The sequence below is a fragment of the Sinorhizobium fredii USDA 205 genome, assembly GCF_001461695.1.
GTDB classification, from domain to species: domain Bacteria; phylum Pseudomonadota; class Alphaproteobacteria; order Rhizobiales; family Rhizobiaceae; genus Sinorhizobium; species Sinorhizobium fredii.
This window is the reverse complement of record NZ_AUTC01000163.1, coordinates 1-43,798: the sequence shown is the minus strand read 5'-3', so window position 1 is coordinate 43,798 and position 43,798 is coordinate 1. Positions and strand designations below refer to the sequence as shown.

Below are 43,798 nucleotides of genomic sequence, written 5' to 3'. Positions count from 1 at the left end.
CCGCTTGAGCCAACAGAATGGTTCAATTTAACCAGGAAAGGCTCTAGCCGGCCGGGGTATCGGCCCTGCCAAGCGACGCCAATCTGTCGAGCGCTCCCTGAAGAATGAAGGAGGCGGCGGCCGAGTCGATGCGCTCGGCGCGTTTCCTGCGCGACACGTCCATTTCGATCAACACCCGCTCGGCCGCGACCGTTGAAAGCCGCTCGTCCCAAAGCACGAAGGGGATTTCCGTCTTCTCGCCCATGCTGCGCACGAAGGCCCGCGTCGCCTGGCAGCGCGGCCCTTCCGTCCCGTCCATGTTGACGGGCAGGCCGATCACGAAGGCTCCGATCCGTTCCTTTGCGGCGAAATTGAGCAGCACTTGCGCATCGATGCCGAACTTGACGCGGCGAAGGACGTCGCGCGGCGTTGCGAAGCGCCGTCCGAGATCGGAAACCGAGAGGCCGATCGTCTTGGTGCCGAGGTCCAGCCCCGCAATCGCCTGATGCGGCGGCAGCCGCGCGGCGAGTTCTTCGATGGTGAGAATTGCCATAGGATGAGCCGATTCGATCTTTCCAGTGCGCTGGTCTGATCCATATGCTTGTCCGACAGATAAATCGATCACCTTTCTGGTCCGGCTCGGGCCGGGCGCCGTGGTTTTAGGGAGAACGTCATGAAGATCAAATGGCTGGGCCATTCCGCCTTTCACATCGAAACCGCCAAGGCGAAGATCCTGATCGATCCGTTCTTCACCGGCAATCCAGCCTTCGACGACCGCGAGCGACAGGCCGCCACCGCCGGGCTGACGCATATCCTTCTCACCCACGGCCACGGCGACCACGTCGGCGACACGGTGGCGATCGCCAAGGAGACCGGCGCCACCGTCGTCGCCAACTTCGACCTGTGCATGTGGCTCGGACGGCATGGCATCTCCAAGATGGAGCCTGGCAATACCGGCGGCACGATCAAGCTCGGCGCTTTCTCGGCCACCTTCGTCAATGCTCTGCACTCCTCGGCGCAGATCACCGAGGACGGCGTTTCGCACTGCCTCGGCAACGCCAACGGCCTCGTTCTTCATTTCGACGACGAGCCGACGCTCTACCACATGGGCGACACCGACATTTTCTCCGACATGGCGCTGATCCAGGAGTTGCACGAGCCGGATATCGGCATCGTGCCGATCGGCGACCGCTTCACGATGGGCGGAGCCGTGGCGGCGCTCGCCTGTCAGCGTTATTTCAAGTTCAACACGGCCATTCCGTGCCACTATGGTTCCTTCCCCATCATCGACCAGACGCCGGAGACCTTCGTCGCCGGCATGGATGGCGCCTCGACGCTGGTCGCGACACCGGAGGTCGGCGGCGTCGTCACGTCTTAAGGACGAGCGACTGCCTGACACAGAAGCGGGTTGGCGTTATTCGCGAGTTGCACGTTGTGCAACTCGTCTTTATAGCGGGGGAAATCCTGAGAGACCGGAGACGATCATGTCCGTAGACCTAGCCACCGTGAAGCGTGTCGCGCGCCTTGCCCGCATCGCCGTCAGCGAGGAGGAAGCCGAACGGATGACCGGCGAGCTCAACGGCATCCTCGGCTTCGTCGAGCAGCTATCCGAAGTGAATGTCGATGGCGTCGAGCCGATGACCTCGGTGACGCCGATGGAGATGAAGAAGCGGGACGATATCGTCGCGGATGGCGACAAGGCCGCCGATATCGTCGCCAACGCGCCGAATTCGGATCGTGATTTCTTCCTCGTTCCCAAGGTCGTCGAGTAAGCCGCTTCCGCCGCCCGCGTCCAGATTTCGAAAGTTCGATTGCACCATGACCGACCTGACCAGCCTCACGATCGCCGAAGCCCGCGCCAAGCTTTCCGCCAAGGAAATCACCGCGGTCGAATTGACCGATGCCTATATCGCAGCGATCGAGGCAGCCAACGACACACTTAATGCCTATGTCACGGTGACGCCGGAGAAGGCGCGGGAGATGGCCAAGGCCTCTGACGCCCGTATCGCCGCCGGCAAGGCCGGGGCGCTGGAAGGAATTCCGCTCGGCATCAAGGACCTTTTCGGCACGGAGGGTGTCCACACCCAGGCCTGCAGCCATATCCTCGACGGCTTCAAGCCGCGCTACGAATCGACCGTCACCCAGAACCTCTGGAACGACGGCGCCGTCATGCTCGGCAAGCTCAACATGGACGAATTCGCCATGGGCTCGTCCAACGAGACCTCCTATTACGGCCCGGTCAAGAACCCGTGGCGCGCCAAGGGCTCGAACATGGATCTCGTGCCCGGCGGCTCTTCCGGCGGCTCTGCTGCCGCCGTCGCCGCCTATCTCTGCGCCGGCGCGACGGCGACCGACACCGGCGGCTCCATCCGCCAGCCGGCCGCCTTTACCGGTACCGTCGGCATCAAGCCGACCTATGGCCGCTGCTCGCGCTGGGGTGTCGTCGCCTTCGCCTCCTCGCTCGACCAGGCCGGTCCTATCGCCCGTGACGTGCGCGATGCGGCGATCCTCCTGACGTCGATGGCAAGCGTCGATCCGAAGGACACGACCTCCGTCGACATTCCCGTTCCCGACTACGAGGCGTCGCTCGGTCAGTCGATCAAGGGGATGAAGATCGGCATTCCGAAGGAATACCGCGTCGACGGCATGCCGGAGGAGATCGAGGCGCTCTGGCAGCAGGGCATCGCCTGGCTGAAGGAAGCCGGCGCCGAGATCGTCGACATCACGCTGCCGCACACGAAATATGCGCTGCCCGCCTATTACATCGTCGCGCCGGCCGAAGCTTCGTCCAACCTGGCGCGCTACGACGGAGTACGCTACGGTCTGCGTGTCGACGGCAAGGACATCGTCGACATGTATGAGAAGACCCGCGCCGCCGGCTTCGGCCGCGAGGTCAAGCGCCGCATCATGATCGGCACCTATGTGCTTTCGGCCGGCTATTACGACGCCTATTACCTGCGCGCCCAGAAGGTCCGGACCCTGATCAAGCGTGACTTCGAGCTTGCCTTCCAGGCAGGCGTCGACGCGATCCTCACCCCCGCCACGCCGTCCTCGGCCTTCGGCATTGCCGACGAGGATCTCGCATCCGATCCGGTCAAGATGTACCTGAACGACATCTTTACCGTGACCGTCAACATGGCCGGGCTTCCGGGGATCGCCGTACCGGGCGGGCTCGATCACAAGGGCCTGCCGCTCGGCCTGCAGTTGATCGGCAAGCCTTTCGACGAAGAGACGCTGTTCAAGACGGCCCATGTCATCGAACAGGCCGCCGGCCGCTTCGCTCCTTCCAAGTGGTGGTAACCCGCCACCGCGTGGCCCTTGGCGATAGTCAAGCGGCGTCAATAGTGATGTAATGAAAGCGGAAAGGGGCTCCGCTTCATGATCGTCATTCGCCACGCTCGCCAGAACGAGATCGGCCTTCTTGCGGCGATTGGGCTGAGGGCCTGGGCAAAGGCGATTGCAGGGCTCGCGGATGTGGCGGGAATGCAAGACGCGGCGGAGAACGCATTTGTCGACTTCCTGACGGAGCACTGGCTTTCCGTTCTGCTGATCGAGGAGGAAAACCAGATCTGCGGCTGGGCCGCCCGCGAGGACCTCGATGGAACGATCTCCGATCTCTGGATCGATCCCGCAGCGCAGGGCAGGGGTCTTGGCCGGGCGCTGCTGGCCGACATGGAGCAACGCATGGCGGCTGAGGGCTTCGATGCCGCAGACGCAAAGACGCATGCGCAGAACGCCTCCGCGGTCGCCTTCTTCCAAAGCGCCGGCTACCGGGTGACGTGGCTGTCGACCGCCTATTCACAGAAGCTCGACCGCGACATGGAATTCATCGGCCTCTCCAAACAGTTATAGGCGAACCATGTCGGAGCACAGCCGATAGCGTGCGGCGGAAGGAAGGCGCCAAACCGGAGATGGATTCCGTCTCCGGTTTGTAACCGGATGGTTACATGCCGGAGGGTCACCGGTTGTCGCCTTCGGAACGGACCAAATAGAGCCCGCGTTCGGTAATGCGATAGGGCCTTCCGCTCGACGACTTGATCGCCCGCTTGCGTTTCAGCTTGCGGAAGAGCTCGAGATCGACGCCGGGATAGACCCAGCCGTCGCGTGTGAAGCAGCGGATCTCGGCGATCGTCTTGCCTTCCCGCTTAATTTCGATGCGGCCGCCCTGGGCCAAATGGTGAAGAATGCGCTGTTCGGCGCGCGAAATGTCCATGTTTTGAGTGTTCCGGAATGGCGTTCTTCCGAACGCAGGAAAACGATCCGCCGATCGTGAGATGAGCGGGGTTCGCGTTTCCGGCCCGTGCGCGCAGTTCTGGTGAATGCGGGCAGGGGCCCTTACCGGGACTCAGACTGAAGGAACATAAAGACTCCGTTCGGACAGCGGGATTCTTAGGCAACCGCTGCCAGAACGTCAAGGTTGCGCACCGACGGCCTTGATATCGGCACGAGCGCGCGCCGGCTGCGCGGCGCCGCACAAGCCTTGCACCGCACGACCAATTGCTCTACCGAGAAACCTCAAAATTCAGGCTTCAAAGAAGAGCATGATATGACCATCGTCGACGTCCGCACTCCCGATCCGAAACGCTTCATTCCCGGCGCCACCGGCGACTGGGAGGTCATCATCGGCATGGAAGTCCATGCCCAGGTGCTGAGCAATTCGAAGCTGTTCTCCGGGGCGTCGACCGAGTTCGGCAACGCGCCGAATGCCAATGTCTCGCTGGTCGACGCGGCCATGCCCGGCATGCTGCCGGTCATCAACAAGGAATGCGTCAAGCAGGCCGTGCGCACCGGCCTCGGCCTCAAGGCCAAGATCAACCACCGCTCGATCTTCGACCGCAAGAACTATTTCTATCCGGACCTGCCGCAGGGCTATCAGATCTCGCAGTACAAGGATCCGATCGTCGGCGAGGGCAAGATCATCATTTCGATCGGTCCCGACCGCCAGGGACAGTTCGAGGATGTCGAGATCGGCATCGAGCGCCTGCATCTGGAACAGGATGCCGGCAAGTCGATGCATGATCAGCATCCCTCCATGTCCTTTGTCGACCTCAACCGCTCGGGCGTGGCGCTGATGGAGATTGTCTCCAAGCCGGATCTGCGCTCGTCGGACGAGGCCAAGGCCTATCTCACCAAGCTGCGTTCCATCCTGCGCTATCTCGGCACCTGCGACGGCAACATGGACGAGGGGTCTATGCGGGCCGACGTCAACGTCTCGGTGCGCCGCCCGGGTGCGGCTTTCGGGACGCGCTGCGAAATCAAGAACGTCAACTCGATCCGCTTCGTCGGCCAGGCGGTCGAATATGAGGCGCGTCGCCAGATCGGCATCCTCGAGGATGGCGGTACGATCGATCAGGAAACCCGGCTCTTCGACCCGAACAAGGGCGAAACCCGCTCGATGCGCTCCAAGGAAGATGCGCACGACTACCGCTATTTCCCCGATCCGGACCTGTTGCCGCTGGAGTTCGACGGCGCCTTCGTCGAAGCGCTCAAGGCCGATCTTCCGGAACTGCCGGACGACAAGAAGGAGCGCTTCGTCCGTGACCTCGGGCTCTCGGTCTATGACGCTTCGGTCCTCGTTTCGGAAAAGGCGATCGCCGACTATTTCGAAGCCGTGGCCGAAGGACGCGACGGCAAGATTGCCGCGAACTGGGTGATCAACGACCTGCTGGGCGCCTTGAACAAAGCCGGCAAAGCCATTGAAGAGACTCCGGTTTCGCCGGCCCAGCTCGGCGGCGTCATCGATCTCATTAAGGCCGGTACGATCTCCGGCAAGCTCGCCAAGGATCTCTTCGAAATCCTCTGGAACGAAGGGGGCGATCCGGTCGAGATCGTCGAGAGCCGCGGTATGAAGCAGGTCACCGACACCGGCGCGATCGAGAAGGCCGTCGATGAAATCATCGCCGCCAATCCGGACCAGGTGGAGAAGGCCAAGGCGAAGCCGTCGCTTGCCGGCTGGTTTGTCGGCCAGGTGATGAAGGCGACCGGCGGCAAGGCGAACCCGCAGGCGGTGCAGGCTCTCGTCAAGGCCAAGCTTGGCATCGAAGAGTGACGATGTTCTTCGTCCGCACGGCAGGCGAGCGCGACCTCGAAAAAGTGCGCGCTCTGCTCGTCGCGACCTGGCACGCGACCTACGACAGCTACCACGGCATCGGCAAGGTCGACGAGCTGACGGCTAAGTGGCATTCGCTCGATGCCCTGAGGGCTCGGCTGCAACGCAAGAACGCGGAATTCGTCGTCGCGGACAACGGCAAGGAAATCGCCGGCATGGGCTTTGCGGCCATGTCGGACACGTTTCCTAAGACCGTCATCCTTCATCAGCTCTACGTCCTGCCCAAGTTCCAGCGGCAGGGCATCGGCCGCGACATGTTCGCCGAACTCGAAACCTGCTTTCCGGACGCGGAGCGCATGCGGCTCGAGGTCGAGCCGCAGAACCTTCACGCGCTGGCCTTTTATCAGGCGCACGGGTTCTCAGAGGTCGGAACGACGCCGAATTGCGGAGACGAACAATCGGGCATCCCGGCACTCATCCTGGAAAAGCGCCTCATCCGCTAGGCTGCCGCTCAGGAGCTCTTGCGGCGGGTTCGGAAAATGGCCGATGTGGATCACCGGCGAAGCCCGCCGGCGGCGGCGAGGATCTCTGTCGCGGTCGGGAAGACGCAAAGGCTGTCCGGACTGTCGCGCGCCTCGATTTGCGCCCAGCCGATCACGCCGGCCGCATCGACCAGGAAGTGCCCGACGAGCTGCGTGGCGTGGTTTGCCAGGATCGCATTGTCGGCTTCGTCAAGCTCGAATCCGTCCCTGGCGTTGAGTACGACGTTGGCTTCCATAGGCTGCAAGGGTTGCGGGAACTCGCCGGTAGGGTTGATGCGAGCCGCCTCGAATTGCGCCATCGCTGAACGATAGGGCCATTCGGGCTGCTCGTTGCTGCCCTCGGGAAGGAACTCGCCATATGGTACGCCGAAGGCTCGGTGTGTGCTGCAATCCGGGTCGCACAGAAGCATGACCGGCGTCGGCCGGTGGCGGTAATACAGGCGGGCGCGCTCCAACGGCGTGTTGATCACGGCAAGCGTCTCTATTCCGTCGGCGCGCAGGGCAGTCTGCACGCCGGCAAGCTGTTCCACCTGACGCCGGCAGAACGGGCAATGCAGCCCGCGAAAAAAGCCGATCAGGAACGGGCGGCCATGCAAATTGGCGAGAGAGACCATTCCTTCTCGGTTGGCTGCGGGAAGCGCGAAGGAGGGCGCGGCCTCTCCTGGCTGCAGCGGACGCCTTTGGTCTCCCATGGCATATTCCTTTGAGGGTTGTTCACGAGATCAGCGGATTTCTTGAATGCTTCACCGACGTTCTCCAAGGCCCGGCACTGTACCGGAAATGGCATCTTCACTCTATCTACAAGGTACAGAATACCACGGGTCTGCCCCGAACGGCGGGAACGCATCTTACCTGACCTTTGTCACAATACTGTCGCCTCTTATCGTTGATGTGGGTGAGGACGGATAATGGCATGGAAACGACAATGACGATCGATCTTGAAATCCGCCAAGCCGAGCGCCGCGATTTACCTGCGATCATCGCCCTTTTTGCCAATGATGAAGTCGGCGGGCACGGCGATTCGACTGGACCGGAAGCATTCGGCGACTATCTTGCGGCTTTCGAGAAGATTAGCGCCTCGGTCCACCAGACGCTCTATGTCGCCTGCCACGGTGGCGAGGTTGTGGGCACATTCCAGACGGCGATATCGACTTCGCTGCCGGGGCGCGGCAGTTCCAGCCTGGTGATAGAAGCCGTTCAGACCCGCGAGGACATGCGTGGCCGCGGCATTGGCGAGCGCATGGTCCACCACGCCATTGCCGAAGCGCAGGAAAAGGGTGCGGCGAAAGTGCGGCTCACCTCCAATGCGGCGCGCTTCGACGCGCATCGTTTCTATGAACGCCTCGGTTTCGAGCGCAGCCACTTCGGCTTCAAGATGCGGGTGAAATGACCGCGTGTTCAGGCGGAAACACTGGACAAGGCAAAAGTGGCGCGGCATAAGCGGGAGCGAGATTTTGTTATCCGGCTGCCTCCCATCGGCCGGTAAAGGACGATACCCATGAAGCTCCTGCTGCAGATTTTCACCTGGTGGAACGGACAGACGATCGGTACGCGCTTTCACACCTGGCGTAATGGCCAGCGCGTCGGTGAAGACGAGTTCGGCAACGTCTACTATCAGGGCGGCAAGGATTCCGAGGGCCGGACGCGCCGCTGGGTGATCTACAATGGCCCGGCCGAGGCGTCTGCCATTCCGGCCGGTTGGCACGGGTGGATGCATCACCGCACCGACGTGTCTCCTGCTGACGAAAAATATGAAGCACGCGAATGGCAGCAGCCGCATCGGGCCAACCCGACCGGCACGCCGAACGCCTACCGGCCGAAAGGTTCGCTGGCCAATGCAGGCCGGCGCCCGCGCGTGACCGGCGACTACGACGCCTGGACGCCGCGCTCCTGATCGCAACGCAGGCAGGCCGATCGTTCTTCTCACCTCAACTTATGAGGATCGATCACGGCGCAGCCACATTTCGGGTTTAGCGCCTGAGGGGCTATCCAGAACAAACAGCATCGCAGGGGATTGGCGGGAATGGCAGATTTCTGTCTGCGGAATTTGATCGGCCGGACGGCCCGGCACACCGGTCTGGCGCTTCTTCTGGCCCTGCCATTGATCTCCGCCGTCGAGCCGGCACGCGCGACGCGCCTCTCCAACGCCGTCGCCGTTTTTTCCGGTATCGACAAGATCACCGGCCGCATCACCACCTTCGACGTCTATATCGGCGAGACAGTGCAGTTCGGCGCTCTGCAGGTGACCCCGCACGTCTGCTACAGCCGTGACGAGACAGAGGCGCCGAAGACCACCACCTTCGTGGATGTCGACGAGATCACGCTCGACCGCAAGATCCGACGCATCTTCACCGGCTGGATGTTCGCCGACAGCCCGGGCCTCAACGCCGTCGAGCATCCCGTCTATGACGTCTGGCTGCAGTCCTGCAAGCCGACCTCCGACGTTCCCCCGCCGGATACGGCCGCGAAGCAGTAGGCCGCCATCTTCTTGCCAGACTAGAATTCAAGATTCGGCGAGGCGATCGCCCTGGCAAGCAACAGGTCGTACTCGGCCTTCGGCACGTCGACAGCGCCGAAGGATTTCAGGTGCTCGGTGGTGAATTGCGTGTCGAGCAGCTGGAAGTGCCGGGCGCGAAGCCGCTCGACGAGATGGACGAGACAGATTTTCGAGGCATCGGTCCGCAGCGAGAACATGCTCTCGCCGAAGAAGGCCGCTCCCAGCGAGACGCCATAGAGGCCACCGACGAGCCTGTCGTTCTCCCAGGCCTCGACACTGTGGGCATAGCCCATGCGGTGCAATGCCGCGTAGAGAGAGCGGATCTTGTCGTTGATCCAGGTGGTCGGCCGACCGGGTGCGGGCTTCGCGCACCCCTCGATGACCGCCTCGAAGGCCGTATCGAAGCGGATCTCGAACGGGCGCCTGCGAATTCTCTTGGCCAGGCTGTGGGAGACGTGAAATCGATCCAGCGGGAGGACGCCGCGGATCTCCGGCTCGACCCAGAAGAGCTCTGGATCGTTGGCCGAATCAGCCATTGGAAACAGGCCGATGGAATAGGCACGCAACAACATGTCCGGGGTGATTTCCGGTTGTTTGCTGCGCGATCCTTTCAATCTCTTACCCTATGCGGACGTTGCGGCCAGATGGTGCTCCAGCCAGTGGATATCGTAATCACCGTTGGCGATATCCTGATTATTTATCAGTTCCTGGAAAAGCGGCAACGTCGTCTTGATGCCATCGATGACAAACTCGTCGAGCACGCGGCGCAGTCGCATCATGCATTCGACGCGCGTCCGCCCATGGACGATCAGCTTGCCGATCAGGCTGTCATAATAGGGCGGAATGCGATAGCCCTGATAGGCGCCACTATCGACGCGCACGCCGAGGCCGCCGGGCGCGTGGAAATGCGTAATCGTGCCCGGGGAGGGGACGAAGGTGCGCGGATCCTCGGCATTGATGCGGCATTCGATGGCATGACCGGAGAAGACGACGTCTTCCTGCTTGACCGAGAGGCCGGCGCCCGATGCCACGCGGATCTGCTCGTGCACCAGGTCGATGCCGGTGATCGCTTCGGTGATCGGATGCTCGACCTGCAGGCGCGTGTTCATCTCGATGAAATAGAACTCGCCGTTCTCGTAGAGGAACTCGATCGTGCCGGCGCCGCGATATTTCATCTTCTTCATCGCGTCGGCGCAGACCTGGCCGATCTTCATGCGCTGCTCGACGTTGAGCGCCGGGGAATTAGCTTCTTCCCAGACCTTCTGGTGGCGGCGCTGCAGCGAGCAGTCGCGTTCGCCGAGATGGATGGCATTGCCTTCACCGTCGCCGACGATCTGGATTTCGATATGGCGCGGCTTTCCGAGGAATTTCTCCATGTAGACCGCGTCGTTGCCGAAGGCGGCGGCCGCCTCGGCGCGCGCCGTTGCGACGGCATTCTCGAGATCTTCTTCGGTTCTGGCGACCTTCATGCCGCGCCCGCCGCCGCCGGCCGTTGCCTTGATCAGCACCGGGAAGCCGATCTCGCGGGCGACCTTCAGCGCGTTCTCGGGCTTCACTTCGCCGTCGGAGCCGGGGACAACGGGGATGCCGAGCTCTTCCGCGGTCTTCTTGGCGGTGATCTTGTCGCCCATCAGGCGGATGTGCTCGGCCGTCGGGCCGATGAAGGTGATGCCGTGCGCCTCGAGGATATCGGCGAACTTGGCGTTTTCCGAAAGAAAGCCGTAACCCGGATGTACCGCATCAGCGCCGGTGATCTCACAGGCGGCGACGATCTGATGGATGTTCAGGTAGCTATCGCGCGACGGCGGCGGACCGATGCAGACGCTCTCGTCCGCGAGCCGCACATGCATGGCGTCGCTGTCTGCCGTCGAGTGCACGGCAACGGTCGCGATGCCGAGTTCCTTGCAGGCGCGCAGCACGCGCAGGGCGATTTCGCCGCGATTGGCAATGAGGATTTTCGAGATCATCGCCACGCGCCTTATTCGATCACGATCAGAGGTTCGCCATATTCGACCGGGGCGGCGTCCTGCACGAGAATTTCCGTCACCTTGCCTGAGCGCGGGGCCGGAATCTGGTTCATCGTCTTCATGGCCTCGATGATCAGGATCGTCTGGCCTTCCTTGACTGTCGCACCGACCTCGATAAACGGGCGGGCGCCCGGGGCCGGGGAGAGATAGCAGGTGCCGACCATCGGCGCCGTTACCGCGTTCTTTGCGTTATGGCCGCCTTCGGCCGCGGGAGCGGCGACCGGGGCAGGTGCCGCCGACATTGCCGGATGCATTTGGTAGGCGGGCATCGCCTGCATCGGCATCGCGACAGGCGTGCCGTTGCGCGAGACGCGGATGCGCAGATCGTCCTGTTCCACTTCGATCTCGGTCAGGTCGGTATCCTTGAGGATATTGGCGAGATCGCGGATCAGCGCCTGATCGATACCCGGTTTCTTGTCAGCCATGGGATATGAGCCTCGTGTACTTCTTATTTCGACGTGTTTGTCAGGTTCTTTAGCGCATGCAGCGCCAGAATGTAACTCTGCGCGCCGAAGCCGCAGATCACGCCCTTGACGGCCGGCGCGATCATCGACTTGTGGCGGAATTCCTCTCGCGCGTGAATGTTGGAAAGATGCAGTTCGACGACGGGGACGGCGATCGCGCGAATGGCATCATGCATGGCAATCGACGTGTGGCCATAGGCGGCCGGATTGATGGCGACGCCGGCGGCCTTTTCACCCGCCTCGTGCAGCCAGTCGACCAGCACGCCTTCCACATTCGATTGGCGAAAATCGACGTCGAAGCCCAGGAGCTTCCCCTCCGCTTTGCACATCGCCTCGATGTCGGCCAAGGTCTGGCCGCCGTAAATGCCTGGTTCGCGCTTGCCGAGGGCATTCAGGTTCGGGCCATTCAGCACAAAAATCGTCGAGGACATAAGGGGTTCCGGTCCGATGAAGGGAGGGTTACCTATAGACCGATGGTTCCGCGAGGGAAAGCCCCCCGGCTGTGCGGGGGATTTGTCCACAAGTCATGGCTCATTGAAGGCGAGAACGGTGTTGACGCGTCAGCAGGCCGTCTTGCCGCATTCACGCAGATTGGCGACCTTCCCGGTGATCTCGGCGGCGCCGACGGCGCCGTAGACCGCCTCGTTGCCGATCACATAGGAAGGCGTACCGGTGATGCCGAGATCGTTGGCGAGCATGTAGGCTTCGCGCACCGAGGCGTCGTTCGGGTCGTCCTCCATTTTCTCGCGCAATTGCTCTTCGGTCACCCCGAGCTTGGCGGCAACGGCGATCGCCGTTTCCTCCGTTGCTCGATCTTCGGCGCCGAGCAGCGCGCGGTGGAAATCACCGTACTTTTCCGGTGCGACCGAGCGGAACGCGGCGCTGACCTTGTGAGCGGCGAGCGAATCGGGGCCGAGGATGGGGAGCTCCTTCAGAACGAAGCGCACGTTCTTGTCCTGGGCTATGATCTCATCCATGTCCGAGAGCGCCCGCTTGCAGTAGCCGCAATTGTAGTCGAAGAACTCGACGATCGTGACGTCGCCCTTGGGATTGCCGAGGGTCACGTCGTAGGCGGAATTGAAGATCGCCTTCTCGTTTTTTGCGATCGCGGCCTGCGAGGCTTCCTGCTGCTTGGCGCGCTGCTTGGCGGACAGCGCTTCCTGCACTTCCAGCATGATCTCCGGATTGGCGAGGAGATATTCCTTGATGAAGGCGCCGATCTCTTCCTTCTGTTTCGGGTCGAGCGCCGCCGCCGGCTCGGGTAGGGCGATGCCGGCTGAAAGCGCAATCAGCGTTCCGGCGGCAATCATCTTCTTCTTGAGCGTCATCATTCCCTCGTTGTCTTCTCGTACCTGTCTGTCGCCCATTTCGCACTGCCGCGTCAACGCATCTTCGAAGGCAACGGCGCTACAGCGCCGCACGTCTTATCAGACGCGCAAAGGTCGCTGTAGCACTTTGAATTGCTGCATGTCTTTGTCCTCAAATCGGGGTCGATTTAAGGAGACATGCAGGAGCGAGCCTGCCATCGGTGCGAGCATAGGGTGCGCGGGCGCGAAACGAAACGGCAAAATCGGCCGAATTGCGGCGCTCCCATACTTGTGAAGGATAAAGCGATCGGGCAAAGGGGCGGGACGCCAGCCAACTTGTGAGGATCAGCCATTGGCACAGATGTCGAAACGCAGCGCCGTCGAACCGTTCCATGCCATGGACGTCCTGGCGGAGGCGACGCGGCGTCGCGATGCCGGCCATCCGGTCATCTCGATGGCGGTCGGCCAGCCGGCCCATCCCGCCCCGAAGGCCGCACGCGAGGCGGCGCGGCGGGCGCTGGAGCATGGCCGCCTTGGCTATACCGACGCCCTCGGCACCCTCTCCCTGAAGCGGGCGATCGCCGCCCACTATCAGAGCCGCCACGGGATCACGCTTGATCCGCAGCGGATCGCCGTCACCACCGGTTCGTCGGCGGGCTTCAATCTGGCCTTCCTGGCTCTCTTCGATCCGGGCGACTGCGTTGCCATCGCCCGACCCGGCTATCCCGCCTATCGCAACATCATGGCCGCACTCGGCTTGAGCGTGGTCGAGATCGAAGCAAATGCGGAAACCGGCTTCACGCTCACGCCCGAAAGCCTGGAGCGGGCGGCGGCGCAAGCCGGCAAACCGTTGAAGGGCGTGCTTCTCGCCAGTCCGGCAAACCCGACCGGCACCGTCACGGATAAGGCGCGTCTGAAGGCGCTTGCCGACTATTGCCGTGCCCAATCGATCGCCTTCATCTCCGATGAGATCTATCACGGGCTAACCTTCGCGGGCGAAGAGACCTCGGCGCTGGAGATCGCCGACGACGCCATCGTCATCAACTCGTTCTCGAAATATTATTGCATGACCGGCTGGCGCATCGGCTGGATGGTGCTGCCGGAAGATCAGATCCGTGTCTTCGAGCGCATCGCCCAGAGCCTCTACATCTCGCCGCCGGAGCTTTCGCAGATTGCCGCGGAGGCGGCTCTCGGCGCGCATCAGGAACTGGACGGTTACAAGCGAGCCTATGCCGCCAACCGTGATCTTCTGCTGAAGCGCCTGCCCGAGATCGGCTTTTCGATCGCCTCGCCGATGGACGGCGCCTTCTATGCCTATGTGGACGCCAGCCGCTTCACCAACGACAGCATAGCCTTCGCCCGCCGCATGCTCGCGGAGATCAACGTCGCCGCAACACCCGGCTTCGACTTTGATCCGCTCGAGGGACACCGCACCATCCGTTTTTCCTATGCGGGTTCGGGCGCCGAGATGGCTGAAGCGATGGATCGCATTGCGCACTGGTTGAAATAGCGGGCCTTCCAGACTGCGCCGGCCAATAGGCGATCACAAACAAAAAAGGCCCGGATACCTCCGGGCCTTTCGTTTGGTAAGTCAGTGCTTTCTTAGAAAAAGCCGCGACGCTGCCACCAGCCGCCTTTTTTCGGCTTGGCCTGCTCTTCTTCGTTGCTCTCGCCCTTGGCGACATTCGAGGTCACGACGGGCTCGGAGGCAATCGTCGTCAGATCGCGGTTCGAGCGCGCCGGCTTGGCAGCCTCCAGGTCCGCGACCGCTTCCTCCACCGCAGCAGGAATGGTTTCGTCCGGCTGTGCTTCGATGGCCTGTACGGCGGCCGTGTCGGCACTTTCCGCGGGTGCCTCGACCGCGACGGCCTTCTTTCGGCTGCGCTTCGGCTTTGCCGGCTTTGCTGCTTCCACGGCCGGGACTTCGGCTTCCGCCGAAGCGGCATCCACGGCGTGCTCGACGGCCGCGGCTGCGGCAAAATCCGGCTCTTCAGTTTCCGCCACTTCCTCGGCATCAGCCGACTCTCCACCGGCGTCCGTCGCGAGACCGGCATCGCCTTCGGCTTCGCGGTTGCGGCGGCCGCCCCGCTTGCCGCGACGGCGACGCTTGCGCTTCTGGTCGCCGTCTGCCGTTACGCCGTCCTGGGCCTCGCCTTCGTCCTCGGACTCATCGGCTTCGTCATCCGCACCATCGGCCGTGTCTCCGGCCTCGGCCCCGACCGAGTCCGGCGTCTGGCCTGCGCCCTTGCCGCGGCGGCGGCGACGACGCTTGCGCTTGCGCCCGCCCTGATCGTCGGACGGCTGTGCCTTAGGCTGTTCCCGGCGTTCGGCGGTGATTTCTTCCGCTTCTTCCTCGTCCAGATCTTCCTCGACGACGACGTCTTCTTCGTCATCCTCGGGTTCAGGCACGAAATGCAGGAGCTGTTCGATCTTCACCGGATTCTCGACCGGTTCGCCCCGGTCGATCGCGAAGTGCTGCGCGCCCACATGGGCATCGGCTTCGATAATGATGGAGACGCCGAAGCGCCGTTCATAGTCGGTGATCGTACCGCGCTTCTGATTGAGCAGGTAAAGCGCGATCTCCGGGATCGTGCGCACCGTGATGTCGTGCGTGGTGTTCTTGAGAAGATGCTCCTCGATGCCGCGCAGGACATGCAATGCGACGGAAGACTGCGAGCGGACATGACCGGTGCCGTTGCAATGCGGGCAGGACTGCATCGTGCTTTCGAGCACCGAGGCGCGGATGCGCTGGCGCGACATTTCAAGCAGGCCGAAATGCGAGATGCGGCCGACCTGGATGCGCGCCCGGTCGTTCTTCAGGCAGTCCTTGAGCTTCTTTTCGACGGCGCGGTTGTTGCGCTTTTCTTCCATGTCGATGAAGTCGATGACCACAAGGCCGGCGAGGTCGCGAAGACGCAGCTGCCGCGCGACTTCCTCGGCCGCCTCCAGGTTGGTCTGGAGAGCGGTGTCCTCGATCGAATGCTCGCGGGTGGAGCGTCCGGAGTTCACGTCGATCGAAACAAGCGCTTCGGTCTGGTTGATGATGATGTAGCCGCCCGATTTCAGCGTCACTTGCGGCTGCAGCATGCGATCGAGCTGGGCTTCGATACCCGAACGCGAGAAGATCGGATGCACGTCGCGATAGGGCTGCACGACCTTCGCGTGGCTCGGCATCAGCATCTTCATGAAGCCCTTGGCTTCCTTGTATCCCTCTTCGCCGGAAACGATGATCTCGCTGATATCCTTGTTGTAGAGATCGCGGATCGAGCGCTTGATCAGGCTGCCTTCCTCATAGACGAGGCAGGGGGCGGTCGAGTTCAATGTGAGCGTGCGGACGTTCTCCCACAGGCGCATGAGATATTCGAAGTCGCGTTTGACCTCGACCTTGGTGCGGTTCGCACCGGCCGTGCGCAGGATCACGCCCATGCCCTGCGGCACGTCGAGGCCGCGGGCGATCTCCTTGAGGCGCTTGCGGTCCTGCAGGTTGGTGATCTTGCGGGAGATGCCGCCGCCGCGCGCCGTGTTCGGCATCAGCACCGAATAGCGGCCGGCCAGCGAAAGATAGGTGGTGAGCGCGGCGCCCTTGTTGCCGCGTTCTTCCTTGGCGACCTGAACAAGAATGATCTGCCGGCGCTTGATCACTTCCTGGATGCGATACTGTTTGCGAGGCTTGCGGATCTGGCGGTCCGGAACTTCTTCCATCGCGTCTTCGGCGCCGACGGACTCGATGACTTCCTTCTCGCCGTCATGACCGTCGTCATCGTCGTCATCATCGTCGTCGCGGCGGCGGCGTGCGTCGACGTCCTCGGAAATCGAGTCGACATCGACCATTGCGGCCATTTCGCCGCTGCTGCCATCTTCGCTGGCCTCGGCGTCGGCCGGCGCTTCTTCTTTTTGTTCGCTGGTCTTGGCTTTCGCCCGACGCGTGCGCTTCGGCTTGGCCTTGGGCTTCTCGGCCTTGGCTTCCTCTGCCTTGGCTTCCATTGCCGGTTCGGGCGTCTCGGTCGTCTCCGCGGGTTGGGCTTCTGCCGGCGCTTCGTCTCTCGTTGGCGCCGCGGCCTGGTCGCTTGCGGTTTCGACCGGCTCGATGTCGTCCTCGCGGCGAGCCTCCTCGGCTTCGGCCTTCAAGAGCGCCTGACGATCGGCGAGGGGGATCTGGTAGTAGTCGGGGTGAATTTCGGCAAAGGCCAGAAAGCCGTGGCGATTGCCGCCATAGTCCACGAAGGCCGCCTGGAGCGACGGCTCCACTCTGGTCACCTTCGCCAGATAGATATTGCCGCGGATTTGCTTCTTATGTTCCGATTCGAAATCGAATTCTTCTATGCGGTTCCCGCGAACGACAACGACGCGCGTCTCCTCTGAGTGGGACGCATCGATAAGCATTTTCTCTGCCATCTAAGCTCTGCTCCTCGGCGCAGAGCAACGGCAGACAGAGGCACTTCGCTTGGAAGGCTGTCGAACACGTCGGAAACTGCGCCGGATGTGAAAGGTCCTGTTTGGTGCAGGTGAGGGTGCAGCAGCCAGACGGCAGCCGGAACGATTTCGTCCCGGGGCCTCTTTACTCCTGACCGATACTGCTGAGTCACATCAAAGACCAAACAAGAATGCCAATGTCCTGGGCCTCAAGGGGAGGCCCGATGAATACGCCCGCTTGCGGGCATTCGGTGAAAATCACCATCAAGAACTCCGGCCACCGCCGGAAATTGCGATCCAGTGTACGGGAGGAAATGCAGCGACGGCGGATGAACACCTGCGGCCGCGGAAGCATGATACGGTTGCAACCGGCTGTTCCGGCTCGATCACTTCGCTGGCGCCAAGCCTCTCAAAGCTCCGGCTGCCCGGCCGACGATTCTATCCCGTCAACACTTTCTCCTTGTGACGCTTTTATGTTTTCTATGTCACATTGGCAAGGGAAAAGCCTTTGCCGCCACAATATTGATCGATTCGCTTGCCCGGGTGAAATCCGGTGTTCGGTGAGCATTGCATCGGTTCCGAACCATGCCGCATTCGTCGCTTTTGGCGGCGCTGCGTCAAGGTTCGGTTAACCATGAAGGTTCATTGGTGGGTAGCGATGGTCGCGGCTCCCTGGGGCCTTGCGCCGGAACTCGAATGACGATGGGGGAGCCCGGGTGAAGCCTTGCGCAACAGAGCTGCATTGGCCGCAGGCGAAGCGGCTGGCGCGTCGTGCCGTGTGTGTGATTGCCGTGCTGGTGGCGACGATGGCTGTCCCGTTGCCCGCCGCGAGGGCAGCCGACGGGGCCGCGCCGCTATTGGCTTATGGCGCACGAGTCGCCGGCGACGATGCACGCACGCGTCTCGTGATCGAATTCGACCGCAGCCCCGAATTCTCCATTCACTACGTCGCAAATCCGGTTCGCGTCATCATCGACCTGCCGGAGACGTCCTTTGGCCTGAAACCTGAGAGCCTGGAGCCACGAGGCCTCTTCGACGCCATCCGCTATGGCGGGATGGGGGAGGGAGCCTCGCGGCTGGTGCTGTCCGCCAAGGGGCCGACGGAAGTGACCCATGCGGAAGTGAAGCCGGAGGAAGACGGCAAGGGCTTCCGCCTCATTGTCGATGCGGAGAAGATCGACCGAGCCCGCTTCGACAAGCTTCTCGGCGATCAGCAGTGGACGGGAACGGTGCGCGCCGCCAAGACCGACCGTCCGGCCCTTGCGCCGGCAAGGGCTCCGGGCGCATTCGTCGTTGCCATTGATGCCGGCCACGGCGGCATTGACACCGGCGCGATCGGCATCGTCACCAAGACGCAGGAGAAGCACGTCACGCTCGCCTTTGCGCGCGATCTCGTGGCGACGCTCAACCGTGAGGCCGGCATCGAAGCCTTTCTGACACGGGACGGCGACGAGTTCTTGTCCTTGCCGCAACGTGTCCAGATCGCCCGGCAGAAAGGCGCCAACCTATTCATTTCGGTCCATGCCGATACGCTGAAGCAGAAGGACATCCGCGGCGCCACGGTCTACACGATCTCCGACAAGGCGTCCGACCACCTCGCGGCCGATCTGGCGGCGCGTGAAAACCTTTCCGATGAGATCGCCGGCATACCGCTGGAAAGCGAACCGGCGGAGGTAGCCGACATCCTCATCGATCTCACCCGCCGCGAAACCCAGGCCTTTTCGGTCAATCTGGCGCGCAGCGTCATCTCCTCCTTCGAAGGACAGATCGGGCTGATCAACAATCCCCATCGCCATGCCGGCTTCCGCGTCCTGCAGGCGCCGGATATTCCTTCGGTCTTGCTCGAACTCGGCTTCATGTCGAACAAGGACGACGAGAAGCAATTGCTCGATCCGGCGTGGCGCAAGAAGGTTTCGGAACTGCTGGCCGTTGCCGTTCGACGTTATCGCCAGACGGCGGTGGCGAACGGCGGATGAGCGGCGGCCTCCCCAGCGGGAGCGGGAAGTGATTTGTGTCGCCGGCGTAACAGCGATATGCTTTTCAGCGAGATGCGCACAGTATAACCGAAAGCCAGCCCTATTTTACTCACAATCCGGGCCTTTGGGGAAAGGGCGTCCCGAATTTGTTGGGAAACGATGTTGAAGCTTGAGTTTCCTCGCCATATGAGGGAACCCGCGAAGCGTGTAGCGTCGTGCCAGGCGATTTCCGACGAAAGCGTTTGGCGCGGGCTCTTGGCTTGCGACAGTGGGGTCCTGCGAATGGCGACCCGGCAATGGGACAATAAGGTACCGGTATCTGGCTGATGATCAGACTGATAGGATATTTTTTCGGCATTGGTGCGTTTCTGCTGCTCGGTGCCGCTGCGGTTATCGCGATCTATTTGGGCGCGATCACCAAGGATCTGCCCGACTATGAGGTGCTGGCCAAATATGCGCCGCCGGTCACGACGCGCTTTCATGCCGGAAACGGGGCGCTGATTGCCGAATATGCGCGCGAGCGCCGCCTCTATCTGCCGATCCAGGCCATACCGGATCGCGTCAAGGCGGCCTTCATCTCCGCCGAGGACAAGAATTTCTACAAGCATCCGGGCGTCGACGTCACCGGCCTCGCCCGCGCCATCGCCGTCAACGTCCAGAATTTTGGCTCGGGCCGGCGCCCGGTCGGTGCCTCGACGATCACCCAGCAGGTGGCGAAGAACTTCCTGCTGACCGCCGATCAGACGATCGACCGCAAGATCAAGGAGGCGATCCTCTCCTTCCGCATCGAGCAGGCCTACACCAAGGATCGCATTCTCGAACTCTATCTGAACGAGATCTTCTTCGGGCTGAATTCCTATGGCGTTGCCGGTGCGTCGCTCACCTATTTCGACAAGTCCGTCACGGAACTGACGGTTGCCGAGGCCGCCTATCTCGCTGCCCTGCCGAAAGGACCGGCCAACTATCACCCGTTCCGCAAGACCGAAGCGGCGATCGAGCGCCGCAACTGGGTGATCGATCGCATGGTCGAAAACGGCTACGTCACCAAGCCGGATGGCGAGGAGGCGAAGAAACAGCCTCTCGGCGTCACGCCGCGGCGCGGCGGTGCCCATCTTTTCGCCTCGGACTACTTCGCCGAAGAAGTCCGTCGGCAGATCATCCAGAAATATGGCGACAATGCCCTTTATGAAGGCGGTCTTTCGGTGCGCACGTCGCTCGATCCGCACCTGCAGATCATCGCCCGCAAGGCGCTGCAGGATGGGCTGTTGACCTATGACGAGCGCCGCGGTTTTCACGGACCGGTCAAGACGATTGAGATCGGCGGCGATTGGGGCGAGCCTTTGAGCAAGGTCCCGGCCCTGAACGACGTACCGGAGTGGAAACTTGCAGTCGTACTTGCGGTCGACGGCGAAGGCGCCGAAATCGGCATCCAGCCGGCGAAGGAAGCATCCGGCAAGATCGTTGCGGAACGCGTCACCGGATACATTTCCGCAGAGAACATGAAATGGGCCTATCGCTCCGCCGGCGGCCAGCGCAAGACGGCGAAGTCCCCCGAGGGGGCGGTCGGCCCCGGCGATGTCGTCTATGTCGAGCCGCTCAAGACACAGGGGCAGTATCGGCTTCGCCAGCCGCCGAAGGTTCAGGGCGGCCTGGTGGCGATGGATCCGCATACGGGCCGTGTGCTGGCGATGGTCGGCGGCTTCTCCTATGGCCAGTCGGAGTTCAACCGCGCCACGCAGGCGATGCGCCAGCCCGGCTCCTCCTTCAAACCCTTCGTCTATGCGGCTGCCCTCGACAACGGCTATACCCCCGCCTCGGTCATTCTCGATGCGCCGATCGAGATTGTTGCCGGCGGTCAGGTGTGGCGCCCGGAAAACTATGGCGGCGGCTCCGCCGGACCTTCGACGCTGCGCCTCGGCATTGAAAAGTCCCGTAACCTGATGACCGTGCGGCTCGCCAACGACATGGGCATGAACCTCGTCGCCGAATATGCCGAGCGCTTCGGCATCTACGACAAGATGCCGCCGCTTCTTTCCATGTCGCTCGGCTCCGGCGAGACCACCGTGCTGCGCATGGTGTCGGCCTATGCGGTTATTGCCAATGGCGGCAAGCAGATCAAACCGTCGCTGATCGACCGCATCCAGGACCGCTACGGCAAGACGATTTTCCGCCACGAGGACCGCACCTGCGACAACTGCAACGCCGACGATTGGGCCGAGCAGGAAGAGCCGGTCCTGACCGACAACCGTCAGCAGGTCCTCGATCCGATGACCTCCTTCCAGATCACCTCGATGATGGAAGGCGTGATCGCGCGGGGTACGGCCGCCGGCAAGATTCAGCTGGATCGCCCCGTCGCCGGCAAGACCGGCACGACCAACGACGAGAAGGACGCCTGGTTCGTCGGCTATACGCCAGATCTCGTCGCCGGTCTCTATCTAGGCTTCGACGATCCGGCGCCGCTCGGCCGCGGTGCGACGGGCGGCAGCCTCTCGGCACCGATCTTCAATGCCTTCATGCAGGAAGCCGTCAAGGGCACGCAGCCCGGCAAATTCGTGGTTCCGGAAGGCATGAGCCTCATCCCGGTCAACCGGAAGACCGGCATGGCAGCGGTAGAAGGCGAACCGGACACGATCATCGAAGCCTTCAAGCCGGGGACCGGTCCGGCCGAAACCTTCTCGGTCATCGGCGACCTCGACGAATACGCGCCGCCGGAGGAGATTCTGAGGAACTCCCCGCAGGCCAACCAGGCCGTGACCTCCGGCTCGAACGGCCTCTTCTGAGCCTTATCTTCAGGACGATGCCCGTCGCCTTTACATCGGCGGCGGGCATCGCTATTTGACCCTCACATTCTGAAAAGCCACATCAAGAAGCAGGACCATGCGCAGCGAAATCGAGAACATTGTTGACGAAATCAAGCAGGCCATAAGCCTGCTGAGGAGGCATCTTTGACTGGGACCAGGCGGTAAGACGACTGGACTGGTTGAACAACAGGGCGGAAGATCCAGCGCTCTGGAACGATGCCGGCGAGGCGCAGAAACTGATGCGCGAGCGCCAGCAGCTCGACGACAGCATCACCGGGCTGCGCCGTTTCGAGCAGCAGCTCAGCGACAACATCGAGCTCATCGAACTCGGCGAAGAGGAAGGCGATTCGGCCATCGTCACCGAGGCCGAGGAAGCGCTCCGGCAGCTGCACAACGAGGCTGCGAAGAAGCAGGTCGAGGCCATGCTTTCGGGCGAGGCGGACCAGAACGACACCTATCTCGAAGTCCACTCCGGCGCCGGCGGCACCGAAAGCCAGGACTGGGCGAACATGCTGCTTCGCATGTATTCCCGCTGGGCGGAGCGCCAGGGCTACAAGGTGGAGCTCATGGAAATCCAGGATGGGGAAGAGGCCGGCATCAAGTCGGCGACGCTGCTCGTCAAGGGCCACAACGCCTATGGCTGGCTGAAGACGGAATCGGGCGTCCATCGACTCGTCCGCATCTCGCCCTATGACAGCAACGCCCGCCGTCACACCTCGTTCTCGTCCATCTGGGTCTATCCGGTCGTCGACGATTCGATCCAGATCGACATCAACGAAGGCGATTGCCGCATCGATACCTACCGGTCGTCGGGCGCCGGCGGTCAGCACGTCAACACGACCGATTCAGCGGTGCGCATCACGCACATGCCGAGCGGCATCGTCGTGCAGTGCCAGCAGGAGCGTTCGCAGCACAAGAACCGCGCCAAGGCTTGGGACATGCTGCGCGCCCGGCTCTATGAAGCCGAGCTCAAGAAGCGCGAGGACGCGGCCAATGCCGAAGCGGCGTCGAAGACCGACATCGGCTGGGGGCACCAGATCCGCTCCTATGTCCTACAGCCCTACCAGCTGGTGAAGGACCTGAGGACAGGCGTCGAAAGCACGAGCCCGGGCGATGTGCTCGACGGCGAGCTCAACGAGTTCATGGAGGCGGCGCTTGCCCACCGCGTCAGCGGCGGAGCGGACGCAGTCGTTGACGACCTAAACTGATTCTCCCCGAAAAATAGGGATCACGGCCGGGCTCCCCGGCCGTTTTCTTTTGAGGTTCAGTTGGTGGCGCGCTCGATCTTGATATCGCCGACTTCGTCGATCAGCACCGTCCAGGATTCCGGTTCGGTGGCGGACGGGTCCGTCTTCAGATAGACCGTCGCGTGCATTCCCGGCTGCCGGGTGATGCCCGTCGAGCTTTCGGGACGAATGTCGGTGACGAACGGCTTCATCGCCGCGAATTCCTCGAGTTCGGCGGAGGAGACCACCTCGGGGCCGGCTGACGTCACGGCGATTTGCTGGAGATGGATGCTTGCGGTTCCGTCCGCCTGCCGTACGGCAATCAGCTTGTAATAGCCGCGCTGTGCGGCTTTGGATTCTTGCGCGCTGCCGGTCGGATCGTCCGACGGTGCCGCAACCGAGCCGTTCTCCCAATAGCCCGTACTCGTCACGAAGGTGACGTTCGAGGGGACGATTTCGCTTTCCTGCGCCCGTGCAGCGGCGGCGGCCAGAACCAGGCAAAGCGCGATCAACAGGGGCTTGTGCATCGTCAACAATCCCTCGCAGGCGGCTTTGGATGACAACCGCTTCTGCAGACTACCATATCGGGTGATTTCAGTTGGAGAACTGTTCGGCGAGAATCCGGTCGGACCAGGAGTGGTCCGGATCGGACAGGATGCGGGCCGTCAGCTTTTCCGACTCGGCGATCTGCACCCGGCCGACCGACTTGACCTCCTGGTGATCCGCGACAGCGTTGACCGGCCGCTTTTCGGCCTCGAGGATCTCGATCTCGACGGTGACGCGATTGGGAAGCAGCGCGCCGCGCCAGCGCCGCGGCCGGAAAGGGCTGACCGGGGTCAGCGCGAGAAGAGGGGCCTCAAGCGGCAGGATCGGGCCATGCGCGGAGAGGTTGTATGCGGTCGAGCCCGCCGGCGTCGCGAGCAGCAGCCCGTCGCAGGTCAGTTCATCGAGCCGCACCTTGCCGTCGACGATGACCTTGAGCTTGGCGGCTTGGTAGGACTGCCGGAAAAGATAGACCTCGTTGATCGCGAGCGCGGTGAATGCATTGCCGTTGACGTCGACCGTGCGCATTTCCAGGGGGTGAAATGCGTTGTCGACTGCACTGGCGATGCGCTCGCGCAGGTCCTCGGTGCTGTAGCGGTTCATCAGGAAGCCGACCGAGCCGCGATTCATGCCGTAGACGCGCTTGCCGCTGTTCATCGTCTTGTGCAGCGTGTGCAGCATGAAACCGTCGCCGCCGAGCGCGACGATCACGTCCGCCTGCTCCGGATCGTGGTCTCCGTATATCGCCTTGAGCTCTTTCGCCGCCTTCTGCGCCTCGTCGGCCGTCGAGGCGATGAAGGCAAGTGTGCTGAACTGGGTCATGCATTCAGTCCGTTGTTGTTGCGTGCGGCGCGGCGATCGGCACCATGCCTATTTTTCTGTCATGCCCCTGCGGCAAGTGCACCCGAAATTTTCAGGGGGGCCGCATTTTTGCTTTACACCGGGAAGGAATATGCTAACTCCCGTGGTCGAAGCGTGCCCTTATAGCTCAGTTGGTAGAGCGGCTGATTTGTAATCAGTAGGTCGGGAGTTCGAGTCTCTCTGGGGGCACCATTTCTCTCAAAGCTTTTCGGTAAATCTGCCGCGATGCCGCCTCGGCCGATCGATGATTTGCGATTCCCTCAAATATCGAATGACTGCGCCGGCCTCGGATCCACCTCGCGGCAGCGTTCCATGGCCTTGATCAGGTTTTCGGCGAGGTAGTCGATCAAGGCGCGGGTCGCCGGCAGCATGCCCTGGCGTGAGGGGAAGACGAGGTGGACCATGACGTTGCCGGACGTCCATTCGGGAAGCACCGGGACGAGCACGCCGGTGCGAAAGGCACGCTCGCAGATGTGGTCCGGTAGCATCGCGATCCCCATGCCTTCGATCGCGGCGCGTTCGAGGATGACAAAGTCGCTGCAGCCGATCACCGGCCGGTGTGCGATCTCCATCGACCCTCCATCGGCGTGAAAGAGGCGCCAAATGTCATTCGCGTGTTGCTCGTTCATCGACAGCGTCGGCATTTCGGAGAGGTTGGAGGTTGTGACCTCTCCGAGACGGGCAAGAAGCGTCGGGCTCGCGGCGAGCCGTTGCCGCACCTCGCCGAACTTGCGTACGATCAGTTGGCTGTCGGTGTCGAGCTGGTCGCGCGCCCGCAGTGCCACGTCGAATCGCTCTTCGATCATGTCGAGGCGCCGGTTCGTCGCTGTGATCAGTAGCCGGACTCCCGGGTACCGGCGATGAAAACCGGGAAGGATGTCTGCGAGCATCGGTGTGAAGCCGAGCGGGCAGCCGAGCCGCACGACGCCGGTCGGCTCGCCGCGCACTGCGGCGATCTCCGCTTCCACGGCCGCCACGCCGTCCAGCAATCCCTGGGCATGTTCGTAGAAAACGCGACCGATTTCGGTCACGCGCAGTTTGCGCGTCGAGCGTTCGAGAAGGCGAACGCCCAGCTGATCCTCCAGCCGCGCCACATGCTTGCTGAGCTTGGACTTTGGAATGTTCAGGTCGCGCGCGGCGGCGCTGAAGCCGTTGTTCTTCACGACGGCGGCAAAGAGGGCGATATCGTTCAGGTCATGCATCCGAGCCTCCATCAGAGCGGACGAGGAGGCGCTCGCATTCGCTCTAGTTTGCCTGAATTGTTTCCCTCGGGAAACGGAATGTCAATTATTCGCCGTCTTATCCGGTGATTGTTTTCAAATCATATGTTGTGCACCGCAACTCGAAACAAAGGTGCCTCCCATGAACGTCCTTCATATCGACTCCGGCATTCTCGGAGAACATTCGGTTTCCCGTCGCCTGACGGCAGCGATCGTCTCGCAGATCAAGGCCGACCGGCCCGATGCGAAAGTGATCTATCGCGACCTCGTCTCCGAGCGGCTGCAGCATTTGACCGGCGCGCAGATCATGGCGCCCGCCGATCTCGACGGCGTAGATCCGGCGCTGGCTTCGGATGTCCGGACCGGCCGCCAGATGCTCGACGAGTTCCTTGCCGCCGACACGATCGTCGTCGGCGCGCCGATGTACAACTTCTCGATCCCGAGCCAGCTGAAAGCCTGGATCGATCGCCTGGCCGTCGCCGGCAAGACCTTCCGCTACACCGAAGCCGGCCCGGAGGGTCTCGCCAAGGGCAAGAAGGTCATCGTCGCCTCGACGCGCGGTGGGCACTACTCTGCTGGGCGAGCCGCGGCCATGGATCATCAGGAAGCCTATTTGCGCACTGTCTTCGGCTTCTTCGGGATCACCGATGTCGAATTCGTCCGTGCCGAGGGCCTGAACCTTGGTACCGACCAAAAGCAGTTCGCCATTGCCGAAGCTGAAAAGACGATCGCTGAGGGCAACGTTCTGCGGCTCGCGAGCTAAGCATCAATTCGGCCGGCTCCAACAAAGATGCCGGTCCTGTTGCGGAAGAATGCCGGTTGCGCAAGCGGCCGGCATTCTTCGTTTCTAGTTGGCCCGGAATTGCGCTATTCTGTCGATATGAAAAGCCTTGTCGCCTTGCAGGTTTTGGCCTTGTCGCTGGCGGCTGCCGCCATGGTCGCCGAAAGTGCGGCTGCGTCCCCGCCGGACCGGCGCTGCACCTGCCGCAACCGCGACGGCGCGAAATACGAGCTTGGTCAGGTCGCGTGCATCCGCGTCGGCGGCATTTCCTACATGGCGCGTTGCGAGATGGATCTCAACGTCACGACCTGGAAGAAGGTCCGCGACGGCTGCCCCACGGCCCAGGTCACGACGACCAGCGTTCCAATACACTAATCGTCAGGCTTTCAGATGCTGCCTTGCTGCGTACATGGCGATCGCGGCGGCATTCGAAACGTTGAGCGATTTGATGGCGCCCGGCATGTCGAGACGGGCCAGCGACGTGACGGTCTGTCGCGTCTTCTGCCTCAGCCCCTTGCCCTCCGACCCCAGCACGAGAGCGATCTTCGCGCCCGAGAAGGTGTCCTCCAGCGGTTGCGGCCCCTCCGAATCGAGGCCGATCGTCTGGAAACCGAGCCCGTGCAGTTCCTCGATCGTGTCGGCGAGATTGGTGATCTGGATATAGGGAATGAGCTCCAGCGCGCCGGAGGCCGACTTGGCGAGCACGCCCGATTCCGTCGGGCTGTGGCGCATGGTGGTTATCAGCGCGCCGGCCTCGAAGGCGACCGCCGAACGCATGATGGCGCCGACATTGTGTGGATCAGTCACCTGGTCGAGCAGCAGGATCAACGGGCAATCGCTGAGCGCCTCGAGCTTCCGATGCGGCAGCGGCCGCGTCTCCAGCATGACGCCCTGATGGATGGCATCCGGCCCGAGGGCCCGGTCGAGATCCTGCGGCATGACGGTTTCGACGGGGAAGGGGAGAGCCGAAAGATCGCCGAGTTCCAGCCGCACCGCCGCGTTCTGCGTTACGCTGAGGCGAATGATGGTGCGGTCCGGATTGTCCAGGGCGGCGCGAACCGTATGCAGGCCATAGAGAAGCACCTCATCGGCCGCCAGCGCCGGCGGCTTCCAGTCGGCCGGCAACTTCCGGCGCTTGTCGGGACGGGGTGTCGGAATCTCGCCACGCTCGCGGCGGGCGTCGCGATGGGCGCGCCGGAGAGTGGCGTAGTGGCTGTCCTTGGCGCTCTTGTCGCCGCTCTTGTCCTTGCTCATGCGCGTCTTATAGAGAGGTTCGTTCGGTCTTGGAAATGGTTTCGGAAAACCGTGCTCGTCTGTGCCTGTGGAGAATTTCTGAAATTTTCCGTTTCGCTCTGTTGACAGGAAGAAGGTGGGCGGTCATATACCCGGCGCAGATCGCGAGGCGGCACGAAAACGGCGCCGGTTCTTCTACGATCTCAAAAGCTTGGTCGATTGATCCCGACAGAATAATGGAGGGATGCCCGAGTGGTTAAAGGGGACGGACTGTAAATCCGTTGGCTCAGCCTACGTTGGTTCAAATCCAACTCCCTCCACCATTCTGCTTCAGGATCGAAGGCCCGCGGGTATAGCTCAATGGTAGAGCAGCAGCCTTCCAAGCTGAATACGCGGGTTCGATTCCCGCTACCCGCTCCAGCTTTTTCAATGACTTAGAAGAATGGCGTGTCACTCGTTTCACTGCGTGTCACTTGCGCTTTTCAGCCCGGGCCTTGGCAATCTCCCGGCTCTTTTCCAGACCATCGCCTCGGCTATAGCGCCGAGTGGTCTTTGTCGTGCTGTGCGTCGCCAGATTGCTGGCGTCTTCCAATGAGCCGGTAGCCTCGACCGTCTCCGTCACAGCACCCGCCCGCGCATCCATCGACCAGACATTTGATGGAACGCCGGCCGCATCGCGCACCTTCCGGAACTTCTCGGTGTAGCGATTCTCCCAGTAGGGTTTCCCATAGTCCTCATCGATGACCACCGGGCCGATATCCGGTATCCGGTAGGCTTTCAGTGCCTCCTGAACGAGCGGCATGACCTTCAGGTCTCGAGACACCTCGGCACCCGTCTTGCTCGTCTTGAGCGTCAGGATCAGATCTTTTGAGATCTGCTGCCCCGTCAGTCCGCGCCAGCGGAACGCGCCACCCTCAGGCGGCGGGGCCCACTCCCCAATCACGTCAATGCGTCTCAGTGCTGTTTCGAACTTCAGCGCCTCGACAAATCCGATCGACGGGCATTTCAATTCGATGCTCTTCTGCACGATCGCCAGGCACTGCTCGTAGGTCATCGCGACCGTTCTTGCCGCCGGCTGTTCGAACCGCATGTCGGCCAGGATTTCCCGCGCCTGTGCGCAGCCGTGGAGACGTTCCCCGGCTCCGTAGGAGATGATCACCCGCAGGAGCTTGATCGCGCCTGACGCCCGCCTGTGGCCTTTCTTGCGCCATTTGGAGAACCAGTCACGGAAATCAGATGCCTTGAGTGCATCTATGCGCCGGCCGCCGACGACCTTCTCGAGCACGCGCAGGCTAGGCTCGTAATCCCTGATCCGGGTTGAATGCTTGACGCTGTGCAGAGTGCTGGTCTTATCGCATCGGTAGCAGTCGATCAGGGCCTTGATGGTCCCGTCGTATTTGGGCGGCGCGTCGATATTGCGCAGATCCGCCCGCAACTGCTCGGTGAGCCGCTTGCATTCTGCGGCTATCCCCTCATCGGATAGACCATCGGCAAGGCGGATGGTCGTGAGATAATCCGGAGCGGCCTTAACCGCCCGTTTCGGATTCCAGTAATGGACGGCGGTCCCGTCCTTGTTCAGCCGGTACTGGTAACCCGGTCTGTCAGTCCTCATCCCAATTTTCCTTTCCATCTGGGGCTAGATTGCCCAAATGGATGATGCCTCCCTGTTTGGCCGGCGCAAAGCTTCCGCAACTCCCGCCACCGCAGGAGCCGCTTGTCGATCCTCGCACCGGCCGGATCACGCAGACCTGGTATCTCTACCTCCAACGCCTCGATCAGCACATTCGCGAGATCGAGGAACGCCTCGACGCCGGCGGCCTGTAAACTGGAGCATTCACGATGGGCTTTCTCGATTCTCTGACCGGCGGCAACGTCGGCAAGGCAGCGGCCGCCGCAACGAAGAAGAACCGCACCCTGATCAACAAGTTCGATCGTCAGGGTCAAGGCATCATCAATACCGGTGAGGCGCGGTCATCTGGCGCGATCAACAAGGCGATCGCCGGCTATGATCCGTACACGAGCGCGGGCCGTGACGCCACGTCGATGTATTCCAACGCCCTCGGCCTTGGTGGCGACGATGGGACGGCCGCGGCACAGGGCGCATTCCAGGCTGGCCCCGGCTATGACTTCGCCATGGATCAGGGCACGCAAGCGGCTCTGCGCGGTGCCTCGGCAGCCGGCATGCTGAACAGCGGCAACACGCTGACGGCTCTCACGCAGTACGGCCAAGGACTTGCCAATCAGGAATACGGCTCATGGCTCGATCGGCTGCAGGGGCTTTCTAGCCAAGGCCTCAGCGCCACAGGCGGCCAAGCGAGCGCCTATGGCGGCCTCTCTGATCTCTACCAGGGCACGGCCGACGACCGCCTCGGCCTCGCGAGCAACGTCGTTCAGGCCCGCATGGGCAACAACAACCAGCTCGCGCAGGTTCGTGAGCAGCAGTCTGCGGCAAAGGGCAGCTTCCTTGGCGGCCTGCTCAATATGGGCGTCGGTCTCGGTACGAAGGCATTGACGGGAGGTCTTTTCTGATGGCTCAGCTTGCAAGCCTCGTCCTGCCGAACATTGCCATTCCCGAGCGCGACTATTCCTGGCTTGGCGGCATCGCCGACACGCTCGGCGGCGCGATCGACCAGTATTCGCAGGATAAGTCCTTCGGGAAGCTCGCCGACCTGATCGGCAAACAGGGCGGCGCTGCGCCTGCCCAGCAGCAGGGCGGCTTCCTGTCGCGCCTGGCCCCTCAGCAGCAGCCGCAGAGCTTCGCGGCGCCTGTCACGCCCGTTGAGCGCGGGCAGCCTCAGGGCAGCACGTATCAGCCGTTCATCGAGACTGTTCGTAGTGGCGGGGTAACGAACCCTTATGCTCTGTCGGCAATCGCCGCCACGGGACGCGCCGAGAGCGGCTTTTCGCCGAAGAACGCCAACCGCACTTGGAGCGACCCGAGCCAGAGCGGGCAGGCGGGTACGGCCGGCGGAATCATGTCCTGGCGCAACGAACGGCTGGCGGGCCTCAACGCCTATGCGGCGAGCAAGGGCGAGCAACCGGGCAACATCTCTCCGCAGACGCAGGCTGAATTCTTCCTTCAGGAGGATCCGCAGCTGATCGCGGCGCTCAACAATGCCGGCAGCGTCGAGGAAGCCCAGAACCTCATGAACAATGCGTGGAAGTTCGCCGGATACGATCAGGCGGGTGGCGAGGCGGCCCGTCGGCGCGCGCTGGCGCAGAACTACTTCGCGCAGGAGTTCGCGAACGCGTCAGCGCCCCAGACTTCTGCCGATGCGGTGAACGCCATGGCGGCCGGTACGCTTCCGGCAGTTTCCGGTGCGCCTCTGTCTGAGGAAGCCTTCACAGACCGTTTCGGGCTTACGCCTCTCCCTGTTGACAAGGTCGAGGGCAGGGAAGCGCTTGCCGCGCGCCTCGCTGAGACCAATGCTGCCGGCGCTGCGCCTGCACCGCAGCCCGTGGCAACCCCCGCAGCATCTCCTGCAGCCTTCGCGCCGGTAGAGGTCGCAGACGTCTCGGGCGCGGTCGGCATTCCCGGTGTAGCTCCGCAGTTGGACGCGGGCCTCGGCGGCATCACCAACCAGCAGATTGCCGACCTCGTCCGTGATCGCAACACCCGCGAAGTCGGCCTCAAGCTGTGGCAGCAGAAGCTCACCGGCTCGAATGACAGCGCGTTCCACTTCCTCACCGCTCCGGATGGCACGCTGTTCCGTGCCAACAAGCAGACGGGCCAGGTCGATCCGGTCGGGAATTACGGAAAGCAGAAGGGCCAGTATCGCACGCTCACGGCCGAGGAACGAACGCAGCTTGGCATCCCCGAGACTGACCAGCGCGTTTATCAGGTCGGCCCCGAAGGCCAGATTTCTGCCGTCGGCGGGGCAGGGCAGACGATCAACGTCGGCAACGAGGTGGAAGCACGGCGCCAAGCGGCGGCGCAAGCTGGCCTCACGCCTGACGATCCGGCTTATCAGGGTTTCATCCTCACGGGCAAACTTCCGCGCGAGAACGAGCAGACGCTCACGGCGACCGACAAGAAGGCCATTCTAGAGGCCGACGAGGCGGTCATGAATGCAGAAGGCGTCATCCCGCTGCTCAACCGAGCCCTTGAATTGAACGATCAAGCCTATTCCGGTCCGTTCGCCGGGACGCGCGGCATGATCTCCGGCACGTTCGGCGCTGATGCCGGTGAGGCAACGCTTGAACTCGATAACGTCGTGACCGGTCAGGCTCTGGGCCAGCTCAAAGCCATTTTCGGCGGGGCACCGACCGAAGGCGAGCGCAAGATCCTGCTCGACATGTCCGGTTCGTCGAACCTCCCGCCTGAAGTCCGCCGCGGTATCTATCAGCGCGCCATGCAAGCGGTTCAGCGCCGCCTGCAAACCTACCGCGACCGCGCCAACGAACTGCGGGGCGGCACCTTCTACAAGCCAGAGAGCCGCTCGAACAAGGGCAACCGCACGCAATCCGGCGTGACGTGGGAGATCGTTGAATGACCGTTCTCAACATCAACGGCCGCCGCGTTCAGGTCGATGACAGCTTCAAGAGCTTGTCTCCAGAACAGCAGGCAGCGACGGTCGATGAGATCGCCAAGTCTTTCGACGCGCCGGCTGCAGCCGAACCAGAAGCAAAGGCGGCGCCGGCCGGTCGTCACCTCTCCTATGAGGAAGGCTTGCTCGAGCTGGAGAAGGAACGTCAGAACACGGGAAGCGGCAAGGCAGGCGCCTTCGGTTCCGGCTTCATTGGAGACATCCCGATCGTTGGTCCTGCTCTGCTCGGCGGTGTCGAGCGTGCGGCGGCCGGTATCTCCTCCCTGATCGATGGCGAGGACTATGCGACGAACCTCGAGCAGGGGCAGCGGACCGTCCAGGCGGCGCAGGAGGCGAACCCAGGATCTCGGCTCGCCGGTAGCGTTGCGGGAAACGTCGCGGCTTTCGGCGCCCTTGGCTCTACAGCAGCAGGCGCGCGGGCATTGGGTATCACCGGCCCGAACCTGCTTTCGCGCGCTGGCGCCTCTGCTTTGTCGAGCGGCGGCATATCTGCGGCTGATACTGCAGTACGCGGCGGCAACGCGGCAGACGTCATCAACAGCGGTGTCATCGGTGGCGCCATCGGCGGCGCTGTCCCTGTCGTCGGGGCGGGTGTTCGGGGCGTTCTCGGCGCTGTCGGTGAGAAGGTCGCTCCGGCCGCCCGTGCCGTTCTCAGGCCGGCCGAGGAAGCATCCCGACGCGTTGGCGTGGCTGTCAAGCGCGACAGGCTTGCAGGCGACGTGCTCAACTCCACAGACGAGGCTGTTGCACGCTCTACCGGCGTTCCGCTTCTGAACGTCGATCGAGGTGGAGAGACCACGCGGGCGCTTGCGCGTTCCGTCTCCAACCAAGCCCCGGAAGCGCGCCAGGTCATCACCAAAGTCGCCGACGACCGCTTCGCCACGCAGGGAAACCGTGCGGTTGACGTGATCCGCCGCGTTGCCGGCGGTTCCGTCGATGACATCGGCTATCAGGATGCCATCCGTACAGCAGCACGGCGCGCCAACAAGCCAGCCTATGACGCCGCCTATGCCAGCCCCAACGCTCAGCAAGTGTTTACGCCGCGCATCCAGCAGTTGATGCAGTCTCCGTCCTTCCGCCGCGCAATCGATACCGTGCCACGGAAGAGCGCAGATCGCGGGGCGATAACCGGAGCAAAGGAAATCCCGAACCCGTTCACGCAGAACAGCCAAGGTCAATACGTGCTGAAGCAGAAGGCAGACGGAACGCTTGTGACGCCTAGCCTTGAATTTTGGGACCATGTGCAGCGCAATCTTCGCTCCGCATCGGAAAAGGCTGCTCGCGCTGGCGATAACACGACGGCATCGGAGATCGGCGCGCTTCGGACGGCGTTGAACAACGAACTAGATACCGCTGTCCCGACCTTCAAAAATGCTCGACAGGGCGCGGCCGCCTTCTTCGGCGCTGATGACGCGGTCGAGGCTGGCAAGAAGTTCGCCGGGACGCCGCGGCTCGTGCCTGAAGCCCAAAAGGCCTACGCCAAGTTCACGCCGGCAGAAAAGGCAGCCTTCCAAACCGGCTATGCCTCCGAGCTGATCGACCGCATCAAGGCAGCCGGCGATCGAACGAACGTCATCAACTCCGTTTTCAAGTCTCAGGCATCGCGGGAATCGCTAGAGCTCATCTTCGGGCCACAGAAGGCCAAGGCGCTTGAGGCCTATGTGAGGGTTGAGGACATCGCCGATCGGCTGCGCGGTGCCATGGGCAACTCGACCACCGCAAGGCAGCTTGTCGAGCTCGGGCTCGGCGCCGGCGGCGGCTATGCCATTTCGGGCGGTGATCTGACCGGGGCGGTAATCGGCGGTCTAGCTGTAAAGGGCGGCCGAGCTCTTCAAAGCCGAGCAGAAAATCAGGTCATGCAGGCGGTGGCCAAGATGCTGACCTCGAATGATCCGCGCGCGATTGCGAATGCAGTCACCCAGGCAGAGAAAAGCCCAGCCTTCATGAAAGCGCTTGAGCAGATCGGCGATGCTCTGGCCATTCCGTCTCGGGCAATTCCGCGCGTGCTGGGGCAAGAGCCACGTCAGCCGCTGGAAATCACCGTCACGCCTCGTCAGTGAAAGAGGCTCACAACCCAATCACCAAAGCCGAATAGGCGCTGTTCGTGGAGCCACCAGCCGAGAGGCAAGAGGATGGCGAGCGCGATCATGTTGCTGACTAAGGTGAGAATGTCGGGTTTATCGTGCATGCGCTGAAAATGCGCGCGCTTTGGTTGAATTGCAAGGCTCCCCCGGGGGGCTTTTTACATGGAGATGCCGATGTCAGGTTTCTGGCCAAGCTCGTTCACGACCATTCAGGACCTGAACGGCAAGCCGATCGTTGGGGCGAAGGCGTATTTCTACGCCGCCGGCACCACGACGCCGATCACGGTCTATCGGGATTACGGCCTGACCACGGCGCATCCGAACCCGCTCGAAACGGACGGGTATGGCCGCTTCCCGGCTGTGTTCCTCGACGAGGCGGACGAGTTCTACCGGGTGCGCGTCACGACGCCAGGCGGCTCGATCCTCTACGACAGCGATACCTTGCCGATCATCGGCCCGACCGAAGGCGGCGGCTCTCCGCCGGCACCTGTTGACCCTAACTCCCTTCTGGAGACGGGAGACATCAAGGTCAGGTACGGCGAGGGTTTCCTAGACGGCTATGTACGAGGCAACGGGCGGTCGATCGGCACGGCCACCAGCGGCGCGACGGAGCGGGCGAACTCGGACTGCCAGACGCTCTATGAATTCCTCTGGAATGCCGATCCGAACCTCGTGGTTGCTGGGGGCCGCGGCGCTTCAGCAAACGCCGACTGGTCCGCGAACAAGCCGATCGACCTTCCCGACTTCCGTGGGCGGGCGATCGTCGGCCTTGACGACATGGGCAACATAGCGGCTGGGGTGCTGACGGATGCCGATGATCTCGGCTGGAAGGGCGGCGCGCAGACGCACACGCTCAGCATCTCCGAAATGCCGGTCCACAACCACGACGCAACGTCGGACAGCAAGGCTCCGATCCTCAACGGGTTCACGGACATCGCTGGCGCCCAGACTGGCGGCGGCGGCTCTCGTGTTGCCTTGTCCGGGGGCGGAACTGACGTTCCGACCGTGGCGCATAACCACGCCATCACCGTTCAGAACAAGGGCGGCGGCGCCGCGCACAACAACATTCAGCCGTCCCTTGCCCTCACCGTCTACATTCGCCTTTAGGGGGAGACCAAGTGTTCGAAGCACGATTTGAGCAAGTCTCCAACCGCGCCGATTGGGTGCAGCCCTTCGAGATCGTCGATGACGACACCGGGGAGACCATCACGGACTTTACCGGCGTCGAGGTCACCATCGAGGTTCGCGAGCAGGGTTCATCATATGCTCGCCTCTCGGCCAGCATCGACAACGGCAAGATCACCGACCTGGGCAATGGCGTCCTTGAGTGGCAATTCCCGCGCTCCGACATGACCGGCCTTTGTTCCGGATCCTATGAGATCGGCGTGACGATCGAGCGCGACGACCTCACCACTCAATACCTCATCGGCATAGTTCCAATCGTTGACGGGATCGTTTCCATATGACCGCAGCCCTTCGCCTTCGCATGCTTCCGCGCTTCCCGGCCCGAATTGAGGGCACAGACGGGGTCAAGGTCGAGCGGGCCAGCGGATCTCCCGATCTGACCGTCAGCCTCGATTTCGAGAACCTGGGCGACATCGCGACGATTCCGGACCCGGAGCAGAACTATTTTGCGATGTATGACGCCTCGACGGGCGCCTATCACCGCATCCTTCTGCAGTCGATGATTGATGTTGCCGGCGTGGCGTTCGGCTATCCGACAATCGCCGCGGCCGAACTGGCGAACGTCCCGGTCGCCGTTCATGCGATCTATGTCTTCGGCGATGCGACCGTCGGCGACGGCGCGGGCGGCCTTTTCATCGACAGCAACAACGGCAGCGCAACGACCTTCGTGTCTGGCGACGGCCGCACTTGGTATCTCGCCGAGGATATCGGCACTGATCGCCTGGTGAGCGACAATCTGAAGACGCTCGCCGGGATGACGCTTGGCGCGGCCGGTCTCGCCATTCTCGCCGATGCGGTACAGGCAGACGTTCGCGACTATCTCGATATCCCGCCTTATGTTGCGGATCGCACGGCGTTGAAAGCGCTCGACACGACAAAGGACACGCTCGCCTTCAACAAGGAAGCGGGGCGGCAAGGTATCTTCCAGTGGACCACTGGCGACCATTCCACTCAGATCACGGCCGACACGCAGGAAGGCGTCTATATCAAGGCCGACGCGATTGCTTCGACGGCCGGCGCCTGGGTGCGTGTCGGAGATCCGACCGTCTATCATTTCGGCGGCTCGGCGGGCGCCAACAGCGCAACGGCAATTTCGGTCATGGCGGCGGTGATGGGCTTTGTCCGTTTCCCGACCGGCGCGACGAAGCTCGGCGCGAACCTGACAGTTGATGTGCCGGTTTACTTCCAAGATGCCGCGTATGTCACCGTAGACGCCACGTTCACGCTGACCATCACCAACCGCATCGAAAGCTCGCGCCAGTGGATTTTCCGCGGTGATGGTTCGATCTCGCTTGCCCACGACAGCGACAGCGGCGAAGACGCGCGCATGGTGCATGTCTCCTGGTTCGGCGCGTTCCCCACGCCGGCTGTGGGCGGCACTGACCAGGGACCGCTCATTCAGAAGGCGTGCACCGCGATGGGGAACCTTCGCGAGAGCGTCATCGAGTTCGATGTTGGCAACTATTACGTCGATTCCGGCATAACAGTAACTCGCGGGTGCTGGATCAAAGGCGCGGGAACACGTCGAACCGTCTTCAAGGTTGATGCCGACGGCTTTGACGTCTTCACAACGGATGAGACAGCTTGCCGCTTTACTGGCATCCAGTTCGAGCTCGATACGATCACCACGCGCGCAAACGCCTGGATAAGGGTTGCCCATAGCGAATGCTATATCGAGGATATTTTCTGGCAATCGGCCGCTCTCGGCATTGTCGTAGAGAATGGCGGAACCGCCTGCCGTATCAAGGACGTGACCGGCGTCTATGGGGCCGATCCGGGCGCCGGCTCGAGCATGATCCGCGTCTTGGGTGCGACGGGTGTAACGATCGATGGTGTGCGTATCCCGACGTCGAGCACTCTTGCCCCGACAGCGATGGTGCATGCCGGGGGCTCCGGGGCCAGCGCAATTTCAGGCTTGAGCGTCGAAAACACGAGTGGCGTCGGTCCATGCCTCCATGTTCATCTTCAGGCGTCGGCCGCGAACATCAGCCATGTGATCATCAACGGCGTTCGCTACAACGGCTTCGCCGGCACAGCTCCCGCCCAAGTGATCAAGCTGGAGACCGCGAGCACGTTCAGCATCGACGGGGTTTCCATCTCCGACTTCCAGATCAACTCCCACCCGACCGCAGGCATTAGCCTCGTGCAGGCTAGTTCCGGGGTGCTGGAAAACGTCACGATGTCAAATGGTGTCATCGTCGGCGCTTCCGGCAACGGCGTTGAATTCATCCGCACGGCCGGGACGCTCGGAAGCGTTCGTATCGACGGGACAGTGGACGCCAGCGAGAGAGCAACGCCGTTCTCATACTCGGGCACAGTCAGTGACATCCAAATATCGCCGCAAGCTCTTCCCAACGTCAATTCGGCGTTCTCGTATTTCTTCACCATCGCAGATGACAGTGTCGCGACAATCGATCTTCGCCGGTCCGTGTTCTCGGGCGCTGTGCATCTCACGGCCGGTTCGGCACGTCACGGCATCTTCACGATCCGGGCGGCGTCCACCCCGACCGTCAGCGCCAACCGAGTGACAGACGCGAACACCGTAGCAACCGCTGCTGTTCTGACCGGCACGACTGGCACGGATGGCAATCTGACGCTGGGTGTGCAATCCGGTGTTCTCTATATCGAGAACCGGCTAGGCTCGTCGCAGAGCGTCAGCGTCACGGTGATGGCGGCGTAATATTCCCAATCACGCAAACCAATTGATCTGGCCTGTTGCGGCGACAATCTATCCGAATTAGCCGCGCTCCAGGACAGAACCGCCACCAGAGGGCCAGCCACGCTCCCGGTGGCATGACGGTCAGATGGCTATGGCCGTCATCGTAGCAGGCGATAACGTGATACTGTAAAGGCGAGGAGGTTGCGCATTTGCCTACGACGCGAGTCAGGTCTTCCGCCGAAAAATGCTCAAGCACATCGGCAGAGCAGGTGATGTCTCCGCTGGGGATCTTATCCTTGGTGATGTCAGCTTTCCAAAAGAGAACATTTTGCGGGCGCTCTACGAACTTCGGCGACAGCGCCCAGTCGACCGCGTAGACCTTACGGACGCTCCCGGCAATGGCGCGCGAGAACTCGCCATTGCCGCAACCAACCTCGACGACAGTTTTCGGCTTGGATGAAAGGATGACCGCCTGTTCGGCAACGAGCCAATTGTTCGCCATATAACCAGCATCCTCCTCATGAAGGCGCTGGTAATAAGATGCGTCTATGCTTGAGGAAGCCTGTCGCGGACGGATCACCGTCTTTGAAACCTGGCTGGAAAGAGGGTCTTCAACCCTCCAGCCAGTCTTCATCAACAATTCTGCGAACCGAGTTTCTGACGCTATCAGTGCCTCAAGTTCTGCGGGCTGCATTGTCGGCGCGCATCTGCAGAATAATATCGATCAGTTCCTCGATCTCGATCAGCTTACCGGTGTCGGGATTCAGGTAGACGGATTGGTTGATGCATGCCACGTGAAAAAGCTCCTCCACAGTTCTCCTCTGTGTGCGTCTTTGGACCGTGCCGCGATCATCCGTCAAGCCCCATCCGGAATAGAAAGGAGCGCCGAAGGTTACTACTTCCTTTTCGCGCATCAGGCCCTCGAAGCCAACCTGGGATGAGACGGTATAGATCTTGTCGCACCGATCGATGACGGAACCGATCGTCACGTCATCCGGCAACACGGTTATCTCGTTGATATTCCTGTTCCGGTAGGAGTTCATGTTGCGCTGAATGCTGTCCGGGTGCCTCTTGAAATAGACCGGGCGCCCCGGGTTTTCCTCGACGGCCGCATCAAGCATCCGGTGGAAGCTGAAGTCATTAGCGCCGGCAAACTGGATCGATGCATCGCCCTTCTTTTGGTCGATCACAAGAACCGCGTTCGGCTCGATCTCGAATTCAGGCCCTACGACGTATTTGTTGTATTTCGTGATGCCTTCTGCGCAGATCCGGTTGATGACCGCGCGGGCGCGCCTGGATTCCTGTTCGGAAAGCACGAAGTCAGACTTGTTGAGGGTTCTCTCGATGCGAGAAGGCTGACGGGCATCGAAATAGTATCCGAGATCGTCGATCATGAAGCCTAGAGCGCGCCGCTCGTTCAATGTCGCGTCGGGGTCGAAGTACGAGGCGAAGGCACCGAACAGAGCGACTTCGGTGAAATAGAGCGGCAGATCGTAAAGATAGGCCGTGTCGACACATGACCAAAACATGTCCTGCTCGATGCGCTGAGATAGCAGGAAAACAGCATCCGGCAGGCGATCCGTGAAATAGAAGAAATTCCCCGTTTTCGTGATCGTTTTGATGTTTTCGGCGTAGCCGCCCTCCATGTCCTTCTTGTGGACGTTGGACATGATGACCGAATTCGCCGGAAGGGATTCGATCATGGCCCGGGCGCTGAATGCTGCAGGCGCGTTTGCAGACCTGCTGACGAGGATGTTTTTCAGGGTCACGCCGCGATCTGCGGGGGGCGCGGTCTGCGGTTTTTTCTTCTCGAGCGCATCAAGGCGTCGTTCGAGCTTGCCGACTGCGAGTCTCGTCTTTCGTATCCTGGTGAAGCTTACGAGGGTTGCGGGAACGATAACGGTCAGGAATCTGCCGAGGGTCATCTTCTCCGGTGCGGACTTTTTGTTGGTCTGCTTCGGTTTGCCGGAAGGGGCCTCCTCGGGCTTTTCAGGTTTCTCGATCTCGAGGGCATATGGCGTCAGGGCGAGGTAGACGAACCACTCTTCAGCGCGAGCGTGTTCGAGGGACATCCATGGCTTCCGCTTGAGAGTGTAGTGAATGATTGCTGGGTCGGATATCGCTGCTGTCGCCTCTCCCTGGTTCATGTAGTTCTCGACGCCGGCAACCTTTTCGACCCAGTCGGTCTTGAACATCGAGCCGTGAACGTTCCATTTGACCGGAACGTATTTGATCGAGCCGAAGAACAGTTCGGTGAGTATCTGCTGATCGCCGAGAACGAGTCGGTAGCGGTTGCTCTCTAGGTATCTCTCAACGAGCTCGCTGAAGCCGATCGCGCGCATCAGATCGACGTTGACCAGCAGGACGCCTGCATTCACATGCTTGGCGCTCTCAGCCAGACCGAACTTGGCATTGTATGTTCTGGAAATCGTGTCTTCGACGCCGGCAAACAGGGCCCCGTCGAAGGGGACGCTGAACAACTCATCGATCGACTTGCGAATGATCAGGTCGCTGTCGAGATAAAGCACCTTGCGCGCATCGGCCGGCAACAGCTTGTGCATCAGGAGCCGGTAATAGGTGGCGATCGAAATGCCCTCCGATGTCTTGATGTTGGCGAATAGGCGGGCATCGACGGGGATTTCGTGAAGGCTGAATTCCCGGATGGAGCGCAGCGCTTCCAGCTTGGCGCGCTCCGCTTCCGGCAACAGCTTGTCGATCAAGATGAAGACCCGGATTGGTGCGCTTCCCGAATAGTTCTTGAGGATCGACGCGAGCGTCACCGCGGTAAAACGGACGTATCGATCATCTGAGGCAAACACCAGATCAACGGTTTCCTGAACCGGCTCAATATGGCCAGCCGCTTGGATGCGTTCGAAAGCTACCGGGGCTTGCGCGAGGGACATTTACGGCTCCGAAGGAAATTTAGGGTTGCCGAGGCTTTTAACTTCGCACTGCACAAATTGAAAGACAAAGCTCATCGCCAGGTGAGGCGAAATTTCGCTACATCGTCAGGCCCCGCCCTCGCGCGGGGGTTTTCTTTACCTTCAAAGGACATCGCTATGACCTACAAGCTGCCGCTGGAATGGCTCCAGCCGGTGAAGATGTCGCGCATCATCGCGCATTGGAGCGCCGGCGCCTATCGGGCCTCCGATCTCGACAAGGAGCACTATCACTTCATCATCGAGGGATCGGGGAATGTCGTGCGAGGAGATCACACCGTCGCCGACAACGTCATCACCGGTGATGACGACTATGCGGCCCACACGCGCGGCTGCAACACCGGATCGATCGGCGTCTCTCTCGCCTGCATGGCGGGCGCCGTCGAAAGCCCGTTCCACGCCGGCAAGTTCCCGATGACCGAACCGCAGTGGCATCGCGCCATGGATGTCATCGCGCATCTCGCCAGCTTCTACAAAATCCCGGTCACGCCGAAGACGGTCCTCTCACATGCAGAGGTGCAGGCGAATCTGGGCATCCAGCAGCGCGGCAAGTGGGATTTCACCAGGTTGCCCTTCGCGCCGACGGTCATCGGGGCGAAGGCATGCGGCGACAAAATGCGCGCCGAAGTCAAGGCCCGTCTCTAACCCCTCCCAACAACGAAGGAACTGACCATGCGTTCACTGATGATTGCATCGGTGGCGGCGCTTTCGCTCGCCTCCTGCACGACTACCGGCTCGATCGACACCGCGATCAAGGCCAGCCTGCCGAAAACCTGCGCTCTGCTTGAAACGGCTCACGCTGCATTCATCGCGGCCTCCGCCTCCGGCAACATCAAGCCGCGCACCATCGCCAAGGAGAAGGCCGCCTACGACGGTGTGCGGGTCATCTGCGCCGATCCTGGCAGCGTCACGGCGGCCAATGCGCTCGTGGTGGCTGCGACCGCCTATGCGACCGTCTCGCTCGCCCTGCGCGAAGCCAAGGCAGCGGAGTGACCGGCCATGGACGCAAGACAGAAACTCGAAAACAAGATCATCGGCGCGGTGGTGAGCGCTGTTGGCAATCCTGCCGTGCCGGCTCAACCGGGCGCAGTGTCACCGATCGTCGAGGCAGTCACCAGCAAGATACTGCCGGAGATCATCAACGCGACGAATAATGAGCCCTGGTATCGGTCGCGTGTCACGCTCGGCGCCCTGCTGGCGGCCATCTCCGGCATCCTCGGCGCCTTCGGATATGCCCTCCCGGCAGAACTGCAAGGCAACGTGATAGACCTGATCATTGCGCTCGGCCCCGTCGTCGGCGGGGCGCTGGCGCTCTATGGTCGGTGGGCAGCAAAGAAGCCGATCGGCGGATAACAGAACAGGCCGGCCCTCATCCTCGGGGGCCGGCTCTTACCGTGGCATTGCATACGAGGGCAGGGGATTGAGCACTGGAACCCAAGAGATGACAATCGAAGCCGCCGACCTCCGCTCCCGGGTGGTCTCACTGGAGCACAAGCACGCGGCCACAGAGCAGCGGCTGACCAACATGGAGCAGCGGTTTGTGCAGGCCGACATTGCGGACGCGCGGAAGGAAGAGCAGTGGAAGAACCTGCTCGAGAAATTCGGCGGCCTGGATAAGAAGCTCGACAAGATAAACGGCTATCTGGTGACCATCGTTCTGGCGATCGTGGTCGGCCTGCTCGGGGCGTTCATGACGTTCGTCACGAAAGGCGGCCTTCACATCCCATCCTGATCACCGCGCCTGCTTCCTCGCGTACTCCTCCGTCGCTGGTGCCGGCGAGAACATATAGACGAGATCGTCACACCCGATGCCGCACGAGCGATGTTCGGACGGCCGCACCCAGCGCGGGCAGCTCTGGCCTATGAGGTCGATGAAATCCCGGATCGGCATATCCGGCCCGTGCTTCTCTATCAGACGCGCGACGTTGTAGCGTCCTTTGCGGCCGCAGTGGCAGGTGAGCACCATGTGCGGCTTGGTGAACTCGGAGAGGGTTCGGAGCTTCTCGGGCATGCGGCTGATATGTTGACGACTGCCACGCGAGTCAATCCGTGTCGGGAAGTCCGGGGCGCTTATGCAACGCCCCGGATTGCGAGTGACACGCCGCATTGAAAACGTTCAATGTTCTGGAAGCCTTCCAAGCTGAATACGCGGGTTCGATTCCCGCTACCCGCTCCAGCCACTTTCCGTTCGACTTCAGAAAAGTCGCGGATGATCCTGACATCGTTTAATTTTTCGGCTTTGGCGAATCTATCTGCGCCGGCGCGCCGGAGCTTCGCTATAGACTTTAAATTTGGCTGAGACCTTGCCGTCCGGGCGGACGCAATTAAGTCTTGCGCAAATGCCGCGAAACCCTTAAACGGCTGCACAAACCGGCCCTGCCGGCTGATCAATCGTATTTGACCACAGGAAGCGTACCCATGGCAAAGAGCAAATTCGAGCGCAACAAGCCGCACGTCAACATCGG

The 43,798-nt window shown here is 61.8% G+C and carries 44 protein-coding genes and 3 tRNA genes; 29 read left to right on the top strand and 18 right to left on the bottom strand.

From position 1 onward, the window contains the following. Positions 1 to 43: 43 nt before the first annotated feature. The gene (gene ruvX, locus N181_RS23810; RefSeq protein ID WP_014328027.1) at positions 44 to 532 is read right to left on the bottom strand and encodes a Holliday junction resolvase RuvX; all 489 of its coding nucleotides are present in this window, start codon (positions 530 to 532) and stop codon (positions 44 to 46) included. 120 nt (positions 533 to 652) lie between these two features. Here ruvX and N181_RS23805 point away from each other — a divergent pair, with 120 nt between their 5' ends. The 4 genes from N181_RS23805 to N181_RS23790 all read left to right on the top strand — a co-directional run bounded on the left by N181_RS23805 (position 653) and on the right by N181_RS23790 (position 3,831). Further along, the gene (locus N181_RS23805) at positions 653 to 1,357 is read left to right on the top strand and encodes a metal-dependent hydrolase (protein WP_037401541.1); all 705 of its coding nucleotides are present in this window, start codon (positions 653 to 655) and stop codon (positions 1,355 to 1,357) included. 106 nt (positions 1,358 to 1,463) lie between these two features. After that, a complete protein-coding gene (gatC, locus tag N181_RS23800; protein ID WP_037401536.1) occupies positions 1,464 to 1,751 on the top strand; it encodes an Asp-tRNA(Asn)/Glu-tRNA(Gln) amidotransferase subunit GatC in 288 nt (95 codons plus the stop codon). A 46-nt stretch (positions 1,752 to 1,797) separates the two neighbouring features. Next, the gene (gene gatA, locus N181_RS23795) at positions 1,798 to 3,279 is read left to right on the top strand and encodes an Asp-tRNA(Asn)/Glu-tRNA(Gln) amidotransferase subunit GatA (protein WP_037468298.1); all 1,482 of its coding nucleotides are present in this window, start codon (positions 1,798 to 1,800) and stop codon (positions 3,277 to 3,279) included. Positions 3,280 to 3,357: 78 nt separating this feature from the next. Continuing rightward, positions 3,358 to 3,831: a GNAT family N-acetyltransferase gene (locus N181_RS23790; RefSeq protein WP_014328030.1), complete on the top strand. Its 474-nt coding sequence runs from the start codon at positions 3,358 to 3,360 to the stop codon at positions 3,829 to 3,831. Between the two features lie 106 nt (positions 3,832 to 3,937). On the opposite strand, the gene N181_RS23785 is transcribed toward N181_RS23790, so the two are convergent. After that, positions 3,938 to 4,192, bottom strand: coding sequence for a YjhX family toxin (locus tag N181_RS23785; protein ID WP_014328031.1), 255 nt, complete (start codon positions 4,190 to 4,192; stop codon positions 3,938 to 3,940). A 333-nt stretch (positions 4,193 to 4,525) separates the two neighbouring features. On the opposite strand from N181_RS23785, the gene gatB reads away from it, so the two are divergent. Together gatB and N181_RS23775 are read left to right on the top strand one after the other, a co-directional pair. Continuing rightward, the gene (gatB, locus tag N181_RS23780; protein ID WP_037401529.1) at positions 4,526 to 6,028 is read left to right on the top strand and encodes an Asp-tRNA(Asn)/Glu-tRNA(Gln) amidotransferase subunit GatB; all 1,503 of its coding nucleotides are present in this window, start codon (positions 4,526 to 4,528) and stop codon (positions 6,026 to 6,028) included. A gap of 2 nt (positions 6,029 to 6,030) precedes the next feature. After that, complete coding sequence (locus N181_RS23775) at positions 6,031 to 6,531, top strand: GNAT family N-acetyltransferase (protein WP_014328033.1); 501 nt, start codon at positions 6,031 to 6,033, stop codon at positions 6,529 to 6,531. A gap of 50 nt (positions 6,532 to 6,581) precedes the next feature. On the opposite strand, the gene N181_RS23770 is transcribed toward N181_RS23775, so the two are convergent. Next, positions 6,582 to 7,262 carry a redoxin domain-containing protein gene (locus N181_RS23770; RefSeq protein WP_014328034.1) on the bottom strand — a complete coding sequence of 227 codons (681 nt, stop codon included), beginning with the start codon at positions 7,260 to 7,262 and terminating at the stop codon, positions 6,582 to 6,584. 233 nt (positions 7,263 to 7,495) lie between these two features. Here N181_RS23770 and N181_RS23765 point away from each other — a divergent pair, with 233 nt between their 5' ends. From N181_RS23765 to N181_RS23755, 3 genes are all read left to right on the top strand, one after another. Then, entirely contained in the window at positions 7,496 to 7,960 is a 465-nt protein-coding gene (locus N181_RS23765) for a GNAT family N-acetyltransferase (RefSeq protein ID WP_037401526.1), read from the top strand. 108 nt (positions 7,961 to 8,068) lie between these two features. Next, positions 8,069 to 8,464 carry an NADH:ubiquinone oxidoreductase subunit NDUFA12 gene (locus N181_RS23760; protein ID WP_014328036.1) on the top strand — a complete coding sequence of 132 codons (396 nt, stop codon included), beginning with the start codon at positions 8,069 to 8,071 and terminating at the stop codon, positions 8,462 to 8,464. Positions 8,465 to 8,593: 129 nt separating this feature from the next. Further along, the gene (locus N181_RS23755; protein ID WP_037401518.1) at positions 8,594 to 9,046 is read left to right on the top strand and encodes a DUF2155 domain-containing protein; all 453 of its coding nucleotides are present in this window, start codon (positions 8,594 to 8,596) and stop codon (positions 9,044 to 9,046) included. A 20-nt stretch (positions 9,047 to 9,066) separates the two neighbouring features. Here N181_RS23755 and aat read toward each other — a convergent pair whose 3' ends face one another. The 5 genes from aat to N181_RS23730 form a co-directional block, all read right to left on the bottom strand. Next, complete coding sequence (gene aat, locus N181_RS23750) at positions 9,067 to 9,681, bottom strand: leucyl/phenylalanyl-tRNA--protein transferase (RefSeq protein ID WP_037401515.1); 615 nt, start codon at positions 9,679 to 9,681, stop codon at positions 9,067 to 9,069. A 9-nt stretch (positions 9,682 to 9,690) separates the two neighbouring features. After that, positions 9,691 to 11,034, bottom strand: a complete 1,344-nt coding sequence (gene accC, locus N181_RS23745; protein ID WP_037401512.1) for an acetyl-CoA carboxylase biotin carboxylase subunit — start codon at positions 11,032 to 11,034, stop codon at positions 9,691 to 9,693. Positions 11,035 to 11,045: 11 nt separating this feature from the next. After that, a complete protein-coding gene (accB, locus tag N181_RS23740; RefSeq protein ID WP_014328040.1) occupies positions 11,046 to 11,519 on the bottom strand; it encodes an acetyl-CoA carboxylase biotin carboxyl carrier protein in 474 nt (157 codons plus the stop codon). Between the two features lie 23 nt (positions 11,520 to 11,542). Continuing rightward, on the bottom strand, positions 11,543 to 11,989 hold the full coding sequence (aroQ, locus tag N181_RS23735; RefSeq protein ID WP_014328041.1) for a type II 3-dehydroquinate dehydratase: 447 nt from the start codon (positions 11,987 to 11,989) through the stop codon (positions 11,543 to 11,545). A 129-nt stretch (positions 11,990 to 12,118) separates the two neighbouring features. Further along, positions 12,119 to 12,886: a DsbA family protein gene (locus N181_RS23730; RefSeq protein ID WP_037401524.1), complete on the bottom strand. Its 768-nt coding sequence runs from the start codon at positions 12,884 to 12,886 to the stop codon at positions 12,119 to 12,121. Positions 12,887 to 13,217: 331 nt separating this feature from the next. Between N181_RS23730 and N181_RS23725 the strand changes: the two genes are divergently transcribed. Next, a complete protein-coding gene (locus tag N181_RS23725; protein ID WP_080577799.1) occupies positions 13,218 to 14,375 on the top strand; it encodes a pyridoxal phosphate-dependent aminotransferase in 1,158 nt (385 codons plus the stop codon). A 92-nt stretch (positions 14,376 to 14,467) separates the two neighbouring features. On the opposite strand, the gene N181_RS23720 is transcribed toward N181_RS23725, so the two are convergent. Continuing rightward, positions 14,468 to 17,260, bottom strand: a complete 2,793-nt coding sequence (locus N181_RS23720; protein ID WP_037401508.1) for an Rne/Rng family ribonuclease — start codon at positions 17,258 to 17,260, stop codon at positions 14,468 to 14,470. A gap of 824 nt (positions 17,261 to 18,084) precedes the next feature. Between N181_RS23720 and N181_RS23710 the strand changes: the two genes are divergently transcribed. From N181_RS23710 to prfB, 3 genes are all read left to right on the top strand, one after another. Then, entirely contained in the window at positions 18,085 to 19,254 is a 1,170-nt protein-coding gene (locus tag N181_RS23710; RefSeq protein WP_234885946.1) for an N-acetylmuramoyl-L-alanine amidase, read from the top strand. Positions 19,255 to 19,580: 326 nt separating this feature from the next. After that, positions 19,581 to 22,034, top strand: a complete 2,454-nt coding sequence (locus tag N181_RS23705) for a penicillin-binding protein 1A (RefSeq protein WP_037437410.1) — start codon at positions 19,581 to 19,583, stop codon at positions 22,032 to 22,034. A 97-nt stretch (positions 22,035 to 22,131) separates the two neighbouring features. Further along, positions 22,132 to 23,263 (top strand): peptide chain release factor 2 gene (gene prfB / locus N181_RS23700; RefSeq protein WP_100209475.1). Its coding sequence is split into 2 segments (ribosomal slippage): positions 22,132 to 22,200 and positions 22,202 to 23,263, totalling 1,131 coding nucleotides; the frame shifts between segments, so codons are not numbered across the junction. 56 nt (positions 23,264 to 23,319) lie between these two features. Here prfB and N181_RS23695 read toward each other — a convergent pair. Continuing rightward, entirely contained in the window at positions 23,320 to 23,808 is a 489-nt protein-coding gene (locus tag N181_RS23695) for a hypothetical protein (RefSeq protein WP_037401484.1), read from the bottom strand. 67 nt (positions 23,809 to 23,875) lie between these two features. Next, positions 23,876 to 24,646 (bottom strand): NAD kinase, encoded by a 771-nt coding sequence (locus tag N181_RS23690; protein WP_037401481.1) that lies wholly within the window; start codon positions 24,644 to 24,646, stop codon positions 23,876 to 23,878. 155 nt (positions 24,647 to 24,801) lie between these two features. On the opposite strand from N181_RS23690, the gene N181_RS23685 reads away from it, so the two are divergent. After that, positions 24,802 to 24,877: transfer RNA gene (locus tag N181_RS23685), tRNA-Thr, on the top strand. Positions 24,878 to 24,945: 68 nt separating this feature from the next. On the opposite strand, the gene N181_RS23680 is transcribed toward N181_RS23685, so the two are convergent. Beyond that, entirely contained in the window at positions 24,946 to 25,887 is a 942-nt protein-coding gene (locus N181_RS23680) for a LysR family transcriptional regulator (RefSeq protein WP_037401480.1), read from the bottom strand. 160 nt (positions 25,888 to 26,047) lie between these two features. Between N181_RS23680 and N181_RS23675 the strand changes: the two genes are divergently transcribed. Both N181_RS23675 and N181_RS23670 read left to right on the top strand, forming a co-directional pair. Then, the gene (locus N181_RS23675) at positions 26,048 to 26,668 is read left to right on the top strand and encodes an FMN-dependent NADH-azoreductase (RefSeq protein ID WP_037401479.1); all 621 of its coding nucleotides are present in this window, start codon (positions 26,048 to 26,050) and stop codon (positions 26,666 to 26,668) included. A gap of 117 nt (positions 26,669 to 26,785) precedes the next feature. Then, positions 26,786 to 27,061, top strand: a complete 276-nt coding sequence (locus N181_RS23670; RefSeq protein ID WP_037401497.1) for a hypothetical protein — start codon at positions 26,786 to 26,788, stop codon at positions 27,059 to 27,061. A gap of 3 nt (positions 27,062 to 27,064) precedes the next feature. Here N181_RS23670 and N181_RS23665 read toward each other — a convergent pair whose 3' ends face one another. After that, positions 27,065 to 27,940: a TrmH family RNA methyltransferase gene (locus N181_RS23665; protein WP_014328054.1), complete on the bottom strand. Its 876-nt coding sequence runs from the start codon at positions 27,938 to 27,940 to the stop codon at positions 27,065 to 27,067. Between the two features lie 217 nt (positions 27,941 to 28,157). Between N181_RS23665 and N181_RS23660 the strand changes: the two genes are divergently transcribed. Together N181_RS23660 and N181_RS23655 are read left to right on the top strand one after the other, a co-directional pair. After that, positions 28,158 to 28,242 (top strand) — tRNA-Tyr (locus tag N181_RS23660). 23 nt (positions 28,243 to 28,265) lie between these two features. Continuing rightward, positions 28,266 to 28,339: transfer RNA gene (locus tag N181_RS23655), tRNA-Gly, on the top strand. Between the two features lie 49 nt (positions 28,340 to 28,388). Here the strand turns inward: N181_RS23655 and N181_RS23650 are convergent. After that, positions 28,389 to 29,531 carry a site-specific integrase gene (locus N181_RS23650; RefSeq protein WP_060563941.1) on the bottom strand — a complete coding sequence of 381 codons (1,143 nt, stop codon included), beginning with the start codon at positions 29,529 to 29,531 and terminating at the stop codon, positions 28,389 to 28,391. A gap of 56 nt (positions 29,532 to 29,587) precedes the next feature. Between N181_RS23650 and N181_RS33405 the strand changes: the two genes are divergently transcribed. The 7 genes from N181_RS33405 to N181_RS23620 all read left to right on the top strand — a co-directional run bounded on the left by N181_RS33405 (position 29,588) and on the right by N181_RS23620 (position 38,415). After that, positions 29,588 to 29,743, top strand: a complete 156-nt coding sequence (locus N181_RS33405; RefSeq protein ID WP_153451776.1) for a hypothetical protein — start codon at positions 29,588 to 29,590, stop codon at positions 29,741 to 29,743. A 15-nt stretch (positions 29,744 to 29,758) separates the two neighbouring features. After that, positions 29,759 to 30,448 (top strand): hypothetical protein, encoded by a 690-nt coding sequence (locus N181_RS23645; protein ID WP_060563939.1) that lies wholly within the window; start codon positions 29,759 to 29,761, stop codon positions 30,446 to 30,448. Continuing rightward, a complete protein-coding gene (locus N181_RS23640) occupies positions 30,448 to 32,412 on the top strand; it encodes a phage tail tip lysozyme (protein WP_060563937.1) in 1,965 nt (654 codons plus the stop codon). The genes N181_RS23645 and N181_RS23640 overlap by 1 nt, the downstream gene beginning before the upstream one ends. Continuing rightward, positions 32,409 to 34,526 (top strand): hypothetical protein, encoded by a 2,118-nt coding sequence (locus tag N181_RS23635; RefSeq protein ID WP_060563935.1) that lies wholly within the window; start codon positions 32,409 to 32,411, stop codon positions 34,524 to 34,526. Before N181_RS23640 ends, N181_RS23635 begins: the two co-directional genes overlap by 4 nt. Before the next feature lie 198 nt (positions 34,527 to 34,724). After that, positions 34,725 to 35,657 (top strand): phage tail protein, encoded by a 933-nt coding sequence (locus tag N181_RS23630; protein ID WP_060563933.1) that lies wholly within the window; start codon positions 34,725 to 34,727, stop codon positions 35,655 to 35,657. Positions 35,658 to 35,668: 11 nt separating this feature from the next. Then, complete coding sequence (locus tag N181_RS23625) at positions 35,669 to 36,016, top strand: hypothetical protein (protein WP_060563931.1); 348 nt, start codon at positions 35,669 to 35,671, stop codon at positions 36,014 to 36,016. Next, on the top strand, positions 36,013 to 38,415 hold the full coding sequence (locus N181_RS23620; RefSeq protein ID WP_060563929.1) for a hypothetical protein: 2,403 nt from the start codon (positions 36,013 to 36,015) through the stop codon (positions 38,413 to 38,415). Before N181_RS23625 ends, N181_RS23620 begins: the two co-directional genes overlap by 4 nt. Here N181_RS23620 and N181_RS23615 read toward each other — a convergent pair. Beyond that, positions 38,396 to 39,028: a class I SAM-dependent methyltransferase gene (locus N181_RS23615; protein WP_234885945.1), complete on the bottom strand. Its 633-nt coding sequence runs from the start codon at positions 39,026 to 39,028 to the stop codon at positions 38,396 to 38,398. The two genes, N181_RS23620 and N181_RS23615, sit on opposite strands and share 20 nt — an antisense overlap. Before the next feature lie 40 nt (positions 39,029 to 39,068). Continuing rightward, positions 39,069 to 41,297 (bottom strand): glycosyltransferase, encoded by a 2,229-nt coding sequence (locus N181_RS23610; protein WP_060563924.1) that lies wholly within the window; start codon positions 41,295 to 41,297, stop codon positions 39,069 to 39,071. 156 nt (positions 41,298 to 41,453) lie between these two features. On the opposite strand from N181_RS23610, the gene N181_RS23605 reads away from it, so the two are divergent. From N181_RS23605 to N181_RS23590, 4 genes are all read left to right on the top strand, one after another. Next, positions 41,454 to 41,978, top strand: coding sequence for an N-acetylmuramoyl-L-alanine amidase (locus N181_RS23605; RefSeq protein WP_060563923.1), 525 nt, complete (start codon positions 41,454 to 41,456; stop codon positions 41,976 to 41,978). A gap of 27 nt (positions 41,979 to 42,005) precedes the next feature. Then, entirely contained in the window at positions 42,006 to 42,326 is a 321-nt protein-coding gene (locus N181_RS23600; RefSeq protein WP_037460658.1) for a hypothetical protein, read from the top strand. A gap of 6 nt (positions 42,327 to 42,332) precedes the next feature. Continuing rightward, entirely contained in the window at positions 42,333 to 42,686 is a 354-nt protein-coding gene (locus N181_RS23595) for a hypothetical protein (protein ID WP_060563921.1), read from the top strand. A gap of 88 nt (positions 42,687 to 42,774) precedes the next feature. Beyond that, the gene (locus N181_RS23590; RefSeq protein ID WP_060563918.1) at positions 42,775 to 43,065 is read left to right on the top strand and encodes a hypothetical protein; all 291 of its coding nucleotides are present in this window, start codon (positions 42,775 to 42,777) and stop codon (positions 43,063 to 43,065) included. Here N181_RS23590 and N181_RS23585 read toward each other — a convergent pair whose 3' ends face one another. After that, a complete protein-coding gene (locus tag N181_RS23585) occupies positions 43,066 to 43,344 on the bottom strand; it encodes an acetate and sugar kinases/Hsc70/actin family protein (RefSeq protein WP_060563916.1) in 279 nt (92 codons plus the stop codon). Between the two features lie 59 nt (positions 43,345 to 43,403). Then, the coding region (locus tag N181_RS34315) for a hypothetical protein (RefSeq protein WP_210172818.1) at positions 43,404 to 43,798 on the bottom strand (395 nt) is incomplete at its 5' end.

Bases quoted from the DNA above. Each gene is read 5' to 3' on its own strand.
- ruvX (WP_014328027.1), bottom strand. From the start codon at position 532: ATGGCAATTCTCACCATCGAAGAACTCGCCGCGCGGCTGCCGCCGCAT.
- N181_RS23805 (WP_037401541.1), top strand. From the start codon at position 653: ATGAAGATCAAATGGCTGGGCCATTCCGCCTTTCACATCGAAACCGCC.
- gatC (WP_037401536.1), top strand. From the start codon at position 1,464: ATGTCCGTAGACCTAGCCACCGTGAAGCGTGTCGCGCGCCTTGCCCGC.
- gatA (WP_037468298.1), top strand. From the start codon at position 1,798: ATGACCGACCTGACCAGCCTCACGATCGCCGAAGCCCGCGCCAAGCTT.
- N181_RS23790 (WP_014328030.1), top strand. From the start codon at position 3,358: ATGATCGTCATTCGCCACGCTCGCCAGAACGAGATCGGCCTTCTTGCG.
- N181_RS23785 (WP_014328031.1), bottom strand. From the start codon at position 4,192: ATGGACATTTCGCGCGCCGAACAGCGCATTCTTCACCATTTGGCCCAG.
- gatB (WP_037401529.1), top strand. From the start codon at position 4,526: ATGACCATCGTCGACGTCCGCACTCCCGATCCGAAACGCTTCATTCCC.
- N181_RS23775 (WP_014328033.1), top strand. From the start codon at position 6,031: ATGTTCTTCGTCCGCACGGCAGGCGAGCGCGACCTCGAAAAAGTGCGC.
- N181_RS23770 (WP_014328034.1), bottom strand. From the start codon at position 7,262: ATGGGAGACCAAAGGCGTCCGCTGCAGCCAGGAGAGGCCGCGCCCTCC.
- N181_RS23765 (WP_037401526.1), top strand. From the start codon at position 7,496: ATGACGATCGATCTTGAAATCCGCCAAGCCGAGCGCCGCGATTTACCT.
- N181_RS23760 (WP_014328036.1), top strand. From the start codon at position 8,069: ATGAAGCTCCTGCTGCAGATTTTCACCTGGTGGAACGGACAGACGATC.
- N181_RS23755 (WP_037401518.1), top strand. From the start codon at position 8,594: ATGGCAGATTTCTGTCTGCGGAATTTGATCGGCCGGACGGCCCGGCAC.
- accC (WP_037401512.1), bottom strand. From the start codon at position 11,034: ATGATCTCGAAAATCCTCATTGCCAATCGCGGCGAAATCGCCCTGCGC.
- accB (WP_014328040.1), bottom strand. From the start codon at position 11,519: ATGGCTGACAAGAAACCGGGTATCGATCAGGCGCTGATCCGCGATCTC.
- aroQ (WP_014328041.1), bottom strand. From the start codon at position 11,989: ATGTCCTCGACGATTTTTGTGCTGAATGGCCCGAACCTGAATGCCCTC.
- N181_RS23730 (WP_037401524.1), bottom strand. From the start codon at position 12,886: ATGACGCTCAAGAAGAAGATGATTGCCGCCGGAACGCTGATTGCGCTT.
- N181_RS23720 (WP_037401508.1), bottom strand. From the start codon at position 17,260: ATGGCAGAGAAAATGCTTATCGATGCGTCCCACTCAGAGGAGACGCGC.
- N181_RS23710 (WP_234885946.1), top strand. From the start codon at position 18,085: ATGGCTGTCCCGTTGCCCGCCGCGAGGGCAGCCGACGGGGCCGCGCCG.
- N181_RS23705 (WP_037437410.1), top strand. From the start codon at position 19,581: ATGATCAGACTGATAGGATATTTTTTCGGCATTGGTGCGTTTCTGCTG.
- N181_RS23695 (WP_037401484.1), bottom strand. From the start codon at position 23,808: ATGCACAAGCCCCTGTTGATCGCGCTTTGCCTGGTTCTGGCCGCCGCC.
- N181_RS23690 (WP_037401481.1), bottom strand. From the start codon at position 24,646: ATGACCCAGTTCAGCACACTTGCCTTCATCGCCTCGACGGCCGACGAG.
- N181_RS23680 (WP_037401480.1), bottom strand. From the start codon at position 25,887: ATGCATGACCTGAACGATATCGCCCTCTTTGCCGCCGTCGTGAAGAAC.
- N181_RS23675 (WP_037401479.1), top strand. From the start codon at position 26,048: ATGAACGTCCTTCATATCGACTCCGGCATTCTCGGAGAACATTCGGTT.
- N181_RS23670 (WP_037401497.1), top strand. From the start codon at position 26,786: ATGAAAAGCCTTGTCGCCTTGCAGGTTTTGGCCTTGTCGCTGGCGGCT.
- N181_RS23665 (WP_014328054.1), bottom strand. From the start codon at position 27,940: ATGAGCAAGGACAAGAGCGGCGACAAGAGCGCCAAGGACAGCCACTAC.
- N181_RS23650 (WP_060563941.1), bottom strand. From the start codon at position 29,531: ATGAGGACTGACAGACCGGGTTACCAGTACCGGCTGAACAAGGACGGG.
- N181_RS23645 (WP_060563939.1), top strand. From the start codon at position 29,759: ATGGGCTTTCTCGATTCTCTGACCGGCGGCAACGTCGGCAAGGCAGCG.
- N181_RS23640 (WP_060563937.1), top strand. From the start codon at position 30,448: ATGGCTCAGCTTGCAAGCCTCGTCCTGCCGAACATTGCCATTCCCGAG.
- N181_RS23635 (WP_060563935.1), top strand. From the start codon at position 32,409: ATGACCGTTCTCAACATCAACGGCCGCCGCGTTCAGGTCGATGACAGC.
- N181_RS23630 (WP_060563933.1), top strand. From the start codon at position 34,725: ATGTCAGGTTTCTGGCCAAGCTCGTTCACGACCATTCAGGACCTGAAC.
- N181_RS23620 (WP_060563929.1), top strand. From the start codon at position 36,013: ATGACCGCAGCCCTTCGCCTTCGCATGCTTCCGCGCTTCCCGGCCCGA.
- N181_RS23615 (WP_234885945.1), bottom strand. From the start codon at position 39,028: ATGAAGACTGGCTGGAGGGTTGAAGACCCTCTTTCCAGCCAGGTTTCA.
- N181_RS23610 (WP_060563924.1), bottom strand. From the start codon at position 41,297: ATGTCCCTCGCGCAAGCCCCGGTAGCTTTCGAACGCATCCAAGCGGCT.
- N181_RS23605 (WP_060563923.1), top strand. From the start codon at position 41,454: ATGACCTACAAGCTGCCGCTGGAATGGCTCCAGCCGGTGAAGATGTCG.
- N181_RS23600 (WP_037460658.1), top strand. From the start codon at position 42,006: ATGCGTTCACTGATGATTGCATCGGTGGCGGCGCTTTCGCTCGCCTCC.
- N181_RS23595 (WP_060563921.1), top strand. From the start codon at position 42,333: ATGGACGCAAGACAGAAACTCGAAAACAAGATCATCGGCGCGGTGGTG.
- N181_RS23590 (WP_060563918.1), top strand. From the start codon at position 42,775: ATGACAATCGAAGCCGCCGACCTCCGCTCCCGGGTGGTCTCACTGGAG.
- N181_RS23585 (WP_060563916.1), bottom strand. From the start codon at position 43,344: ATGCCCGAGAAGCTCCGAACCCTCTCCGAGTTCACCAAGCCGCACATG.